Origin of the sequence: Paenibacillus sp. EPM92 (assembly GCF_016586185.1) — a bacterium.
GTDB classification, from domain to species: Bacteria; Bacillota; Bacilli; order Paenibacillales; family NBRC-103111; genus Paenibacillus_G; species Paenibacillus_G validus.
Genome location: NZ_BCPS01000076.1, coordinates 1 through 57,671 on the forward strand (window position 1 = coordinate 1; position 57,671 = coordinate 57,671).

44 protein-coding genes and 1 pseudogene (1 of these 45 running past the window's edge) are annotated in these 57,671 nt (G+C 50.0%); all 45 read right to left on the minus strand.

Annotated features, from left to right (window positions below):
• Positions 1-182 precede the first annotated feature (182 nt).
• Complete coding sequence (locus JMF85_RS17360) at positions 183-938, minus strand: N-acyl homoserine lactonase family protein (RefSeq protein WP_127606024.1); 756 nt, start codon at positions 936-938, stop codon at positions 183-185.
• 14 nt (positions 939-952) lie between these two features.
• A complete protein-coding gene (locus tag JMF85_RS17365) occupies positions 953-2,128 on the minus strand; it encodes a mandelate racemase/muconate lactonizing enzyme family protein (protein WP_054795518.1) in 1,176 nt (391 codons plus the stop codon).
• Between the two features lie 59 nt (positions 2,129-2,187).
• Positions 2,188-2,871, minus strand: coding sequence for a GntR family transcriptional regulator (locus JMF85_RS17370; protein ID WP_164751748.1), 684 nt, complete (start codon positions 2,869-2,871; stop codon positions 2,188-2,190).
• 398 nt (positions 2,872-3,269) lie between these two features.
• Entirely contained in the window at positions 3,270-11,729 is an 8,460-nt protein-coding gene (locus JMF85_RS17375) for a glycoside hydrolase family 94 protein (RefSeq protein WP_201318616.1), read from the minus strand.
• Positions 11,730-12,217: 488 nt separating this feature from the next.
• Positions 12,218-13,966 (minus strand): stalk domain-containing protein, encoded by a 1,749-nt coding sequence (locus tag JMF85_RS17380; RefSeq protein WP_201318617.1) that lies wholly within the window; start codon positions 13,964-13,966, stop codon positions 12,218-12,220.
• 147 nt (positions 13,967-14,113) lie between these two features.
• Positions 14,114-15,202, minus strand: a complete 1,089-nt coding sequence (locus tag JMF85_RS17385) for a GerAB/ArcD/ProY family transporter (RefSeq protein WP_201318618.1) — start codon at positions 15,200-15,202, stop codon at positions 14,114-14,116.
• A complete protein-coding gene (locus tag JMF85_RS17390; RefSeq protein WP_127606014.1) occupies positions 15,192-15,446 on the minus strand; it encodes a hypothetical protein in 255 nt (84 codons plus the stop codon). Before JMF85_RS17390 ends, JMF85_RS17385 begins: the two co-directional genes overlap by 11 nt.
• Positions 15,447-15,452: 6 nt before the next feature.
• Positions 15,453-16,691 carry a Ger(x)C family spore germination protein gene (locus JMF85_RS17395; protein ID WP_164751747.1) on the minus strand — a complete coding sequence of 413 codons (1,239 nt, stop codon included), beginning with the start codon at positions 16,689-16,691 and terminating at the stop codon, positions 15,453-15,455.
• The gene (locus JMF85_RS17400) at positions 16,681-18,297 is read right to left on the minus strand and encodes a spore germination protein (RefSeq protein ID WP_201318619.1); all 1,617 of its coding nucleotides are present in this window, start codon (positions 18,295-18,297) and stop codon (positions 16,681-16,683) included. Before JMF85_RS17400 ends, JMF85_RS17395 begins: the two co-directional genes overlap by 11 nt.
• A gap of 44 nt (positions 18,298-18,341) precedes the next feature.
• Positions 18,342-18,911, minus strand: coding sequence for a DUF427 domain-containing protein (locus JMF85_RS28665; protein ID WP_141334675.1), 570 nt, complete (start codon positions 18,909-18,911; stop codon positions 18,342-18,344).
• Entirely contained in the window at positions 18,857-18,994 is a 138-nt protein-coding gene (locus JMF85_RS17410) for a hypothetical protein (protein WP_201318675.1), read from the minus strand. The genes JMF85_RS28665 and JMF85_RS17410 overlap by 55 nt, the downstream gene beginning before the upstream one ends.
• Positions 18,995-19,035: 41 nt before the next feature.
• Positions 19,036-20,385 (minus strand): annotated as a pseudogene (locus JMF85_RS17415) (IS4 family transposase).
• A gap of 391 nt (positions 20,386-20,776) precedes the next feature.
• Positions 20,777-21,922, minus strand: coding sequence for an FMNH2-dependent alkanesulfonate monooxygenase (gene ssuD, locus JMF85_RS17420; protein ID WP_201318620.1), 1,146 nt, complete (start codon positions 21,920-21,922; stop codon positions 20,777-20,779).
• A gap of 27 nt (positions 21,923-21,949) precedes the next feature.
• Positions 21,950-22,777, minus strand: a complete 828-nt coding sequence (locus JMF85_RS17425; RefSeq protein WP_236595894.1) for an ABC transporter ATP-binding protein — start codon at positions 22,775-22,777, stop codon at positions 21,950-21,952.
• A gap of 16 nt (positions 22,778-22,793) precedes the next feature.
• Entirely contained in the window at positions 22,794-23,897 is a 1,104-nt protein-coding gene (locus JMF85_RS17430; RefSeq protein WP_236595895.1) for a taurine ABC transporter substrate-binding protein, read from the minus strand.
• Positions 23,898-23,935: 38 nt separating this feature from the next.
• The gene (locus tag JMF85_RS17435) at positions 23,936-24,751 is read right to left on the minus strand and encodes an ABC transporter permease (RefSeq protein WP_201318621.1); all 816 of its coding nucleotides are present in this window, start codon (positions 24,749-24,751) and stop codon (positions 23,936-23,938) included.
• Between the two features lie 114 nt (positions 24,752-24,865).
• Positions 24,866-25,180 (minus strand): DMT family transporter, encoded by a 315-nt coding sequence (locus JMF85_RS17440; RefSeq protein WP_127606002.1) that lies wholly within the window; start codon positions 25,178-25,180, stop codon positions 24,866-24,868.
• Positions 25,181-25,182: 2 nt separating this feature from the next.
• Positions 25,183-25,548 (minus strand): DMT family transporter, encoded by a 366-nt coding sequence (locus JMF85_RS17445; protein ID WP_127606000.1) that lies wholly within the window; start codon positions 25,546-25,548, stop codon positions 25,183-25,185.
• A 1-nt stretch (position 25,549) separates the two neighbouring features.
• The gene (locus JMF85_RS17450) at positions 25,550-26,095 is read right to left on the minus strand and encodes a TetR/AcrR family transcriptional regulator (protein ID WP_127605998.1); all 546 of its coding nucleotides are present in this window, start codon (positions 26,093-26,095) and stop codon (positions 25,550-25,552) included.
• 202 nt (positions 26,096-26,297) lie between these two features.
• A complete protein-coding gene (locus JMF85_RS17455) occupies positions 26,298-27,485 on the minus strand; it encodes an acetyl-CoA C-acetyltransferase (RefSeq protein WP_201318622.1) in 1,188 nt (395 codons plus the stop codon).
• Positions 27,486-27,554: 69 nt separating this feature from the next.
• Positions 27,555-29,600 carry a (Fe-S)-binding protein gene (locus JMF85_RS17460; RefSeq protein WP_141334678.1) on the minus strand — a complete coding sequence of 682 codons (2,046 nt, stop codon included), beginning with the start codon at positions 29,598-29,600 and terminating at the stop codon, positions 27,555-27,557.
• 73 nt (positions 29,601-29,673) lie between these two features.
• Entirely contained in the window at positions 29,674-30,648 is a 975-nt protein-coding gene (locus JMF85_RS17465) for an electron transfer flavoprotein subunit alpha/FixB family protein (RefSeq protein WP_054795506.1), read from the minus strand.
• A gap of 13 nt (positions 30,649-30,661) precedes the next feature.
• The gene (locus JMF85_RS17470) at positions 30,662-31,429 is read right to left on the minus strand and encodes an electron transfer flavoprotein subunit beta/FixA family protein (RefSeq protein ID WP_201318623.1); all 768 of its coding nucleotides are present in this window, start codon (positions 31,427-31,429) and stop codon (positions 30,662-30,664) included.
• 40 nt (positions 31,430-31,469) lie between these two features.
• Positions 31,470-32,642 carry an acyl-CoA dehydrogenase family protein gene (locus JMF85_RS17475; RefSeq protein WP_127605990.1) on the minus strand — a complete coding sequence of 391 codons (1,173 nt, stop codon included), beginning with the start codon at positions 32,640-32,642 and terminating at the stop codon, positions 31,470-31,472.
• Between the two features lie 17 nt (positions 32,643-32,659).
• Positions 32,660-34,189: an o-succinylbenzoate--CoA ligase gene (gene menE, locus JMF85_RS17480; RefSeq protein ID WP_201318624.1), complete on the minus strand. Its 1,530-nt coding sequence runs from the start codon at positions 34,187-34,189 to the stop codon at positions 32,660-32,662.
• A 20-nt stretch (positions 34,190-34,209) separates the two neighbouring features.
• Complete coding sequence (locus tag JMF85_RS17485) at positions 34,210-34,995, minus strand: enoyl-CoA hydratase/isomerase family protein (protein WP_201318625.1); 786 nt, start codon at positions 34,993-34,995, stop codon at positions 34,210-34,212.
• 19 nt (positions 34,996-35,014) lie between these two features.
• On the minus strand, positions 35,015-36,691 hold the full coding sequence (gene lpdA, locus JMF85_RS17490) for a dihydrolipoyl dehydrogenase (RefSeq protein ID WP_201318626.1): 1,677 nt from the start codon (positions 36,689-36,691) through the stop codon (positions 35,015-35,017).
• Positions 36,692-36,702: 11 nt separating this feature from the next.
• Positions 36,703-37,743 carry a 2-oxo acid dehydrogenase subunit E2 gene (locus JMF85_RS17495; protein WP_196426823.1) on the minus strand — a complete coding sequence of 347 codons (1,041 nt, stop codon included), beginning with the start codon at positions 37,741-37,743 and terminating at the stop codon, positions 36,703-36,705.
• A gap of 13 nt (positions 37,744-37,756) precedes the next feature.
• Complete coding sequence (locus JMF85_RS17500) at positions 37,757-38,755, minus strand: alpha-ketoacid dehydrogenase subunit beta (protein ID WP_141334688.1); 999 nt, start codon at positions 38,753-38,755, stop codon at positions 37,757-37,759.
• 17 nt (positions 38,756-38,772) lie between these two features.
• Complete coding sequence (locus JMF85_RS17505) at positions 38,773-39,735, minus strand: thiamine pyrophosphate-dependent dehydrogenase E1 component subunit alpha (RefSeq protein WP_236595896.1); 963 nt, start codon at positions 39,733-39,735, stop codon at positions 38,773-38,775.
• Between the two features lie 21 nt (positions 39,736-39,756).
• Entirely contained in the window at positions 39,757-40,359 is a 603-nt protein-coding gene (locus JMF85_RS17510; RefSeq protein ID WP_127605983.1) for a TetR/AcrR family transcriptional regulator, read from the minus strand.
• Entirely contained in the window at positions 40,349-40,789 is a 441-nt protein-coding gene (locus JMF85_RS17515; protein ID WP_181410097.1) for an acyl-CoA thioesterase, read from the minus strand. The genes JMF85_RS17510 and JMF85_RS17515 overlap by 11 nt, the downstream gene beginning before the upstream one ends.
• Before the next feature lie 151 nt (positions 40,790-40,940).
• Positions 40,941-41,741 (minus strand): SDR family NAD(P)-dependent oxidoreductase, encoded by an 801-nt coding sequence (locus JMF85_RS17520; RefSeq protein ID WP_054798977.1) that lies wholly within the window; start codon positions 41,739-41,741, stop codon positions 40,941-40,943.
• Between the two features lie 34 nt (positions 41,742-41,775).
• Positions 41,776-42,963 carry an iron-containing alcohol dehydrogenase gene (locus JMF85_RS17525; protein ID WP_164751743.1) on the minus strand — a complete coding sequence of 396 codons (1,188 nt, stop codon included), beginning with the start codon at positions 42,961-42,963 and terminating at the stop codon, positions 41,776-41,778.
• A 13-nt stretch (positions 42,964-42,976) separates the two neighbouring features.
• Positions 42,977-43,708, minus strand: coding sequence for an ABC transporter ATP-binding protein (locus JMF85_RS17530; RefSeq protein WP_201318627.1), 732 nt, complete (start codon positions 43,706-43,708; stop codon positions 42,977-42,979).
• A complete protein-coding gene (locus tag JMF85_RS17535) occupies positions 43,701-45,521 on the minus strand; it encodes a branched-chain amino acid ABC transporter ATP-binding protein/permease (RefSeq protein ID WP_201318628.1) in 1,821 nt (606 codons plus the stop codon). Before JMF85_RS17535 ends, JMF85_RS17530 begins: the two co-directional genes overlap by 8 nt.
• Positions 45,518-46,411 carry a branched-chain amino acid ABC transporter permease gene (locus JMF85_RS17540; protein ID WP_201318629.1) on the minus strand — a complete coding sequence of 298 codons (894 nt, stop codon included), beginning with the start codon at positions 46,409-46,411 and terminating at the stop codon, positions 45,518-45,520. The genes JMF85_RS17535 and JMF85_RS17540 overlap by 4 nt, the downstream gene beginning before the upstream one ends.
• 61 nt (positions 46,412-46,472) lie before the next feature.
• The gene (locus JMF85_RS17545; protein WP_196426822.1) at positions 46,473-47,744 is read right to left on the minus strand and encodes an ABC transporter substrate-binding protein; all 1,272 of its coding nucleotides are present in this window, start codon (positions 47,742-47,744) and stop codon (positions 46,473-46,475) included.
• Between the two features lie 173 nt (positions 47,745-47,917).
• Positions 47,918-50,230 (minus strand): hydantoinase B/oxoprolinase family protein, encoded by a 2,313-nt coding sequence (locus JMF85_RS17550; RefSeq protein WP_155614031.1) that lies wholly within the window; start codon positions 50,228-50,230, stop codon positions 47,918-47,920.
• 2 nt (positions 50,231-50,232) lie between these two features.
• Entirely contained in the window at positions 50,233-52,377 is a 2,145-nt protein-coding gene (locus JMF85_RS17555) for a hydantoinase/oxoprolinase family protein (protein WP_127605969.1), read from the minus strand.
• A gap of 128 nt (positions 52,378-52,505) precedes the next feature.
• Positions 52,506-53,858 (minus strand): MmgE/PrpD family protein, encoded by a 1,353-nt coding sequence (locus JMF85_RS17560; RefSeq protein WP_201318630.1) that lies wholly within the window; start codon positions 53,856-53,858, stop codon positions 52,506-52,508.
• Positions 53,859-54,096: 238 nt separating this feature from the next.
• Complete coding sequence (locus JMF85_RS17565) at positions 54,097-55,386, minus strand: dihydrolipoamide acetyltransferase family protein (protein ID WP_201318631.1); 1,290 nt, start codon at positions 55,384-55,386, stop codon at positions 54,097-54,099.
• Positions 55,383-55,601, minus strand: coding sequence for a tautomerase family protein (locus JMF85_RS17570; protein WP_054798966.1), 219 nt, complete (start codon positions 55,599-55,601; stop codon positions 55,383-55,385). Before JMF85_RS17570 ends, JMF85_RS17565 begins: the two co-directional genes overlap by 4 nt.
• Positions 55,602-55,660: 59 nt before the next feature.
• Entirely contained in the window at positions 55,661-56,656 is a 996-nt protein-coding gene (locus tag JMF85_RS17575; RefSeq protein WP_127605963.1) for an alpha-ketoacid dehydrogenase subunit beta, read from the minus strand.
• A gap of 27 nt (positions 56,657-56,683) precedes the next feature.
• On the minus strand, positions 56,684-57,671 hold the 3' portion of the coding sequence (locus tag JMF85_RS17580) for a thiamine pyrophosphate-dependent dehydrogenase E1 component subunit alpha (protein ID WP_305781548.1). It continues 26 nt past the right edge of the window; the window shows 988 of its 1,014 coding nt (coding positions 27-1,014); its start codon lies off the right edge, out of view — the gene reads right to left on this strand; its stop codon occupies positions 56,684-56,686.

Genomic DNA, 57,671 nt, shown 5'->3' on the forward strand with positions numbered 1-57,671 from the left:
CGACTAGCGGTCACATGACTGCCACCCCCTTTAAAGAGCTCCGCGATTTCACACTTTACCGTAGCTCGCCGCCTGCCGTCGTTCGCCTTAGAGGTCGGATTGAATGGGCCATGCCATCTCGTCACCTGTATTGTAACCGCTTACAAAAACACGTTATTAGGTTATCCCTTTCGCAAATTTTCCTACCCTATCGTTAATGATGGATGTTTTTGGAATAATGAATAATCATGTGCGGGTAACAGTGTTGCGTTTTGTTTACGCAACCATTCATATCCGGCTAATACCTCACGATAGTCCGTACAATATCCAATCGGGATGTTGTTTTCAATTTGCTCGTAGAGATAAAAGGCATCCCCCACAATAATAACGGGACCTTCATTGGTTACAACTTTGACTACCATTCCACCAGGCGAATGACCGCCAACCCAATGCATCGATATGCCTGGACATACTTCATACTCATCATCAATTAAAGTCAGACGTCCAAATGCTTCCCCGGCTAAATATGCTAACGGTTCTCTTGGAAAAGCCTTAACAGGGTTGATCGGCAGATTTTGCGGGTCTAATACGTGAAACCATTCTTTGCGATTTACTATAAAATTCGCATGGGGAAACTGTTCTACATTCCAGTAATGATCAAAGTGCAGATGTGTTAATAAAACGGTGTCGATTTCCTCACAAGAAGTACCAACCTCCTTTAATAATGCATTTGTATCTTTACTTGGACTCAAATGATCAAACTGGTCTTTATGTTCCTCCGTATAAGTTTGATCAATCCCATCCATCCCTGTATCAACCATAATTTTTCGGCCTTGACCTTCAATTAAAAAACAAACCAAACAAATTTTTACCGGCTCGTGCACCCCATAGGCATGATCATATATAACAGTACCAGGGGCAAACCAGTCTGCATTTTTTAAAATGCTAACTTTATACATGTGAGTACCCCTTTTTAAAATTCGCTTCCATATTTTGAGATCACATCTAAATTGACTTCAATTCCTAGTCCAGGATTCTGAGGAACCGGCACTTTTCCATTTTGTAAGGTTATCGGTGTTTTTAAAAGCTCATCCCGGAGAGGATTAGGGTTTCTATCGTACTCAACTATAGGTTCGTTTTGTAACGGGACGGTATTTGCCGTATGCGGACTCGGCGGGATCGATGCTAATACATGAAGAGCCGCCGCCAGGGCGATTCCTGACCCCCATACATGTGGAATGACCGTTACACCGAAGCTTGAGGCCAGTGCCTGTATTTTCATCCATTCGGAAAACCCTCCGGAAACGCAAATATCCGGTTGGGCTATATCTACACAGCCTCCTAAAAATAAATCTCTAAAACCAAATCTGGTGAACTCGCACTCTCCTCCCGCAATGGGAATGTTTGTTGAAGATCTAACTTCGCGGTAACCAATCCGGTCTTCTGGAACAACGGGTTCTTCCAACCACATGACATTGAATTTTTCAAGCTCCTTCGCCATTTTCACTGCCGTAAACACATTATAAGCATGATTACAATCCACCAAGAGGGAAGTATTAGGACCAATGGCCTCTCTAATGGTTTTAACCCTCTCTATATCCTCTTCTATTGACAACAGGCCTACTTTCATTTTTAAAATCCGAAAACCCGCATCGACGTAAGAACGAGCTTCTTCAGCCAATTTAGGCAATGAATCTTTGTAATTCAGAACATCCTCGCCTCTGTAGTAACAGCCTGTTGCATAGGCAAATACGTTTTCTCGAAAGGAGCCTCCAATTAAGTGATGCACCGGTTTATTTAACATCTGACCATAGATATCCCATAAAGCGATATCTACTGCACTTAACGCTTCAATATAAGTTCCTTTTTGTCCAAAATCCCGCGTATCTGCATAATTTTGTTCCCAAATTCTAATCGGATTTTGTAACTCTTTATTTATTAATTTTGGTGATAAGACGTGTTTAACAACAGCTGCGACTGGTTCAGGAGGACCATATTGCCCTCCCTCCCCCCACCCAATAATCCCATCATCCGTTTCAATTTTAACTATTAAACTATTTCTCTCAGGAAAAGAGCATTGGGAAGAGAAAAAGCGTTCATTACCTAACGGCGTTCGTAAAATGTACGTTTGAATATTTTTAACTTTCATAATCGTACCTCCTAAAAGAGTTGGGAATTGGCAATGCGGCCTTGCGATTCTCCGTTCATTTATATGGTTCGAATGTTATTTTTCACTGCAAATAGGATGGATTCTTTGGTTCCCCTCACATGTTTCCTCATTCTGCGCTCCGCAAGTTCACCGTCCCCGGCTTGAATAGCTTCAAATATTTCCCAATGTTCCTTGTTGGATAATTCCAATCTTCCAGGAATATGGTATGAAAAATAATGAAATCTCTGAATTTGGTTCTTAAAATCGGAAACGATCGTCAAGATCTTATTGTTGTTTGCAACGTCAAGGACAATCTCATGTAATGTGTTTCCGAGTTCAAAAGACTGATCCTTGTCTCCGTTTTCAAGTTCTTGATCAGCTTTTTTTAGTGCCTCATGCAGCAAAATAATCTTTTGTTCCGTTATCACGCTTGCCGCAATTCTAGCGCTAATACCTTCGAGAGCTTCTCTTACGGTAAATATATCCTCAAGATCTTTTACCGTAATTTCTTTAACCAAAGCTCCCCTTCTCGGAAAAAATTCGACCAAACCATCCTGGACCAGATGCCTGATCGCTTCCCTGATGGGCGTCCTGCTCATCTGAAATTCCTTGGCCAATTTTTCTTCGACTAAGGGAGTATTTGAAGGTAACTCACCTTCCATAATCTTTTTCTTTAATGTTTCATAGACCACAATAAACCTCGAATTGCCCTGATCATGGTTAACCATTGCTTCTTTCTTCACTTTTGCACACTCCATTTGAGTTTCAACTCGTTAACGTAATTCGGTTGATTATTATGATTTCAATTTATGATATTGTGTACAATTACGATAAAATAATTATTATTCGGTATAATACGACGAAATATCGCAAGTCCACTTTTTGAATTGTATACTATTTTATCCGTTTATTCACTTTAACTTTGTTATATTGTATACAATCCTGTTAACGCTTTAAATTTAACATACCCTTCCAAAATAATCAATAACTTTTTTCAAAAAACTGGTTATTGTCACTGAGGGTGTAAGAAACCAAAATTCCGCGAATCCATTCGCAACCTGTGCAGATTACGGCGGTCATCTGGCGTAAAGCAGCATGCCTTACTTCATCCGACGACGACCGCCCAATCTATACCCTGAACCTACAACGTCACAACGACATGGTGGACTTGCCCATCGTCGCACAATTCAACGTAGTAACCGTCTGTTGCTTCGTGCTCCATTAAGACAATTTCTTGTCCGTCCAATTGTAAAGCGGTCACTCCGCTGGACTTATGCAACGGATTGTTGACTGTAATGTGATAGCGCGTCCCGCCAATACGGTATTGGACGGAAAACTCCGGCCATTCACAAGGAATGCACGGGTTCATGTACAACCGTTCCCCACGTCTGCGAAGTCCGAGAATCCATTCAATCCCAGCCTGATACATCCAGCCCGCAGCACCCGTATACCAAGTCCAGCCGGCGTGTCCTTTGTGAGGATCCGCCGTGTAAACGTCTGCCGACATCACGTAGGGTTCACCGGCGTACTTCCGTACTTCATTTGGCGTACGCGTGTGCGTTAGCGGATTTAACAGGTGAAACAATTCAAACGCCTTGTCTCCGTTCCCAAGACGGCACCAAGCGATGATGCTCCATATGACACCGTGTGTGTACTGGGCCCCGTTCTCGCGAATTCCGGGCGGATAACCCTGAATGTAACCGGGACTAGGGTCCGTACGGTCAAACGGCGGTATCAGAAGATGTGCGACGGAAAGTTCCCGATCCACAAGTTCACGATCAAATGACTGCATCGCCTGCAGAGCCTTGTTCCTTGGCGCCGCTCCGGAAATGACCGACCATGACTGAGCGATAGCATCGATACGGCATTCCTGATTGTGTACAGAACCGAGCCATTGTCCGGCATCGGTGAAGGCACGACGGTACCACTGCCCATCCCAGGCATGCTCGTCAAGTGAAGAGACGAGCCGGTCCCTTACATCCTGGTAACGGTTTGACCGCTGCACATCACCGCGCTCCCGGCACAAATCCGTGAACCGACCCAGAATTTCGTAGAGAAACCAACCGAGCCATACACTCTCGCCGCGGCCTTTCGCGCCGACAAGGTTCATGCCGTCGTTCCAATCTCCGATTCCGATCAGCGGCAGCCCATGTTCGCCGAAACGCTGCAAGGCCTTGTCGATTGCCCGCAAGCAGTGCTCGTAAATGGTTCCGCTTTGTTCAGAAACTTGTGTCGGCTCGTATCGTTCATGTTCTCCCTCGCGCAGCGGTTCACTATGAAGAAACGGCGCTATCTCTTCAAATAAGCTGTCATCCCCCGTATGTTCGGCGTACCGCGAGGCTGCATACGGCAGCCACAGTAAATCGTCGGAGAAAAACGTGCGGATGCCGCGTTCCGTTTCTTCATGCCACCAGTGCTGCACATCACCTTCCACATATTGATGCGCTGCGTGCAGCAAAATTTGTGCCCGTGTAAGGTCGGGTCGGGTATGCAGAAGCGCCAATGAATCCTGCAGCTGATCACGAAAGCCGAATGCTCCTCCCGCTTGATAAAAGGCGGATCTGGCCCACATTCTGCTGCTCAGCGTCTGATAAATCAACCATCCGTTCAGCAGGACATCCATCTCCGGGCATGGTGTAGAAACCGAGATCTGGTCCAACACATCATCCCAGAATTCCCCTACGTGTGCGAATGACTGCTCACATACACCGGCTTGGCAGTAGGATTTCGCCAGTTTCACGGCGGCATCCTGCGAATGTTCGCAACCAAGCAGAATGTAGACTGTCTGTTCGGCTCCAGGCTCCAGCGTAAGCTTAGTCTGCACGGCCCCGCAGGTGTCATAAAGTGGTCCCGTTGTTCCCGACAGGCGCTCGCGGCCGAGTGCGGCGGGTTTTTCATACGTACCGTTTCGTCCGATAAATTCATTGCGGTCTGCCGTCCAGGACAGATCAGGTGGCCCGACGGGATCGGTCCGCTGCACTCCGGATTCCGTGTTCAATGACTCCTCTGACGATTCCTGTGGTAGATACAAACCCAGAAAGGCTGTCGCATCGCGAAATGATTCCTGATAGGCATTGCGTGCCAGCAGCATTTGGGCCGATTCGTTCCATTCCGTAACGATGAAGGAGGCGTTCGCCTGACGCCGTACACCCAGCACCCATTCAGCGTAATAGGTGACGGAAAGGCGTCTCCGCTCGGAAGTCCTGTTTTGCAGCCGCAATTTGATCACCTTGACCGGATCATGGAGCGGAACAAAAACGGTCATTTCCTGCATGACGCCGTGTCTCTCGTGTTGAAACCTCGAGAATCCCCGTCCGTGCGAAACCGTATAGGATTGGTCAGTGTGTGCGGTAGACGGAGTAGTAGTCCATGTTTCACCGCTCTCTTCGTCCCGCAAATAACAGATTTCGCCCGGCGGGTCAAGTACAGGATCATTTGACCAAGGCGTCAGTTTGCACTCACGGCTGTTGCGCCACCATGTGTAGCCCGTACCGAGCTCGGAAACAAGGCAGCCAAAGCGTGGATTGGCGATGACATTGATCCATGGCGCGGGCAAATGATTGCCGTTTTTGAGCACGATCCGGTACTCCTGGCTATCGGGCGAAAATCCTCCCCAACCGTTGAAGAACAGCAAATTGCCTACGTCCTCCGGAGGCGGGTTCCCGAACCTGGATAACGGCGCTGTCGCCTCCAGCGGAGCCGGCAACTCTTTTTCCGGCCTCGGCAGCTTGATTTGCGTCTTCAGACTCGGGCCACCCGCGCGAAGGACAAGACGGGCTGCTGCCAGCAGCAGTGTCTTATCCTCGTCCGGAAGCTGATTAGCGTTAAGGATGAACACGCCTCCATGTCCTGCGCCATGCCGGTCAATGCCGTGTTCTACTGCGCTGCGCAGCGCTTCCTGCAAATCCTGCTGGTACCCCCCGGGCGATTCGTTCAGAATGACCATGTCGAAAAGTAACCCCATGCGGCGTAAATACTCGTGTCCGATCAGAAGCTTGGCAATAAATTTCATATTGGCCCGATTCTCGATCCGTACAAGGATAATCGGGCGATCCCCGGACACTCCGTACGACCAGAGTCCGGACTGTCCTTTTATATTGGCAGTGATTCTATCCATCCGCTCCTCCCTCAGCGGCGGCGTATACAGCACCTGGCCTGCAAAGGTTTGAAGGGCCGTCGCCTCGGCGGCAGTGATGTGCAGATGCCTGAGCTCGATTTGACTGCGATTCCATGCAAGTTGAAAGGTTCGTTCCACGACTTGGTTTTCTTGGAATCGGCGGACGAGACTGATCGCCTCCTCCTTCGAATCGGCAGCGCAGGTGACAGCAAACAGTTGAATTTGTTCACCGGGCTCGATGCTTAACTGCCGACGCATGATAAAGGCAGGATCAGCCACAGAGCCCACCGTTCCACGAAGGCGGGAACGGATCCCCTTCGGCTGGGAGATTGTATGCCCGCGGCCAATAAAGCTGGCCCGGTCAGTCTCGTATTCCACCGGTCCGAGTGTTCGTCCTTCCACCATAAGTGAATGCGCCGCCCACAAGGGCTTCTCACTTTCCTGACGAGGCCTTCTCCGGGCGAGGAGACACTCGGCATCGCCCGCATATTCCGTTTCGATAAACAATTTGCTGAAGGCGGGATGCGCATCATCAGCTATAGGAGATGCCAAGGTCAGTTCAAGAAACGTTGTGACCTCCATGATCTTCGCCTCATTCCCCGTATTGGTGAGTGTCAATCGGCGAACTTCCGCATTCCATTCGGGCGACACGCAGACTTCAAGACTTGTCTGCACGTCTCCGTCTGCGCGCATAAATGTGGCCCGATCAAGCGAGAACTGCACGCGTTGTTCAGAGGACGGAACACGGCACGGTTGAAACGCCGGAGACCACACCACGTCACGGTTAACGTCGCGGATATAGATGTAGCTCCCCCAATCGTCCAATACCGGATCCTCCCGCCAACGCGAGACGGCCAGACCTTCATATCGACTGAACCCGCCGCCGCTGCCCGTCATCACGGTCGTATAGGTTCCGTTGGAAAGAATACACACCTCCGGAGTACGCGTGTCTGCGGTAAGGTATTCCCTCAGGGCGCCATTTTGAACCGGCTTTGCATGAGGTACAGGTTCGCGTGCCATTGCAGGGTGTTTAATGATTTTGGGGCGCGCGGGAATACGTTCCTGCAGCAGCAGTTCTGCCGCTTGCACGCGCTTGTCCCGGTGAAACCGTTCGTACATCTTTACCGGCAGCAGCATGTTGGCCAGGGCAAGCAAACTCATACCTTGATGATGGGCCATAAAACTTCGGATGACCATGCAAGTCTGATTGTTCGGCATCCGTTCAGACGTAAAATCGATGGCTTCATAGTAGCCATATTTGCCGCGGGCGCCGAGCTCTTCCATTTTGCGCAAATCTTTAAGCCCTCGACGCTTTGCGAAAGGTAAAGCCAGAATGGCAGCATACGGCGCCACGACCAAATCTTGTTCCAGGCCGCTCTTGAAGCCGAGACCGGGAACTCCAAACGCCCTGTATTGATAGTTCATCTGATAATCAAACGCGTAATAACCGGATTCGGAAATACCGAATGGAACACCCCGTCCATGGGCGTAGTCGATTTGCCGCTCCACCACGGCACGGTAGGTGCTCTCCCAGATGGTGTTCCGATAGGTGCGCATCATGAGCCAAGGCATCAAATATTCAAACATGGTTCCGGACCAAGAGAGCAGCGCGGCGCGCTTCCCGACTTTCGTCATTGTCCGTCCGAGCGCACGCCAATGCGCTACAGACACTTGACCGAGGGCGATGGCAATAAAGCTTGCCTGCCTTGCCTCTGATGCCATCAGGTCATACAGGATCTTATCGCGTTCCTGCAGCGCGGCATGGTACCCCAATGTGAAAAGTTTGGTTTTGTGATCGTAAAGCGGACGAAAGTCTGTCTCGTTAATCAATAACGCGATGCGGGCGATCAGATTTTGCCCGCGTGCCAACCAATTTTCTAAGGCAGTGTCTGCCGATGCTTCGCGGTCCGCCCTCTCTCCATGACCCCGAACTCCTGCGTCTGCCGCTCCTATGGTCTTGTCAGAAACTTCACCCTGCAGTGAAGGCATCAACTCCTCGGCGAATGCCACATTTAAGGCTTCTTCCGCCTTGCCCCGATCCTTCACATACGACTCCGGCCCTTCGTTCGATTCGAAGTCTGTCTTGAGCCACTCGGCCAACCCCTCTTTGACCGTCATTAAATAGCCGACGAAGTTGCCGGAATCCACCGTTGAAACGTACAGAGGAGGTAATGGTTCCAAAGTGGTCGTATCGTACCAGTTATAAAGATGGCCATTCCATTTATCCATGCGCTCAACCGTATCGATCGTACGCTCCAAACGCTCAACCAACCCGGGCGTATCGATAAATCCGAAATCCCGTGCAGAAAGCGCGCAGGCAAGAAAAAGCCCGATATTGGTAGGCGAAGTTCGATGTGCGATCCCATTGGGTGGTTCCAATTGAACATTATCAGGCGGCAGCCAATGGTCTTTTGCGGTAACAAAGTCCTCGAAGAATGTCCAAATCTGGTTAGCCAGCGCCCGCAGCTCTTTCTCTTCATCCGGTTCAAGCCTCCGCTCAGCCCGTTGTATTGGCAGGTCCAACCAGCGGATCGCAAGCGGAGCGAATAACCATATCGCGCAGAGCGCTAAGCCTGTCAACCGTGCCGCTGAACTGCCGCTGGCCGCTGCTGCCAGCGCAAAGACAAACACCAACACGTATCCTTGGTACATCCCCAGAAGCGTAACATGCCGCCCTCCACGGTTGCGGCGTTCAATTTCCGAAGAGCTGACCCATTCAAGCAAATGACGCTTTGATACGAATAACCGGTATAAGGTTCTACCGATTGCGTCGAGCAGCAGAACGGTTTGAAACGGCAGAGTCAACAGGGTAACCATAATTTGCAAAGCCGTCGAAAGCAAGCTTCGGGGACGCCGAATGGTTCGCCGAATCGCCACGAGCTGCCGGATCAGCGGCAAAACCAATGTAGCTGCTCCAAAAACAAACCACCGTTCGGGTGATCCGGGAAGTACGATCATGCCTAACAGCAGTAGAGCGAACAATGCTGGCGGAAATAGACTGCGCCGCAGGTTATCTATCAAATGCCAGCGAGTAAGAGCGGATAAATCGACCGGCAAACGCTTCCCCCGCCGGTCGGAAATGCGGGGAAAGAGCCATGAGAGCAATTGCCAATCGCCACGAACCCAACGGTGCAGCCTCTTCTGATATGCGCTGAACGTAGCGGGTTGGTCATCAATCAATTCAATGTCCGACAGCAATCCGGCACGCAAAAAGCCGCCTTCCAGCAAATCATGACTTAGGACCCGGTTTTCAGGAATACGTTCACACAGAACCTGTGCGAATGCATTCACATCGAATATCCCCTTACCCGTAAAGATACCCTCCCCTAATCCGTCCTGGTACGGATCGGAAACGGCAAACGCGTAAGGATCGATTCCCGGGTCACCAGACCAAAGATAGGCCAATCGCGAACGTAAGGACGATTCGTGGCTAATGCCAATGCGCGGCTGCAGCACGCCGTAGCCCTCGACAACCCGTGTCCGCGAGCGGTTAAGCCTCGGCTGGTTGTATGGCAAATGCAAAGTACCGATCATCCGCTGAGCACTGCCTATCGGAAGCTGTGTATCCGCGTCGAGCGTAATGATATAACGGATGCTCGGAAGAACGCTTGAGTCCCCGACTACGAAGTCGTAAGTCGTATTTGCTTGTCCTTGTAGCAGTTCGACAAACTCTACCAATTTGCCCCGCTTGCGCTCCCAACCCATCCATACTCCCTCAGACGGGTTCCATAACCTGCGGCGTTGAAAGAGGTGAAACGTACTATTCCCGCCCGTATGGGAGTAAGTACGGTTCAACTTCTCAATACTTGTGCGAGCAGCTTCAAGAATTGCGGCATCCTGCGGAAGACTCTCCGCGTCGGCATCGACAAAATCACCCAGAAGGGCGAAGTGAATATTCGAATCGCGGTTGGCCAGATAATGAAGCTCCAGTCGATCTGCCATTTCATGCACTTGTTCGACGGTTGACCAGATAACGGGAATGACGACCATCGTGGTCGCCTCAGCCGGTATTTCATGCGAGAAATCATAGCGCAGCAGCGGCTGCGGTTGCCTTGCGCATTCTATGATCCAGTATGTCGCCGTCACCGCCCACTCACTCACGGGTACGGATAGCATGAGCAAAATCACCGCCCACTCGATCATCGTATAGCTGGCACCGCCACCGATCCACGCAGCGAATCCGAGAAGGGCACATGCAAACAATCCTGTGAGCAGGGTGAAATATACGCGAGTAGCTCGTTGCCATAGCCCGATTTGCGGCAAACGGCGGGGGCTGCTGCATTGTTTCAGCGCGCGTTGCAGCTCTTTGACGCCACTCGGTTCGAGCAGGTAATAAGCGATAAACGCTTGACGAGGCATAACGTCTGAATCTGCCGTACTTCCTGCGGTTCTATTCCCCTCCGCAGCACCATTCGCAGTATCTGCGAAGGCTTGTCCGCGTTCCGCGCACGCCTGTCCGCGTTCCGCGCACGCCTGGTTATACTCCTTCGCTGCTAGCTCGACGACCTGCTTGGCAACCAGATTTTCCGGCACACGAAAGCGGCGGGCTAGTTGCTCAACGCTTGCTCGCAGCGCGTCGCGGCTTGAATCATCAAGCAATGGATAGACGCCGGCGTTTTCTTGCCGCATCGTGTGCTCCACCAGGCAAATTTGTTCGAACGGATCGCGCCAGTCCGAGCGCGTGATTTTTCTCAGACTGCTGATGGCGTTGCCTGTAGTCACTTGATAGGCGGCTTGAAGCTGATACTCATAGGAGACGATTCGATCGAGGCTGTCAGGACCGTTTTCCAATTTGCACATCAGCCATTCACGCATGGTTGCTGAATCGTCTGCCCATTCGCGCAGGTGGCTGACCAGGTGGACGATCATCGGACCGGAGAGCGGCATATCCTGACCTGCTTGTTCAAGTGCAGCCCTAAGCGCTTCGGGATTTAGCTTCGACGGCTCTATTCGCTCCAGCAGCCTTTCGACCAGAGAACACACCTCCTGCCGTTCGCGAATCAGTTCCATGACTTCTGCCAGCCGCCGTACCAAGGCAATCCGTACGATAAGCGGGATCGCCCACGTTTCGGCAATCGTCAAAACCGATACTTCCTGATAAAAATTGATATAGGAAACAAAAGAGTTCTCGTTCAGGTTCCCATCCATATGGTTAAGATAATCGGCACAGATCGAAAGTATCCGTGGCTCACCGGTCTTGCGCAGGTGCGGCAAATGCTGCAAAAAGTTTCCGGTAAGCTGGTTTTGAACGACTAACCCCTGCTCCTCAATGAACTCCGCGTGATCGAGGAACCATTCTTCCGCTGGCTGCGAGCAGCTTGAGCGACGTCCTTGCAAGGAGCGTACGAACGCGCGCAAATTCTCGATGTCCGTAGTAAAATTCCGCCATAGACGACGCTTCGATGGCCGCCGTCTAAGATATGGTTCATGGGTCAGTGCAAGTTCATGAGCTTTTTGTCGGAGTTGTTCCGTATGCAGATTCATAGATCCTCCTAAAGAAAGTCAGAAATTAACCATGTTAAAGAAGTTATTTGTATAAGGTACTGACTCTGTAGCTGTTAAGTTTATAACAGTTAAAACATTCCCAATTTGGATGAAAATTATAAATATAGATTTTGAAGGAGAGTGTGAACGTATCGTGCGGAAGAGCCCAAGGGGCCGGAAAAGGAGGCCAAAGAGCCAAGGATTTAGCCTGGAAGAAGAAGTGCAGCGGTTACGAATGGAGATGAATTTCTAAAAAAGCCAGGGGGATTTCAAAGGAGATGGAACGAGATGTAAAGCTGTGAAGTTATCCAAACTTTTCCGCTCTGCTACCCGCCTCAATGAAAAAAGCAGGTCGCCGCGGCGCCTGCTTGGGTTGTCTTGATGAAGCTATAATTAACCTTTAGAGTGGCGATTAGCACGTAACCGCGGGTTCCGTCAAGCCGTATAGACACCCTCGCCGTACGAACTGTTGTTTGTTAACCCGTTGATTAGGGCTGTGGTCCAGGCTTTTTCAAATAAAATCTCGCCACATCCATTTCATAGGTGCCGCGCGGGTAAGACACCTGGCTCCTGACGGTAACCTTCGTCAAATACCGGTAATCGTCTAACGTATCCACGGTGAACGAGAAGCGGTCTCCCTCGAACGGAACCTCAAACTTCTTATCCAGTTCATAACCGCCTCCATATACTTGCCGTTCCACTAGAACGGTAAGTCCCGATCCGACTCGCTTAGACGCAGTCCCGCTGAAGACAACCTCAGCCGCTTCCGTTTCCGTATAGCCTTGTGCCGGCTGATCGAAGCTGATTCGGCTTATTTCCCCGAATCCGGTTGGATCGGGGTAGTCAATGACGGGATCGGCTGTTTCCGGAGTCAAATTGAACTCAAGCTCTGAGCTGAATAAGATGCGTTGACCGACCTTCAAGTCAAGGTCATAACCGTAGGAGCCGATATCGAACCTAAGCTCCGTTTGAAATTGATATTTGGATAAACCTTTCCGACCTCCGTAATCATAGGCCCCGGCTTCACCGATCAAACCGATCGAGCTGGCGCGGGACGTTCGATCGATACTTCTCCTGTCAAGTATCCTGAGTTCAGGAAATTGACTGACGGTACCCGTCATGTATCCAACAGCATTAGGAGCATAATAATAGTTTCGATAATCTGCAGGCAATCCGTAGTCATCGACTTTGTAGTCGACATACAGGATATCGAGCTTCTTTGTATCCGGATTCCATTGAGAGTTATAGCCAAACAGCTGCTGAAGATCGCGTTCACTAACGAGCACGTCGGAGTCAGCGTCGGCAGGCACGGCTTTCACAGGAAACCTGCCCCTTTGCCCGCCCGACCCATACAATTGGATATCTAATGGATGCTCGGGATAAGCGGTTACGTTAGGTGCATGCGCCATCATGCCGAATATGCCGTTGTATAAACAGAGCGTCACTTGGCCGCAGCCCGAGTGCGAACCCGGACTGGTTCGATCATACCCTAAGGCTTCCCCCATAAAAGCAAGCGAAATCATCGGACTTCCGTCTACGATTTTGCCAATCGTTTGGCCCTGGTATACAACAGTATCGTTGCCAATCACAATATCCTTCAGTTCGATGGAGTTCACCTCGCGAAGAACCAGAGGCGCGTTTTCCATCGGCGGGTATCCCGGCGACTCGCTTTTAGCCGGCGTGAATGAGATAGTCTTTGCTCGTTCATCCCATTCCACCACTCCCATGCGATCCAGGTCGTTTAACCGAATCGCAGTCCGTCCGTTTAAGTTGTACGACGGAATTTCCTGATCCCCATAGTAGGTTCGGATATCGGTATAGAGCACATCGCTGAGCTTCATGCCCACAGGAAGAGCAGCTTCCTGCTCTATCGGCGGCGCCTCCAACGTTTTGGCCGGACGGTTGTAAATGGTCACCTTACGATCCGCAGGCGTCCATACGACGTCAAAGCCGTATTGCCGCAAATCCTCGGCAACAACAGCGGTGTACCCGTCAATATTCATTGAGCGAATGGGTTTGCCCTGGACGTATGCTTTAATATCGGTCGCCAGCACGTCGCCGACATCGTCACCGATGATGGTTGTTCCGTCCGCAGCTTTCGCATCCGCTTGCTGCATCGGCAGCAAACCTGCCGTTAATACAGCAATTGCCGCCGCGGCGAACAGCTTGCGCAGCGAGCCGGCCGGACCTTGACGATCAACCAGTCGACGATGGTCAGCTTTCAATCTTTGCAGCATAGCTCTTCTCTCCCTCTCGAATTCGCATCGTAACCGCTGCCAATCTTCTTAAGCAGTTACCCTGTAAACGCAGCTGTTGCGGGGAAAGTTGCGAGACATAACGGTTTTTTCACGACAGCATGCTTTGGCTCGAGACTTGTATTGCCTTTATTTCACATTCCGAATGGTTGAGATTAACAATAAAATCGCAGGTATACAGAATCCGTGGAGCAAACTGTATAGTGGATAGGCTCCCATAGTAAACCATCTGATTTCAGCCGTATTATGATAAACGAGCATGGACAAGGCGATAACGAATAATCCATAGGGAAGAATGGTGATACGATAGTTTTTCAATTTGAAAAGCTGAGCTGACGCAAGATTAGCGGCATAAAAACAAAATATTAATTTGACAAAAATAGTCATAATCCAAATAATCGCAACCAAAACTTCTACTCGCTCAAAAAAATTACCGACCCTTATTTCTTTGGCAACATCAAATACGGTAAAGATACTTCTCGCAGCAATGTCCACTCCTAAAACCGCTATTGAAATAACAACGATCAAAGTGCCGAATATAGTGGCGAATATTGCAAATAAGGTGAAATACCTCTTTATTTTTCTTTGTTGGATAACGAATGGAAAAATGATCAAAAAAACAACCAGCTCACTAATTGGAAATCCCAAAAAAGGGTATATGCCTTTGACTGGTATTAGCCATCCATCAGGGAGTATGGGTAATAAATTAGACAAATCGATGTTCTTTAACAGCATCAGTGTGGTCATAAAAAAGATGATGATCACCCAAGGAAATAATACTTCACTCGACCTTGTAATCACCTCGAGTCCCAAATATGCGCCATACATGATAGAAAGCATAAAAATGATGTGAACAACGTGTGTGGGTGTTTGCGGCAATACATTCGTTGTAACAAAATCCCCTACGTTTCTAAGTACCAGCGCACTTAGGTATAAAAAGAACGATACATACATGACACCAACCATTTTACCTAACCATTTGCCCAGAATTCGTTCACTATATTGGACGATGGATTCATTAGGGTATCTCATGGATAAGCGATTCCATAATAACACGAACCAAATAATCACGGTGATGCACAAAAGAATGGAAATCCACGCGTCTTGTTTCGCAATTGAAACGATAATGGAGGGCATGACTAAAGCCGTACTTCCTAATGTAAACATGAGAACAGCAACACCCAATTGCAAGGGTGAAATCTTTCCGTTATCCATCATGAAAATCCTCTCCTTCGGTCCAAAGAACAATTGGTTTAACAATGGGCTCCAACAGTGTTCCAATCGCTTTGGTTGGAGATGGGATGGGAAGATCAAGAACTACGCCGATATAAAGGATCACCGCCAATAGCAATACCGATGAAAAAATGATCATCTCTTTTTTCATTTTCTGCTTAAATAACGATCTCCCTTCCCACAAAAAAATAAGGGCTCCGGCTGCAAGTACTCCAATTACTGCGAGCATGTTTTCCTACTCCTTTTTCTCCCTACGGTCATTTCCAAAATAGGATTTATATCTTAATCCTTCTCTTCTTATTTCTGTATCGACTTCAATATGGACAGGGATCTTTGAGAAAATGTACGCCCAATTGTTCATGTTTTTTTTCCAATAAGCCGGATTCGCCTTATATACAGCATCAGCAAAACCGAATATATCCGTTTTCAATTTTTTCGCTTTTTTCACCGCATCCAGCATCTCTTTTTTGATTTGTGCTTCCGTTTCCTTGCCGATTTGAGCAAAAGTTTCTTTATCGGTTAGATCCATGTCTGAGCATAATATCTCCGCTATATTCGCTTCCTGCTTTACATGGATAACAATAGATGGTTGTCCCTGTTGAAACTTCCCCTTCATGCTTGTGGTGGAATGTACGACTTCAACAGCAATGTCGCTTTCTTTCTTACAAGAAACGTTGATGACCGTACTTTTCACTTTATCCTGAATCCATGCCGATCCCCTCGATTCCTTAGGATCTAAAAAATCAACCAGCGTTTGATTCTTGAACACGGCCATGCCGTTTAATTTTAAACTCGCTGAAGGATTGATTTTTTCAACGTTTTTATTATTGCCGCCCTTTTTTATATCCCCGATAATTTCAATACTTCCCATTGATATTTCTTTTTTTCCGGAATTGATGTTTGCGATCATCTCTTTGATACTCATACGATAGGAGGTTCCCAAAATTTGTTCGGCGTTCTCAACGGATTCGCGCATTTTTGTTCCGGGGATCTTTTCTATCGGTGTTTTAATTTTCAAAAGATCGGAAGCTTTTGCACCTTTAGCAACAAGAACATAAAAATCTGTACGAACTTCCGGATCCCTTTCAATAAGATCAAATAAGGGAGTTACTCCTTTTCGCGCTAAATCCTCTCCAATTACAAGCACTTGATTATGCGCAAAATATAATCTTCTTGAGGTTTTATTGGCAATTTTTCGTATGGCTTCAAAAACCGTCCGCCCTGTTTCGCTATATGTGGTAACGGAGCTTGAGCTGCCTCCCCCGCCCTTGCCTCCTCCTGTTGAAACTTCAGCGGGGTTCACGACTTGGACTGTAAGTTGAATATCCTGGCCTTCGCTTGTATCCATGCCCATGGCAATAACCGTCGAAAGTTCATCCAAATATTTGATATCCCAGCATCCCCCCAAAGGAATGAAGAGCAGCAGTATCCATATACAAACAAACATTTTCTTTCGCATCACATTATTCATCATGTCTGGGTTTATCCCCCGGCGGATGGTTTGGCTTCTGATCATGACCTTGTTGCATAAAATCTTCGCTAATCGGAAGCGGATGCGTTTTCATAGCCCAAAACGGAAAACGAAATAACGCATCCTTTTGTTCTTTGAGCATAAACGGAGCAAAAGGTTTTAAGTAAGGAACCCCAAACGACCTTAAGCTGGATAAATGTACCACAAGAAGCAATAAGCCAACAGCAATCCCGTACATCCCCAAAGTGCCGGCAAGAATTAAAATGCCAAAACGCAACAATCGTATGGCAATTGCCAGACTAATGGAAGGAATAACAAAATTTGTGATGGCGGTGAACGAAACGACGATAACCATGGCTGGCGAAACGATGCCGGCTTCCACAGCGGCTTGACCAATGACCAATGCGCCTACAATCGAGATGGTGTTTCCTACTGCACTCGGCATCCTGACCCCGGCTTCACGCAGAACTTCAAATACGATCTCCATCATAAAAGCTTCGATGATAGGCGGGAAAGGGACTCCTTCTCGCTGGGCCGCTAAATGCAGCATTAAGGTTGTGGGTAACATTTCTTGATGGTAAGTTGAGACCGCAACATATAGCGAAGGAAGGAGCAGTGCAATTAACAAAGAAACAAACCGCAAAATTCGCAAAAAATTACCGAAATCAAAACGTTGATAGTAGTCTTCTGCTGACTGTAAAAAGCTGTTGAACATGACCGGAACGAGCAACACGAAAGGTGTTCCGTCGACCAGAATGGCCACCCTTCCTTCAAGTAAGCCGGCAGCTATAACATCAGGTCTTTCGCTATTGAAAACCGTTGGGAACGGAGTCCATATTCCATCTTGAATCAAGTCTTCAATATATCCGGATTCCAGTATTCCATCAATTTTAATTCGTCCCAAACGATTTCTTACTTCCTGCACGATTTCGTCATTGGCGATTCCTTTGATATACATGACTCCGACTTGGGTTAGAGTCACATCACCAATGATTCTTTCTTCGAGCCACAATTTGGGGCTCCTTATTTTTCTTCGAATCAATGAAGTATTGGTACGAATGGATTCCGAAAAAGCCTCTTTCGGACCCCGGATGACCGTTTGTGTGGACGGTTCGGTGACGCCCCGATTTTCGCCTCCCTTGGTTGCGACGGCAATCGCTTTGTTACAACCGTTGAAAAGCAGTACCGAATCTCCGGATAACATCCCGAGAAAGAGATGCTTCCAATTGGATACTTCTTTTACATCCCCGGAAGTTAGCAGTTGTTCTTTTATGATCTGGAATGCCTGCTCAGCATCTATATCGGGGTCCATGTTGAATGCCTCATCTTGTAAACGCATTAACCTTTCCATAACAAAATCAGAGATAATCTTTTGGTCACATAAACCATCCGTAAATGCAGCCGCGGCGCGAAATTTTCCGGCTACCTGAAATTCCCGGATGATGACATCATGACTGTTCCCCATCTCGGATTTGATGGTTTCCATATTCCTAGTTAAATCATTGTGCAAAGACTGATTTTGAAAGGGTTGCAAATCTTCAATTTCCTGGATTTCGGCACGATCTGTTTTCTTTTTTTCATCTTTAGAAACTTTGGAAACATGCCTCATCCCCCCTTACAGTTCAACCATTTGATAATTTTTCCAAAATCCCTTCATATTATTCCATGTTCGAATAAATACAGAGTCAAAAAAAGACTATCGAGACTTTCTCGATAGTCTGAAGAGACCGACATGTGTCTTGTCTTATTCTTATAGCTTCCCCATCTTCCGCGATACGTGTTCGGCGGCCTCAACCACCGCTTGGATCGATCTCTCTTTAAGCGCTTATCGTTCAATACGATTTGAATGTGCCGCGAGCTGGAGACCGCATCCACTCGTTTGTACGGATCTCGGGGATGCACAAAAACTTCTTCCTCTTCCTCCAGCCATGTATCGACCTTGTTCCAATAAAAGGCCAGATACCCACGTATCGCTTCGCTTTCAGGCCGTGGTTGTTGATAGCTCCATACGGCGTTGTCAATAACCCTGTCTCCTGCCTGTATGTTCCAATAAGAGGCGTCTCCCTTCAGCGGGCAATGAGTGGTATGCAAACTTGGCATAAGCAAATCCTTGCGCACATCCGACTCAGGAAAATAATACACGGGAAGATGGCCTCGCTCATGAAGCGTCAGTACGCCTTTACTATCCGCGATTGTCTCACCGCAACACGGACGCGAACCCATCTTGGATTCGTTTCAATCATGATGTTTTTCTTGACAGGGTCGACTGCTTGACAAGACGGCTCTCCAACGGACGGAATGCTCATCGAAATACCTCCTTAAATATAGTCATATAGTGATAATTTACTCAAGTTTCGCAGCTCAAATTTGGAACTAAAGCCTTGATGTAGCTGGGCAAACCTGAAATCCATTGCTGGACTTGACTTAAAACGGCAGACTTCTCCTGTTTGGTCTTCGTTTGGGCAAGCTCAAGGAAAAAGCTGACGATTTGTTGTAACGCTGCTTTCAAATCCAGATCACGGACTTCATCCGAAAACAGAAAAAACAACCCGCCCAATGAACGTTGATCCTGATGATCGCGTCGCTCCCATTCCATCAACAGATAGCGAGTAAAGACAATGGTGGTGTGGCTGATCAACATGTCAAAAGAGCGACCCTGAAACTCGGTTCCCAGCTTCAAGTAAGATTTGGTGAACTTGAAGAACGTTTCAATGCTCCATCTTATTCCGTAAATACGGACAATTTCTGCATCCGACAGTTCGATATCCGTACTCAAAATAGCCAGCCATTCTCTGCGGCAATTTCGGTTTTGGACGAAAACTAACTTGATGGGCAACCCACAGTCGGTTCGGGTGATGATCGAGCCCAAGATCTCCGACTTGGAGGATCGAGGAAGCTTCGCATGTAGTTCCTTCAGGGACATTCGCCTGTCGCCTACTCGGTAGCGCTGTTTCATATCCTTGATCATGCCAATGACATGTAAGCCTTTAGACATCAAACTGCGCAGCAATGGGGCTTGGGTGAACCAGCTATCCATCAAGACGAAGTCGGCCGCAAATCCAGCCTGAATCGCACGATCCAGCATAGCTACGACCGCATCGGGCTTGCGAGAAAACGCCTCAAGACGCCGCTTGTAGCCTTGCGTACGTTTGGACAACTGTTCCTTCATTTCGCAGAAACGATTGGACATTTTAGCAGAACTGAGCATGACGAAATCGATGGGAGCAAAACTGACCAGCCGAGAGTCAGCATGTTGTAACCACGCACGAAACGACCTGTAGTGTGGTTATGAACCCGTGCCAGCAATTCTGCTTTTTTACAACGATTCCGCTTCATGACGGAGTCGTCAACGATGAATGCGCGAACCCGTGAGGAGGAAGTAAGTAAGAGACTCAAAATGTTCAATGATTTTCAGACTAAGCATGTGAAAGAACCGACGCCAAGCAAAACTGGGATGATTCAAAAAACGATAGACGACATCTTTACCCGGGAGTGAAGAACGATTGCTTTCAAGTAAGCGGGACCAACTTCGTTGCTGAAAAACTAGCGTGAAGATGAGCTGGAAAACAGCAAAAGCGGGAAGGCCGAACGATTTATGGATGCCAGCTTGACGAAGAAAATGTCCTATTTTCAAAGTAGAAAACAGGGTTGAAAAGCGTTCTTCACTCTTTTCAGACAGGGAGTTGTGGTGTAACATGAGATTACGCACCTTTCTGTTTGGGATGGTTATCTGGACAATTTCCATTTTACCAAACGTGAAAGGTGTTTTTTTGTCAAGATTGCTAATTTTATGGTGAAACTTCAATAACAGCAACATCTAAGCGTGTTTTTCAAGGTGCGAAACTTGAGTAATTTATTATCTATAATAGATAATAACATCCCTTGAAATGATTCTCAAGCATTATTCCTATTATTCCAATGTGAAATGAAATTCACATATGCCGAATGAAAATAAAAAAAGGAGATTGCAGTTCTCTAATCAGCAAGGATTAGAGGCTGCATCTCCGGTGATCCGGTCCATACAAGGATGGAAGTCGTAACAATTGATAATGGGTAGTATTCCTCTGTACTGACTAGATGGCTCCGAATTAATGTTTGTCCGGAAGAAGCTGCTTGGGCAATATATTTTCAGCTAATATTTCACCCATAGGCTGCAAGGTGACATCGGCCGGACGCTTCGGGTAGGACACCGGAAGTCTTGGGAATAACAAGTCCGCAATCCGATAAGCTTCTTCTAAATGCGGATATCCTGACAAGATGAACGTATCGATTCCCAATTCCCGATATTCAAGCAAACGCTTCGCAACGGAATCAGGATCTCCGACCAGCGCAGTCCCAACCCCTCCCCGAACTTGACCAATTCCCGCCCAAAGATTAGGACTAATCTCCAGCCGGTCCGCGTTCTCTCGAACCAAGCGGGTCATTCGCTGCTGCCCGACGGAATCAAAACGGTCAAACGTTTGTTGCGCTGCGGCGATGTCTTCATCCGTCACATACTGAATGAGCTTATGCGCCTCTGACCATGCTTCCTCAGCCGTATCCCGGACAATGATTTGCACGCGAAGCCCGATCCGGATTTCTCTATTCTGCTGAGCTGCAAGCGCCTTCACATCTTTGATCTTCTCGGCCACCATGTCTGGCGGTTCCGCCCACGTTAAATAGGTATCTATATGCTTGGCAGCGACTCTATGCCCAGCCGGGGAAGAAGCTCCAATGAATAATGGCGGCGACTTATGGTCTAACGGAGGGAACAACAGCTTGGCCCTTTCGACACGAATATGCTTGCCGGTGAAGGTCACTTCCTCACCTGTCATGAGTCGTTTCCAGACGGTCAGGAACTCATCGGTTGCCTCATATCTTTCGGCGTGCGCCAAGAAAATTCCGTCACCGGCCATTTCCACCGGGTCCCCTCCCGTTACGACGTTAATGAGCAGACGGCCCGAAGAGAATCGTTCGAAAGAAGCAGCCATTCGTGCCGCAATACTAACCGATACACCGCCAGGTCTTACCGCCACAAGAAACTTTAATCTCTCCGTAACGGGAAAAAGTGCTGATGCCACGACCCAACCGTCTTCGCAGGCATGACCGGTAGGCACGAGCATTCCTGTGTAGCCCAGCCGATCAACAGCTTGCGCGATTTGGCGAAAATAGGACAGGTCGGTAACTCTGGCGCCTTCCGTTGTTCCCAAAAATCTGCCGTCTCCCATCGTCGGTAAATACCAAAACATTTCCATCTATGAGCTCTCCTCTTCTAATGGTAGTTATTTCTTTATATGCGAAGCTATTTGTGTGAACAGAAATGTTCGCAGTTCCGCGAATTCCCTCGTGGACCGAATATGTTCAAAAGATTCGTCCGCGAATTTCAAATGAAGCGGATTGTCAAAGTCTTGCACAATTCGGCCTGGACTAGGGTGCATGATAATAATGCGGCTAGCCAGCAGAAGTGCTTCATCCACATCATGCGTTATAAAAAACAGGCATTTTTGCGTTTGTCTCCATATCTCGCGCATATGCTGCTGCATCGATTCCCGGGTTAACGCATCCAGCGCGCTGAACGGTTCATCCAGCAAAATAATGTCGGGCTCAGTAGCTAGCGTACGAGCGATCGCCGCACGCTGCTTCATCCCCCCGGATAATTGGTGTGGAAGCAAGGATGCATAGTGATCCAATCCTACAAGCTGTAAGTATTGTTTGACTCTAAGCTTACGCTCCGCCTTCCGGACTTTACCCATCTTCAGGCCGAATTCAATGTTGCCCGATATGGAGAGCCAGGGGAACAGGTTGGCATGCTGGAAAACCACGCCCACCTTTGAATCCGGTTTGTTATGTTCCGTGCCGTCGATATGGACCGTCCCGGTAGTCGGCTTGACATAACCTGCGATAATATGGAGCAGTGAAGATTTGCCGCAGCCTGAAGGTCCCAATACACAGACAAACTCGTTCTTTTTCATACGCAACTGAATACCATCCAGCGCCCGAACGGGTGTTGTCGTATGATGAAACTCCAAGGAAATGTCTTGAAGCGAAATGCCCTGGAGTTCATGCAGGAGAACATCCCGTTCAGCAGCAGCGTTATGTTGACCGAACAAAAGGATCTCCTCCTTCTTATTTTTGATACAAATCGTTACGAATCGCTTCTTGGTATACGCTAATTTCAGGAGACTTGGTAATCGATTTTTGCTCGACCAAAAAATCGGCTGTTGCCTTTAATAGCTTAGCGAATTCACCCGGATTGTCCTTGGTTCCCATATATTTGGCATTCGTCTGGTCGGCTGCGTTCAGCACGATAATTTCCTTCATCGCCTTCAGGCTTTCCTCCGGACTAAGACCGAGTTCCTTCGAAAGTGCCTCAGACGCTTCTTTCGGATGATCGATATAATAGTTGCTTGCTTCATCCAATACGGCGATATACCCTTTCACGACTTCCGGGTATTTGCTGACAAAATCTTTACGAACGACGCCGAACTCTCCGGTTAATGCCCCTTTGTCCGCTATCTGCTTCGAGGTAATAATCACCTTGCCGTCGTTTGCAAGCAGTTTGGACTGCACAGGCTGCCATGTGAATCCGCCGACGATATCGCCACGCTGCCAGGCTGCCAGAAGATCTGGCGCTTGCATATCGATGATCTTCACTTCTTTGGGGTCGACATTCTCTTGCTTAAGCGCAGACAGCAGACTGAAATGAGAGGTCGAACCAAAGGTCGTGGCAATCGTTTTGCCTTTCAAATCTTGCAACGATTGGATACCCGAATTGTTCTTCACGACCAGCGCTTCGCTCTCGCCGATGACGTCGTGAATATAATAAATTTGATAAGGAAGCCCTTGTGCGATCCCGGATGCGCCCGGCGGTGTTCCGACCAGACCTAAATCAATTCCTCCCGCAGCCATGGCTACATTCACGTCGCGACCGGAGTCGAATTTCAGCCACGAAACTTTAACATCCGGGAATCTCTTTTCCGCTAATCCCAGCGCTTTGGCCAGCAGTTCCCCGTTTGGTGAAACCTGATAGCCGATTCTGATTTCTTTAGGAAGCTCACTGGCTTTGCCAGGGTCTTGTGCTCCAGCAGCTGTCGGCTTGGCTGTGCTTTCCTCAGCTGCGGATGGGGAGTTAGCCGTACCGGCACTACCGCAACCGGATATGACCATCATCAACGTAATTAATAATAAGATAGCGGTATGTATTTGTTTCTTTGACTTATGAATCAACAAGAGACCTCTCTCCTTATCATCTTCATCTTCGTGTGTATCTACTGCCCTTCCGTCCATGGCGATGCCCAACGAATAAGTCTCCGGAGCAAGGCGTCAATAAGGACTGCAATAATCCCCATCATCATAATAGCCGCATAAATAATATCACTTCGTAAAAATTTACTTGCGTCCAACACCATCCAACCGATCCCGGATACAGCCGCAATCATCTCGGCAGCTACCAGTGTGGCATAAGTAACACCAACAGCCGTACGAAGCCCTGTTAATATATCCGGAAGACACGAAGGGAATATGACATACAGGTATATATTCCAGCCGGATGCACCCAACGACTTGGCTCCATGGATTCGATCCATCGGTATGCGCTGACTGCTATAGACCGTCGTAATGAACAGCGGTGCGAATGCGCCCAAGAACAGCAGGATGATTTTGGATGTATCGGTAATGCCAAACCAAAGGACTAGCAGCGAATAATACGCAAGAGGCGGAAGCGGACGATAGAACTCAATAAAGGGGTCGAAAATGGCTCGAAGCCACCTCAATCGGCCGCATAGGATGCCTAACGGCACAGCAGTTATACAGGCAGCTGCCAACGCCAGAAACAAACGTTTCATACTGGCGCCAATGTGTCCTGCCAACGACACTCCTTTATAGCCTTCGCGCGCAATATCGAGAAATGCTGTCCAGACCGCAGCCGGAGACGGAACGAATAGCGGGTTCACCCAACCCTTCGTGCTGGCCAGCAGCCATAAGATAAGAGCGATCAAAACGGACAACGAGGAAATACCGTAATAAATCGTGCTGCTCGCTTTAGAACGTCTCTTTTTTAAGTTTCGCACGGGTACTTCTGCCATCCCATCTGTCTACTCCTTTCCATACACGCTGTGAAATTAACCAAGTAACCATAGATATATAGTGGGTTATACTGCGTGGTGTACCCTGCTTAGATGGGTAGACACCTTTATTCCTCAAGAAGTCAATTTTAATCCAACAATGCCAATGACAATCATGGCGATATACATAGTTTTTCTCAGGCTGTAGCTTTCATTAAAAAAAATCATGCCCACAATCACTGCGCCTACAGACCCTATACCCGTCCATATGGCATAAGCGGTGCCGACCGGAATGGAAGCAAGAGATAATGAAAGTAAAAAGAGACTGCCTCCCAAGGTTGCTATACAGATAAGGGTGGTCTTGTTCAGCCTGAATCCATGCAGCCTCTTCATCAACACGACACTGACAACCTCTAACAAACCGGCGACGATCAAACAAATCCAATCCAATTTTATAATTCCTCCCGATAACGGGTCGTTGTTTGGTTTACAGGGGGTTCTTTGGCTTCCATGCTTTTTAAACCAAGGATGCCGAAAAACATGAACGAAATAAAGCCTATTCTCATCCAATCTGCGGGTTCATTCAAAAACAGCATCCCTGCGATCACAGTCCCCGCTCCGCCTACACCGGTAAAAACCGCATATGCGGTTCCCGCTGGAAGCATCCGGATCGATTTGACATAACATCCATAACTGATGAGGATACATATAATGGTTGCTATGCTTAGGAGCGGATTGGAGAATCCTTGCGACAATTTCAACCCAATGGCCCAGCCAACATCCATGACACCGCCAACTAGCACATAGAACCAAGGCATGCTAGGCGTCCTGCTTTTCGGTCATTTTCATGAGATAAGCGAGGACAGATGATCGCAATTCTTCATCCAGCGGCGCAAATCCGAACAGTTCACAGAAAAATAAACCGTCTCCGGCCAGCCTGGCCACCGTAGCCTGAACAGGATTTGAACACTCGGCAGCCATTCGATTCTGCCAGGTTATATAGCGTTGGCGCATCGGTTCCAGCAGCTCCGGGTTGTTTGCGGCGGCTGCCAAAACGCCCGAACTCATTTCCAGATCATCCTTGCTAATCTCAAATGTTTTAATCAAATAAGCTTGTGCCCACCCATTGTTCAGATTGGTATTACGCACAGCTTCCTCCGTTGTGTCCGAATCGAATCGGTCCAGAAAATCGCTTAAAATAGCCTGAATGAGTAGCTCTTTGGATGGAAAATGGTATAAGAGACCGCCTTTGCTTACGCCAGCTTCTTTGGCGACGGCATCCAATGTAAGCTGCAAAGCTCCTTTTTCCCTCACGAGGCGACAAGCTACTTTCAATATTGCGTCACGTTTTGAGTTTGATGTCATATGATAGCCCCCTGTTGATTACTATACCGTCCGGACGGTTTATTTGTCAATAAAAAAATACATATTCCCATCGTATTAGTTGGATATAGAAAAGTGCGTCTACGCTGGTCAAGTAACCCGAACTCTCCTTGTTGCCGACATTTCCCTGCTTAAAATTAAAAAATCCCCATTATACGGGGATCTTAATACGTGAGGGTTCGATTTATTCCCTTTCAACAATCGTTGCTATGCCCTGGCCTCCGCCTATGCACAGCGTAGCAAGACCATACCGGGAGGACCGGCGCTTCATTTCATAAAGCAGTGTAACCAGAATCCGGGCGCCGCTCGCGCCAATGGGATGTCCGATCGCGATCGCACCGCCGTTTACATTTAACTTGCTTCTGTTGAATTTGAGCTCCCGGTCAACGGCAAGAGCCTGCACGGCAAAAGCTTCATTCGCTTCGATCAGGTCTATATCTTCGAGGGAGAGGCCTGCTTTGTGCAGCGCTTTCCGCGTGGCCGGTACGGGACCGAGTCCCATGACACTAGGATCAACCCCTGCGGAAGCGTTGGCTTTTATAACCCCTAGTGGAGGTATTCCGAGCTTTTGCGCCTTTTCCCTGCTCATGATAAGCAGGCACGCAGCCCCGTCATTGATGCCTGAGGCGTTGCCCGCAGTCACGGTTCCATTCTTCATGAAGGACGGTTTTAATTGGCCGAGGTCCTCAGCCGTGACGCCTTTACGGGGAAATTCATCCGTTTCAAAGACAAGGGCGTCGCCTTTTCTTTGCGGAATCCGAACAGGAGCGATTTCATCCTTGAATTTCCCTTGGGCTGTCGCCGTTTCCGCTTTTTGCTGGCTCCAGGCTGCGAATTCATCCTGCGCTTCCCGGGAAATGGCGTACTTCTCGCACAGGTTCTCTGCCGTGATCCCCATGTGATAGTCATGAAACGCGCACCATAATCCGTCGCGAATGAGGCTGTCGACCACCTGCTGGTCCCCCATCCGGAAGCCGCTTCTGGCGTTCTCCAACAAATACGGCGCTCTGCTCATATTTTCCATTCCACCCGCCAAAACGGCTTCGGCTTCTCCAGCCCAAATGGCCTGTGCCGCTAAATGCACGGCTTTCAGACCCGAACCACATACCTTATTGATGGTCATCGCCGGAATGGATTCCGGCAGGCCGGCTTTGACCGCAGCCTGACGGGCGGGATTTTGTCCCAATCCGGCCTGGTATACGTTCCCCATTATAATTTCATCCACTTCATGGGCAGCGACTCCTGAACGGTCAAGCGCGCTTTGGATCACAACCGATCCAAGCTCCGTAGCCGGTACAGCGGCTAAGCTCCCGTTAAAACTGCCGATGGCCGTACGAACGGCGCTCACAATAACGGCGTCCCTTCTCGTCATCCCGGTCCCTCCTCTCCTTTACTCCATAAAAAGTCCGCCGTTTACAGGCAGCACTTGAACCGGAATTGTTCATGCAAGAGCACGCTCCACGATTTCCGAAATATCCAGTGTCGCGACCCGCTCTTCCGCTTCTTTCGCTTTGACGCCATCGCTCATCATCGTCAAGCAGTACGGACAGTTGCTTCCGATCGCTGTCGGGTTCACGCGCAGCGCCTGCTCGGTCCGCGCGAGGTTGACGCGTTTGCCCTGCGTTTCCTCCATCCACATCATGCCGCCGCCGGCCCCGCAGCACATCGAATCCTGCCGGTTCCGTTCCATCTCCAGCAGCTCCACACCCGAAATGGACTGAAGGATTTTACGCGGGATCTCATAAATTCCGTTGTACCGGCCGAGGTAACAGGAATCGTGGTAAGCAATGGCTTCATGGACCTGTTTGGTCGGTTTGATTCTCCCTTCTTCCATCCATGTCCAGATCAGCTCCGTATGGTGATAAACTTCCGCTTCCAGCCCAAATTCCGGATACTCATTCTTGAACGTGTTGTACGTATGCGGGCAGATCGTGACAATTTTCTTCACCCCATACTTTTCAAAATTGGCGATATTTTTCTCGCACAACTGCTGGAATAGAAATTCATTGCCCATCCGGCGGGCCGTATCCCCCGAATTGTGCTCCTCATTACCCAGAATGGCGAATGGAATTCCAGCCGCATTCATGATTTTGGCGAAAGACTGCGCCACCTTCTGGGTTCGCTGATCGTAAGAGCCCATGGAGCCGACAAAAAATAAATACTCAAATTCATCCACTTCCTTAACCGTCGGGACGACGATATCCTCCCGTCCTTCACGCCATAGGATCCGCTCTGTCCGGCTGATTCCCCACGGATTGCTCTGCCGCTCGACGTTCTGGAAATAACGGACCGCTTCGGACGGCATACGGCCTTCCGTTAATACGAGATGACGGCGCATATCGATAATCATTTCGACATGCTCATTGGCCACCGGGCACTGATCTTCGCAGTTCCGGCAGGTCGTACAGGCCCACAATTCCTCCTCGGTGATCACCTCTCCGACCAGATTTGCCGCTAGTGAATCCGTCGTCCCCGCCTTCTTGACCAGCGTATCCGCTCCGGGATCTTTGAAGACGAAACCAGGCATCCACGCTGTCCGGGAGGTGATGGCCGCTCCCTTTTCCGTTAAATGATCCCTCATCTTGGTGATGACGTCCATCGGCGACAACGTTTTTCCCGTACCCGAAGCCGGACACATCTGGGTGCAGCGCCCACACTCGACACAGGCATACAGATCCATCAACTGGTTTTGGCGGAACTCTTCGATTTTGCCAACCCCGTATGTTTCCTGCGTTTCATCCTCGAAATTTATAGAAGTCAGCTTTCCTGCCGGTTTCGTATCCCGCAGATAGACGTTCACGGGTGCAAAAATGATATGCGCGTGCTTGGACTGCGGGACATAGACGGCAAACGACAGCAGGGTGAGCAGATGAATCCACCAGAACACATAGAACCCTACGCCCGCCGCAGCCGGACCGATGCCGGCGAACCAACCCGCGATGATCGAAGAAATCGGAGCATAGGGGCTTCCCGTATTCCCGAGCCAAAGATGCTCAAAAGCCAGGCTCATCAAGATCGAGAACATCAAAACCGAGAGGAACATGATGACGAGGCCCGCTTTGAATCCCCTTTTCAACCGCGCCAGTCTTTCTATATAACGGCGGTAAAAGGCATAAAGCGCAGCAAGAAGGACGAGTAACGTAGTGACTTCCTGGAGAACGCTGAAATAGGGATGAAATTCCCCGATCGGATATTCAAAGCCTTTGATAAATCCTTTGATCATGAGCTCGATAGCCCCGAACTGAAGGATGATAAAGCCGTAAAACAGGATAAAGTGCATGACGCCGCTTTTGGCGTCCTTGAAAAGTTTTCGCTGCCCGAATACATGAACGAGAAACTCGTTGATCCGGACCGCGGTATCTTTTCGCAAGTTCGATTTTTTGCCTAGTTGAATGAACATGATGCGGCTGTAGATGACATGAGCGGCAAGGTACAGCGCATATCCGGTTACAGCGAGAAAGGCTATGAAATTTAAAAGTGACAGCATGATCATTCCCCCATCCTCTGCGGGTACCTTACTTGTCGCTGTTTGTTTTTACATCCGGGTCTTCCGTCAGCGGTCAACCCGCCGCATCGTGCAAGGTTTGCTTAAAGGCCTCCGTCAGCATAGGGACAACTTCAAACAGGTCGCCCACGATGCCGTAATCCGCAATCTTGAATATCGGAGCCTCGCGGTCTTTATTGATGGCGACAATCACCTTCGAATTGGACATGCCGGCCAGGTGCTGAATAGCACCGGAAATGCCGCAGGCAATGTATAAGTCCGGGGTTACCACTTTACCCGTCTGGCCGATTTGCAGCGCATAGTTGCAGAATCCCGAATCACATGCCGCCCGGGAGGCGCCCACAGCGGCTCCCAGCACAGCTGCGAGCTCACGGAGCGGTTCGAAGCCTTCCGCGCTCTTCACTCCCCGGCCTCCGGCTACAATGATTTTGGCTTCGCTCAAATCCACGCCGCTCGACGTTCTGCGAACGATGTCTTTGACCAGCACTTTCAGATCTTTGACGTCCGGACGGAAAACAGCCGCAGCGGTTTGGGCAGGAGCTTCGGAGACGTCAATGTTATTCGGGCGCAGCGTGGCATAGATCGTGCCGCTGCGGAATGACTTGATTTGGAACGCTTTACCGGAATAGACCGCCCTTGTAAAGAAAACGTCTTCTCCCGTCACTTCCATTCCAATGCAATCCGAGATCAATCCGACACCCATACGCGCAGCGAGTCTGGGAGCGATATCTCTGCCTGCCGACGTATGACCCATCAGTATGGCATCGGGACGTATCTCCTGAATGAGTTGAAAGAGTGCCTCGGTGCAGTATTCATTGGTTGGATGGGCCCCTTCACCGGAAATCGCGTAAAGCTGTTCCGCGCCGTACTTGCTTATTTCTTCAGCATACGATTCAGCGTCTGATCCAAAGAGTGCGGCTATCAACGGTCCGCCGTCTGCCAGTCTTCTGCCGGCCGTCAAAGCTTCGAACGTTACATGTCGCAAATGCCCGTCTTTTGTTTCCCCGACTACCAGCACTTTTCTACTCATCATCAATCTCTCCCTATACGACCTTTTCTTTGCTGCGCAGCGAATGTACCAGTTCCTTCACCTGATCCTTCAACTCTCCCTGGAGCATGCGACCGGCCTGCTTCGGGGAAGGCAAATATTGATCGACAACCTGGGTATAGATCTGCAATTCTTCCGACTTCATGTTCAGATCGGCGACGGTCAGCTGCTGAAGCGGCTTCTTCTTCGCCTTCATGATGCCGGGCAGAGACGGATAACGGGGTTCATTTAATCCCTGCTGGGCGGTCGCCAGCAAAGGAAGGTCGACCTCCACTGCCTCTACGTCACCCTCTACATCACGCTCAATGGCGGCTCGGTTGCCGTCGATGGTTAGTTTCGTAATCGTCGACACGTGGGGAATCCCGAGCCGTTCGGCGACACGTACGGCAACCTGGCCGGCTCCCGAATCAATGGCCATATTTCCGGCAAGAATCAAATCGTAGGATTTCCCGTAGATGGCTTTGGCGATGATGCTGGCAATCGCCGCTTCATCATGCTGGCTTTCCTCGGATATCACGTGTATCGCTTGGTCTGCCCCCATAGCCAGCGCAGTCCTGAGCGCGCTTTCGGCTCTGGACGGTCCCACGGTAAGCACGGTCACTTCACCGCCTAATTCGTCCTTCCAGCGGATCGCTTCCTCCACCGCATATTCGTCATAAGGATTGATCACAAATTCCGCGTCATCCTCTTTGATCTTCTTGTTCTCGATGAAAATTTTTTCTTCCGTGCCTAAGCTCTGTTTCAGCAAAACCAAGATGTCCATCCTTCACTCCTCCTCCGCAATCAATCAAGGCAAACGAAAGTTAATAAGACCGCGGCAGACCGAGATCATGCTGCGAGATATAATTCAATATCATTTCTTCAGATACGGGGGCGATTTTGAAAAGTCTGACGTCGCGCCACAACCGTTCAATGTGGTATTCTTTCGCATAGCCATACCCGCCCATTACCTGCATGGCCCGGTCGCAAGCATGGAAGGCTGCTTCGGCGGCGATTAATTTGGCCATGTTCGCTTCGGTGCCGTTCGGTTTCTTCTGATCATAGAGCCATGCGGCTTTATAATTCATCAGCTGCGCCAGCTCCAGTTCGGCCCGAATTTTCGCAAGCGGGAATTGGATGCCTTGATAAGCGCCGATCGGGGTGTTGTTAAACACCACCCGTTCTTTCGCGTAATTCACCGCGAGCTGCAGAGCGAGCTGCCCCGTCCCAATGAGCCCGGCTGTCGTCACAATCCGTTCTGCGTTAAGCGTATCCACAAGGTATGACCAGCCTTTGCCTTCTTCTCCGATCAGGTTGTCTTTATGCACTCTCAAATTTTCGATAAATACCGTATCGGACCGCACACAGCGGGTCCCCACTTTCTCAATAGGCTGAAGTGTAATGGCGGGGTCCTTGGTATCCACCAGGAAGAGGCTGATTCCTTCGGTTTTTTTCTGCACTTCGCTGCGCTTTGTCGTTCGGGCGACGATCAGCATTTTATCGGCCACATCGGCACCGGATATCCAAATTTTTTGACCGTTGATCACGTAATGATCTTCTTCTTTCCTGGCAATCGTCGTGATCTCAAGCGAGTTGCTGCCTGCGTTCGGCTCCGTCAGCGCCATGCAGAAATTAAGCTGTCCGGCGGACATCTTCGTCAGATACTGTTCCTTTTGCGCTTCGCTGCCGTGAAGATCGATCGTCACTCCGCCGAAAACGGGAGTGAGCATAAACAGCTGTGCTACCGTGGACCCGGCCCCCCCTTTAGCCAGCTCCTCGATCACCATGGTCATTTCCATCATCCCAAGTCCGACGCCGCCGAATTTCTCCGGAACGGCCACACCGATATAACCGTTTTTGCCGAGCTCGCTCCATAATTCAGAGACGAATTCGTGCTTGTCGTCCTTTTCCCGCCAATAGTCCAGCCCGAAATCTTCAGCTATTTGTCGAACGCCGTCCCGCATCATTTTTTGTTCGTCGGTTATTTCAAAATTCATTCAGATTCATCCTCCTTCTATTCCCTCAATAGTCTTTTCAGCACTTTACCGGACGGATTCCGCGGAAGTTTATCTATGAATTCCACTTCTTTCGGCACTTTGAATTTAGCCAGTCTGGACATACAATGCTCTTGAATTTCTTCTGCGGTCAGGGTTGCCCCCGGCTTCACGACGACGAACGCCTTCGGCACTTCTCCCCACCTGTCGTTCGGTACCCCGATTACAGAAGCTTCAAGTACTGTCGGAAGTTCATAAAGAACGCGTTCCACCTCCAGCGATGCGATATTTTCTCCGCCGCTGATGATCATATCTTTCTTGCGGTCTACGATAAACAGGAAGCCGTCCGCGTCCAGTCTGCCCATGTCTCCTGTGAAAAACCAGCCGTCTTTAAACGTTTTCCCGGTAGCCTCCGGGTTTTTCCAATATCCTTTTGAGATTTTCGGTCCCCGCAATACGATTTCACCCACCTCGCCCGGCGAAACTTCATGTCCCTGCTCATCTACGATTTTCAGATCGAGATGCAGGCAGGGCCGCCCGACCGAGCCGAGCTTCTCAATCGTCATGCTGCTCGGCATGAAGGTGTCCCCCGACACCGTTTCGGTTAATCCGTACGCGTCGCAAAACCAGGCGTTTTTAAACAACTGCTGGATTTTTTGGATGAGCGGCTCCGGCATTCGTTCCCCGCCCGCGATAATGTAACGGATCGAATCCAGCTGATATTGATCCGTCGTCGGTTCCTGCAGAATCATGTTGACCATGGCGGGAGCCAGCCAGATGTTCGTCGGCTTCTCTCTCTGGATCGTCTCCAGCACTTCGAGCGTGTTGAACTTGTTGACAATGACGATGCTTCCACCGCGATAGAGGGTGCCGGTTGCCGTCAAGTCGAGCGCTCCGACATGATACAATGGCCCGGAGATTAACGTTTTGTCGTCCGGCGTAATATTGAATTCCCAAATATGGCCGATATTTTTCCAGTACAGATTTCCATAGGTAATCATGACGCCTTTGGGCCGGGAAGTCGTGCCGGACGTATACATCAAGCGGTGCAGGTCGTCCAGTTCGACGTGCGCGTCCTGAACGTCGGCGCCCCGGTTCGTTTCTATCAATTGTTCGTATCGGGTCCAACCGGACGGTTCGTTGGCGGACAGCGTAATATAATGCTGAAGCTGCTGCACATTCCCCCGAATGGAATCCAGCGTTTCATGGAAGGAGTCCTCCGAGAAAATAGCTTTGGCATCGGCATTGTCTGCAATGTATGCGATTTCATCGGCGGCTAAGCGGAAGTTTAGCGGCAGAAAGATCGCTCCGATCCGGTTGGCGGCAAAAATAATTTCAAAATATTCGGTGTGGTTAAATAAGAGAATCGCAACCACATCGCCCTTCTTTACTCCGAGATCAAGCAGCCCTTGCGCTAAGGCGCTAACTCTCTCCTGAAGCTCGCGGTACGTCATTCTTTGCTGCTTGAAGGTGATGACTTCTTTGTTCGGGTTGTTTAAAGCGCCTCGGGTCACAAGGGATGAAAAATTGTTATTTCCCATATGTTTCATAAATCAACCCTGCCTTTTGCTTATTTGCCTTTATAATGGGGCTTGCGTTTTTCAAGAAAAGAAGTTAGACCCTCTACTCTGTCCTCGGTGCTGAAGTTGACAAGCCATGCTTCCGCTTCCAGAACCAGTGCCTGGTCCAGAGAAATTTCGCTTCCTTGATTAATCGCTTTTTTAGCCTGCATGACGGCAATCGGACTATTGGCTATTATTTTATCGGCCAGCGTCCGGCAGTAGGGCAACAATTCTTCATGCTTCACGACTTTGTTCACCAATCCGAGCTCCTTGGCTTCTTCGGCGGAAAGACGTTCTCCGGTAAACACCAGTTCTTTGGTGATTCCTTTACCGACGAGCCTTACCAGTCGCTGGGTGCCGCCCCATCCGGGATAAAGGCCGATGCATACTTCCGGCAGCCCTAATTTGGCTTTCTCCGAGGCAATTCGAATGTCGCAGGCCAAAGCGAGTTCCATTCCTCCCCCGAGCGTATAGCCGTTAAGCGCCGCGATGACGACTTTTCGCGAGTCTTCTATTTTCTTCAATACTTCCTGTCCGCGGTACACAAATTTCTCGCCTTCCAGAACACTCATCTGCCGCATCGCAGCAATATCTCCGCCGGCAACAAACGCTTTATCCCCGCCACCGGTAATCATGACCACCCTTGCCTGATCGTCCCGCTCCAGCATCGTGAACGCTTGATCCAGCTCATCCAGAACCGCGTCGTTGATGGCGTTCAATGTTTCCGGGCGGTCCAGGACGATCGTGGCGAGCCCGGAGTTGTTTTCCAACCTGATATATTGAAAAGACTGCATACAAATCTCTCCTTCACGGTTAAGAATGGATGCCGCGTCCCATGCTCGCGAGAATCGCCTCGACCAGCACTTCCGACAGCGTAGGATGCGGGTGAATGGCTAATGCAAATTCCTCTGCGGTTGCCTCCAAATGGACGGCCATCATCGCCTCTCCGATAAGTTCGGATGCGTTCGGGCCGATGATATGGATACCGAGAATTTCGCCGTACCTGGTATCACGCAGTACTTTCACAAATCCAGCGGTTTCCCCGTAAGTCATGGCCCTTCCGTTTGCTTCAAAAGCGTATTTGCCGATCTGATAATCCCGTCCCTGCTCTTTGGCCTGCCGCTCGTTCAAGCCTACGGATGCGATCTCGGGAGACGTGTAAATACAGCGGGTAACCGTGCGGTAGTCCATTCTGGAAGGCCGCCCCATGGCGGCTTCGGCTGCGACGACTCCTTGAGCGGAGGCAACATGGGCCAGGAACTCGATTCCCGTGACGTCCCCAACGGCGTAGATGGATGGGATGCTGGTTCTCATCTGATCATCCACGGCGATTTTTCCGCCTTCCAGCCGGACGCCGAGCTCCCGCATCTGTTCCAGATCCGGCCTTCTTCCTGTCGCCGCAAGAATGGCATCGACCTCAATGGCCTGTGTGCCTTGGGCGGTTTCTACATGTACGACCTTACGGCCGCCATGGATATCGATGCGGGTAACGGTTGCGGAAGTAAGAATTCGCACCTGTTCCTGATGGAGGGATTCCGCGAGAACGCGGGATAGATCCCGGTCCGTCCCGGGCAGGATTTGATCGGCGCTTTCGATCAGGGTGACTTCTGTGCCCAAAGGGGCATAAATACCGGCAAATTCGCATCCGATCGCTCCGGCGCCTATAATGGCCACGCTTCTCGGCCGTTCTTTGCCGGCAAGCGCTTCGGTGCTGGTCATCGGGCCTGCCTGCTTCAGCCCCGGAATCTCCGGCATGTGCGGCTGGGAACCGCTCGCCACGATGATATGGTTCGCTTCGATCCTATGGCTCTCTCGGTCTTCCGTCCGCACTTCAATGGTATGCGGATCGACGACCCTGCCAAGCCCCTTGAGCAGCTCGATTTTATTCTTGTGCAGCAGTCCCGCGACGCCGTTCTGCAGCTTTCGGACGACCTGATCCTTGTAATCGATCAAACGGGAGTAATCGACCCGGGGTTTTTCGAAGAAAACGCCGTATTCCGCTGCGGTTTTCGGCATTTTGACGAATTCCGAAGCCCGCAGCAGCGTCTTCGTCGGAATGCAGCCCGTGTTCAGGCAGGTGCCTCCCAAATCGCGTTGCTCGATCAGGGCGACCTTGCCGCCAAGCTGAGCAGCGCGTATAGCGGCGACGTACCCGCCGGGCCCCGCTCCAATCACCGCTACATCGTACTTCTTTCCTTCTCCGGCTGCGCCGGATGCCGCTTGTGAAGCTGAAGACCGTTCCGCCTCCGCAGCTTCCGTCTCCATAATGGCAAGACACTCCCCGGTCGCAACGGTTTCCCCTTCCTGGTGTAGAATAGAGACCATGATTCCGTCGTAAGGGGCGGTGACTTCGACCGTAATTTTGTCCGTCGCAAGCTCCAGAACGACTTGGTCCTTCTCAACCGGATCCCCTTCGGAGACCAGCCACAGTCCAACGGTCGCTTCCGTCATGGTGAGTCCCGCTTTTGGAACGATAATCTCCTTTTTCATCTTCACTGCTCCTACAAAGAGTCCTGAAGAGATTCCGGATTCTCCAGCAACTCTTTTATATTTTTTAAGAACAAAGCCGCAGGTGCGCCATCCATCACCCGATGGTCAAAGGACAGCGACAGGACCATGGTTTTCCCGATGTGAATTTGCCCGTTATGTACGATCAAATCCTCGATCATTCTTCCCACCCCGAGGATAGCGCTTTCAGGAAGATTGATAATCGGGGTGAACGCATCCACTTCATACATGCCCAAGTTGCTGATCGTGAACCGGCCGCCCTGCACTTCATCCCGCCGAAGCTTGCCTTCTTTGGATCGTTTGACCTTATCCTGCAGGTCCTTGGAAATGTCCTGCAGGCGCCTTCGATCGGCATCACGAATGACCGGGACGATTAAGCCTTCCTCTAAAGCGACGGCCACGCCGATATCGCATTGTCGATGCCTGACGATCCCGTCCTGTTCCATGGAGACATTGACACGCGGATGCGCACGTAAACTCTCTGCTGCGATTTTCACCAGAAGATCCGTATAGCTCACCTTCATGCCGTCCTGCATCCATTTGCTTCGAAGCTCTGCAAGCCGGGTCACTTCCGCTTTCACCGTAAGCGTGACGTGGGGAGCCGTCTGCTTGCTGTAGGCCATCCGTTCCGCGATGATTTTACGCATTCCCGTCATCGGAACTGCTTCCATGGGGGGAACGCGCTCTGCAGAAAAACCGGCCGAAGCTGATTCCTCTTTCCGCGGCCGTACATCGGAGCTCCTGATCTTGCCGCTCACACCGGATCCCGCTACCGTGGACAGGTCGATGTTTTCCAACTGAGCGATCGCTCTGGCGAGCGGAGTGGCTTGAATCTTCTTGTCCGGCCGAATGCTTGGATCTCTTTCGGCAGGCCCACTAGACATGTTTGCACGCTGCGAACGGTAAACCTGCACATCCTGTTCAATGATTCGGCCGGAAGGCCCGCTTCCTGCCACTTCGGGCAACGGGATGTTCTGCTGTGCTGCAAGAGCTCTCGCACGTGGAGAAGCGAATATCCGCCTGACGCTTGTCATTCCGTCCCCCTCCCTACTTCGCAGCTGCGAACTGTCTGCCCACACAGATTCGCTGAACCGCTTCGATAATATTATTCTCATTCGGCATATAGTAATGCTCGAGCGGTTTGCTGTACGGTACAGGCGAGAACGGAGCGGCGACCCTTTGAATGGGAGCATCCAGGTAGTCGAACGCCTCCTCCTGCACCATCGCGGCCAGCTCGGCTCCGATCCCGCCGATTTTCACCGCTTCGTGAACGATAACGAGCCTTCCCGTTTTCTTCACCGATTCGAGAATCGTTTCCTTATCGAGCGGAGTAACCGTCCGCGGATCAATCAGCTCCACGCTGATTCCCGACTCCTCCAGCACCTGTGCCGCCTGCAGCGCTTTGTTGACCATCTGGCCAAGCGCAATGACGGTCACATCGCGGCCTTCCTTAACTACCTTTGCCTGACCGAGCGGAACGGTGTATTCTTCATCGGGGATCTCTCCCTTCGAGCTGTACAGCATCTTGTGCTCAATGAAAATAACGGGATCATCGTCGCGTATCGCTGCTTTGAGCAGGCCCTTCGCATCGTAAGGGTTCGAGGGCATCACTACTTTCAGTCCTGGAATATGCATAAGCAGCGCTTCCAGGCTTTGCGAATGCTGCGGCCCCGCGTTTGATCCCGCCCCGGCCTGGGTACGAATGACGAGCGGCATTTTCATTTGTCCGCCGGACATAAACCGCATTTTCGCCGTTTGGTTGATAATCATGTCAAAGCAGACACCGATGAAGTCCATAAACATGATTTCGACGACCGGCCGGAGCCCGCTGGCGGCGGAACCGATGGCCATGCCGATAATCGCACCTTCACTGATGGGCGTGTCGACAACCCGGGCTTCGCCGAATTCCTCCATCAAGCCGCGCGTCACGCCGAACGATCCGCCTGACGCCGCAATATCCTCTCCGGCCAAAATGATGCTTTCGTCCCTGTGCATTTCCTCTTTCAACGCCAAGTTAATGGCCTGGTTGTATCGCAGTACCGCCAAAACTTCCACCTCCCAAGTTAAGAAGCATAAACGTCCTGCAGCGTTTCTTCGCCTTCGGGCAGCGGGCTTTCCATCGAAAACCGCTCCGCTTCATCGATTTCGCGCTCGACCTGATCCTTGATCGCGGCAAGCTCCGTTATATCAACGTCATACTGCTCACGCAGCACTTGCTCCACATGGAGGATCGGATCCTTCTTCCTCCACGCCTCAGCCTCGCCGGACGGACGATATTTTTGCGGATCGCCTTCATAGTGGCCGCTCCAACGATTGGTGAAGCATTCCACGATGACAGGTCCTCCTCCCTTACGCACCTTGGCCACAATGGCCGACAGCTCTTCAAATACTTCCACCACATTATTTCCATTCATAGCATGGCCTTCGATCCCGTACGCTTTGCTTCGCTCCGCCACGGTTTTCACCGGCAAATGTTTTTCCCGAGGAGTGAATTCCGCATATTGATTGCTCTCGCATACAAAGATGGCGGGCAGCTTCAGAACGGCAGCCAAATTCAACGATTCGTGAAAATAGCCCGTTCCCGTCGCACCTTCTCCAAAGAAGGCTACGGCAACCTGGCCGGTGCCCTTGGTTTTGGCGGAAAAAGCCGCCCCCACCGCAATCGGCATGCCCGCACCGACGATTCCGTTAGCGCCAAGGATCCCCAAGTTGACGTCGACGACGTGCATGGAACCGCCTTTTCCTTTGCAGTAACCGGTCCGTTTGCCGAATAATTCGGCCATCATCCGTTTGACGTCGGCGCCTTTGGCGATGCAGTGTCCGTGTCCGCGGTGGGTGCTCGTGATGTAATCGTCCTTGTGAAGATTGGCGCAAACACCGGCCGCCACCGCTTCCTGGCCGACATAGAGATGGAGGAATCCGGGAATGTGCCCGCCGGCAAACAGCCCGGAGACTCTCTCTTCGAAATTTCGTATCTTCATCATCGTTTCATAAAGTTCGAGCAGCCGCTCTTTGCTTATCTTCACGTTACCGTCCCCTTTTCGGTTTTACTGAAATAAGCCTTTGGTGATGAGAGTAATAAAGATATCCGACAGCTCCTCGATCGACTTTCCTTTGCCCGGCTTATACCAGGTATGCATAAAGTTGCAGGCTCCCAGAACATACAGCACGACGATGTGGCTGTCCTCGACTTTAAAGACGCCTTTGTTCTTGCCTTCTTCCAAGACGCGCACGAAGATGTCTTCGTATTCATCCCGCTTCTCCTGTACGGCCTGCTTTTTGTCGTCGCTTAAATACTTCATACAGTTAAAGAACAGGGTAATGTCGTCCTTGAATTGGTCAATGATCTGCAGGTGCATCTTCAGCAGTTCGATCAGCTTATGCTCAGGCTCAAGTGATTCGGCCTCTACCAGACGCAAACGTCTTAATCCTTCGACAATAAAGCGGTCGTGTAGCAAAAACAGTACGTCGTCCTTGCTCTTTATGTAGTAATATAATCCGCCTTTGGTTAGACCGGCTGTGTCGGCAATATCCTGCATGGAGGTTTCATGATACCCTTTCTTAACAAACAGAGACAACGCGATGTCCAAAATTTCCGTTTTTGTATCGCTTCCCTGCCTGCGGTTCACTGAAGATCCGTCAAACGTCACTTGATTTCACACCTTTACTGTTATTAATTTCTACTCGAACATAGTTTTCCAGCTTGAAACGCAGCTCATCGGTTAGCCGGGTCGTTTTCTCCGCAATTAGATCATAACTCACCAGGACCGCTTCGCCTACTGCCAGCAACTCGTTCGAGTCTTTATCATGGATTTCATGTCCCAATTTGAAGCTGGATCTGCCGATATCCATGACATAGGTGTGGATCTTCAAGCTCTGATTGATGTAGACCTGCTTCTTGTAGTCACAATGCAGCGAAGCAACAAGAAACGGGAACTTCTCGGATGGAAGTACCATGCCGCTGTCCAGCAAAAAATCGACGCGCGCCTGCTCAAAATAAATAAAATAGCTGACATTGTTAATATGGCCAAGTGCATCCGATTCACAATACCGGGTGCGTATTTCTGTAAGATGGACCAACGCCTTCACCTTCCCCCCAATGAAACATACCGATCGGTCGGTATTTATTAACCTTATGATAATTATACCGACCGGATGGTATTTTGGCAATACCTGGTTCATTTCTTTGCTGCTTGGAAGGGAGACGCTGAACGTTCAGCGGCAGGACGGATTACTCATCACGATAAATGCCGAGTTCCTTGGCGATCAGCCGGATTTCGCCGCCTGCCGTCATTCCCCCGTCGAGCGTTATTTCCCCTCCGGTCATGTAGGAGGATTCGTCGGAAGCGAGAAAAATAACGGCCTGGGCGACTTCCTCCGGCTCACCCGCCCGTTCGAGGGCGTTCACTTTGTTAAAAGCCTCTACCATTTGCTTGGCCGGTAACGTAAGCGGCGTCCAGATGAAGCCGGGATTAACCGAATTCACCCTGATTCCCCAACCGCCAAATTCCTGCGCAGCGGCCTTGGTCATTCCTCTCACCGCCCATTTACTCGCTGTATAGGGAGCTGCAAAATAACCGGTCACTCCGGCGATCGACGACATATTAATAATCGACCCGCGGCCTGACTTTCGGAGCAGCGGCGCACTATATTTCATCCCAAGAAATACGCCGGTCTGGTTAACGGCAATCACCCGGTTCCAATCGGCCAGAGAGCAGTCGACAAACCGTTCCCTCTTGGTAATTCCCGCGTTGTTGACTAAAATATCCAGTTTCCCAAACCGCTTCTCGATCGAGATTGCCGCCTGGGTCCAATCTTCTTCAAGGGTGACATTCAGTTCAAGCGGAATAACAGTCGTCGCTCCGCCCAGTTCTTCCACCGCCTTCACCGTCTCCTGCAAAGCCGACTGGCTAACATCGGACACGATAACGGCCTGCGCTCCTTCTTTGGCGAACATAACGGCTTCCAGCGCTCCAAGACCTCTCGAAGCACCGGTGATAAGCGCTACTTTCCCTGCCAGTCTTCCCCGCATTCATCTCTCACCTCTTATCATGAATTACACTTCCCTACCATGCGGCTTCGAGAAGAGCTACAATCTCGCCGGTTCCTTGTACAGGTCTGGGACTGCTTGCCACGACCAGATCTCTCATGGCGTCCTCCGCAATCGGTTGAAATTGCTCTTTGCGCACCTGGACATCGCGAAGCCTAAGCGGCAGCTGCAAATCAGCCACCAGTTTGACCACCAGCTGCGAAGCCATTGCGGCGGCTTCCTCCACACTCCTGCCGCTTACTTCGCCACCCATGGCGGCACTGATCAGGGCTTGCTGCTCCAAGGTAAAGGGCAGCGAAAAGCGCATGACATGCGGAAGCATAATGCAGGAAGTGACGCCGTGGGCAACGTTGGCATGGGCTCCTATTTGGTGTCCGATGCCGTGGCTGAGTCCCATCATCACGTTGCTCACGCCAAAGAACGACATCCAGGCAGCCATTTGACATTGCAGCTTCGCTTGCAAATCCGCTGGATCTTTTTTACATTTCGGAAGATATTCGCTCAGCAGCCGGATCGATTGGAGCGCGAGTGCCGTAGTGATGGGGTGAGTTTGCTTGGAATAAACGGTTTCAATGGCATGATCCAGCGCTCTCATCCCGGTGGCCGACCACAGCCAGTCCGGCGTGTCCGTGCAGAGCTCCGGATCCATATATACGACTTTCGGCGTCAATTGGTCATCGATGTACAGTTCCTTTACCTTCCTGTGCTCATCTGTAATGCCGATAATGTTGGAAAACTCGGCTGCGGACAAAGTCGTTGGAACGGCGATGTGCGGTATTAATTTTTGCTTGACTTGAGGAATTTCGATTTTATCGGGATACTCGAATTTGACCGAATACGATTGTAATTGCTGCGGCTCATCGAGGCCCTCTCCCAATACTAAAGCGATGGCCTTTGCAGAGTCGATGACCGTGCCGCCACCTAAACTGATTAACAGGTCGATACCCCGGTCCCTCAGCCTGGAAGCGATTTCGAAAATCGACTGGCTTGGCGCGTGCTGTACGGTACCCGAGAGGACAACCTCCAAACGGCTTCCCAACAGCTGTTCCAAGCGTTTGATAACCGGAGAAGCGAACAGGCTGTTACTGGTAAGCAATGCAGCTTTCCTGGCGCCTAAACGATCGATTTCCGCAGGCAAATTTTCAATGACGCCAGCACCATGGAACACTTTCTCAACCGGAATAAACCGGTAGCAGCTTGACATGAACATCACTCCTCTAATGGTTCCCTTTACCCAAATAGATGGACGAAAGATCGTCGGAAGCGAGCAAATCTTTCAAATAAGCGCTGTCCCCGCTTTTCACGATTACGCCGCGATCCAGCACATAGCCATAGTCGGCGATGCGCAGCGCGAGAGCCGCCATCTGTTCCGAAATAAATATAGTCATTCCCGCCTGATTAAGCTCTTGCAAAAATGCATATACCTCGTCGATAATAACCGGAGCCAAACCCAGAGACGGCTCGTCGAGCAGAAGCAATTTAGGAGCCGAAAGCAAAGCCGCCGATATAATCAACAGCTGCTGCTGTCCCCCGCTGAGCGTGCCGGCCAGCTGATGCTTCTTGCTTTCCAGAATCGGAAACCGCTGAAACACCTGCTCAATCTTGTTAGCTATCGTTTTCTTCTCAAGCCTGGGTGTACGAAAATGTGCGGCCAGCCGCAAATTATCGTGGACCGTTTGGTCCTTGAATAAACGGCGCCCCTCCATTACGTGAGCGATGCCTTGTTTGACCCGGGCTTCCGTAGGCCATGCTGCAATGGAGATTCCTTCAAACAGCAGATCGCCCTCCTCGGGCGTTACCAACCCGCTGATGAAATTAAGCAGGGTCGTTTTCCCCGAACCGTTCGCGCCAATGATGGCGGTAATCCCCTTGCTTCGAATGTCAAGAGAAACCCCTTTCAAGGCTTTGATTGGACCATAACTGACATGTACATTCCGCACGCTAAGCATGATTCGCAACCCCCAAATAGGCTTCAATCACCTGCTGATTCGTTTGCATGCCCTGCGCATCGCCCGAATAGATCATTTTACCGGAATCCAATACGATCACCTCATCGATAAGACCCATTAGAAATTCCATATGATGATCAATGAGGATGACCGAGATCCCTAGCGTCTTGACATACCGGATAAGCTTGCTTAATTCCTGCATTTCATGCTCGGACAATCCCGCTGCCGGCTCATCCAGGAGCAGCAATTCAGGTTCAGCCAGAATCGCTCTTGCCACTTCTACCATTCGCTGTACGCCGTACGGTAAATTTTCGACCAATTCTTCCGAGTACTGTGCGAGTGAACAGAGCTCCATCATTTCATGAACTTTGACCAGCATTTCCTGTTCTTCAAGCAGAGAGCTTTTCAAATTGAGAACGCAGGACACAATGCCGGATTGGTATTTTTGATGTCTGCCTAACAGCAGATTTTCCTTGACCGTCATATTGCCGACATTGTGCGGGTCCTGAAAGGTTCGAATAATGCCCTGACCGGCAATGGCATGCGTAGGCATATTGGTGATTTCTGCCTTGCCGAAACTGATTTTGCCTTCAGTCACCGGGTAAACGCCGCTGATCACGTTGACCAATGTGCTTTTCCCCGAACCGTTAGGACCTACCAAGCCCAGAATGGTACCTTGCCCCAGCTCCAGGCTCACATGCTGCAGCGCGCGAAGTCCGCCAAAATCCTTGATCACGCCTTCCACCTTTAACTTTTTGTGATGAGGCCTGTAGGAAAGCGTGCGTGCCTCCCTCCCGGGAATGCGCAGAGGCTTAACCTCAGAAATCGGCTTTACCTTTTGGAGACGTTTTTCCTTGCTAAGTGCCGTACGGATTCCCAATAAGCCGGCAAAGCCTCTGGGGATAAACAGAAAGGAAATGACGAGAAGAAGCGAATAAATCATCAGCTGATAATCTTTAATAAATTGCAGCTTGTTTGCAATAAAAGTCAAAAATCCAGCGCCGAGAATGGGACCGATAATGGTTCCGAATCCGCCAAGTATGCCCATAACAAGAATTTCAATCGATTGCATCATGCCGAAAGAATTCGCCCCGATGTAAGCCATCAGATGCGCATACAGCGCACCGGCAATACCCGCCAGGCAAGCGCTCATCGTATAGGCGAGCTGCTTGACCCGGCCCGGAGAGATGCCGATACTGGATGCGGAGAGTTCGCTCCGGTGAATAGCCAGAAAGGAACGGCCGTAGTACGACTGGACGAAATTCCGCAGCATCCACACAATCAACGCGACAACCAGAAATACGATCCAATAATAGTGGATCAAATTCAATTTGATGCCGAACAAAAGCATGGTGCCCAGCTTGGGAGAAGGGATTCCGCTTAATCCCATGACCCCACCGGTGACGCTGGACCATTCTTTGATGATCTCCTCGATCACGAAACCGAAGCCCAAGGTCATCATCGCCAAGTAAAATTCTCTGACTCTTCCGGCCGGAAATGAAACAAGAAATCCTACCAATGCGTTTACAGCAGCCGACAGTAAAATCGTAACATATAATGGAAAACCGAAACGCACCATGAAGATGGCGGAAACATAAGCACCTATCGCGTAAAACGCCGCATGGCCGAGAGAGATTTGACCGCCGAGACCGCTCAGCAGGTTAATGCTTTGCGCTAACAAAATATTGATTCCCCAAAAAATAAACAGCTGCACATTAGAAGGTGACATAAACAATGGAGCTGCGGCAACCAGCAGAACAAGGATCATCGTCAATACGGGCTGAACGCCTTTCTTCATGCTCATCGTCGTCATACTTTCAGCACCGCCCTGGACCCGAACAAGCCTTCGGGCTTTATCGCGAGAATGAGGATCAAAATAGCAAAGGCAACCCCGTGCTCTGCGGAACTGGACAGATACCCCCCAACCAGTTTTTCAATAACGCCGACCAGTATGCCGCCTATTAAAGCGCCTTTCGAACTTCCCACCCCGCCAAGTACGGTCGCGACAAAGCCAAGCACCATAATGTTCATCCCGAAGTCAGGGCTGACCGTCCCGTAAATCGGTGCGATCAGGAAACCGGCGATGCCAGCCAAAATCGCGCTCAAAATAAAGGAATACGTAATGACGAGCTTCGATTTTATTCCCATAATGCGGGCTAATGTCGGATCGTAAGAGACCGCTTTCATTGCTTTCCCCCATATCGTCTTGTGCATGACCATTTCCATGAACAGCATGATAAATAGCGCAGCGAATAAGACGAGCAAGTATTGGGAGGACAACTTTACGCTGAGCAACGGAACGTAGTCCGTGCTTGTGAACAGAAATGCAGGATACGCTATCGCTTGCGATCCCCATATTTTCGATGCCAGCGCCTGTAAAAACAGTCCGGTACCGAGCGTGGACACGACCCATCCCATACTGGAAGGATATTTGATTAAGGGACGAATCGAAACCCTCTCCAGTATAATTCCCAGCAATGAAATGCAAATGAGTCCAAACACAATGGCGACTGCCCAGGAAATTCCCATATTAAGAAATGATAGAATGAGCATGGAACAGAACATAATAAACGGCCCATGACCGAAGTTGAGAACCTTGCTGGACCAAAATGTCATGTTAAACCCATGAGCTACGAGGGAATAAACGGATCCTACACAGACTCCGGCAAATATTAATTCAAGCAAAAATTGAATATTCCCCATCCTGTTTCCTCCTCGAAGATAGATGCGGAGGGTAAACCGCCAAACGTCGCCCCCCGGCATTTTATTTCTTATAAGGGACCAATTGGATGTTGTCTCCATTTTTCACATACTGGAACAATCCAAGACCGTCAGTGCCGATGGCGTGATGCTTCTTGCCGCTAAACGTATAATTGGCGTTTACCCCTTGGTAGTCTTTCATGGATTCCAAAGCCGCGATAATATCGGGCGTTTTCGTGCTGTCGGCTTTTTTAATCGCTTCAAACAGCACAATGGCTCCATCGTAGGCATTGGTGACGTTCAAAGACATGAACAGCTGGGGCGTATCTCCATCTCCCCAATACCGGTCTTTCCCGTATTTTTTCATATAGGCGTCGGCAAATTCCTTGGCCGGTGCGGACAACGGGTTCTCGCCGAACGCTTTGATCATCGTACCGATCGTGCCGACGACCAGATCGCCCGCGCCTTCTTTATACGGATTGGAAAGGGCGCCATTCGTCGCAACGAGAGGTACATTCATGTCCAGACGGCTCATTCCCTTACGAATGTTGGCCAGATCGGCGCCTAAACCGACGCAGACGATGACCTCCGCTCCCTCCTTTTTCAGCTTGGCCAATTGGGCCGTCATATCCGGCGCTTTCTGGTTGTATTGTTCACGTCCGACCGGAACGATGTTGTATTTCTCCTTCAATATTTTCTCTACCAATTCCATCCCGGATTTGCCGTATGCCGTACTTTCGTGAATGAGGCCGATCTTTTTCCACTGCTCACCCGCGAATGTAGCGAGCACATCCGTTTCCACATCGTTTTGCAGCGCGAAGGAAAATACCGTTTTTCTCGGCGGGTTATTTACACCGTTAGGATACGTAACGTCGGTAGTCTGGGCCACGGGGTTAATTTGAATGATTCCGTAAACTTCCGTTAAAGGTACTGTAGCTAATGCCGGACCGCTCCCGGCAGGGCCGATGATCGCGACAATGCTTTTATCGTCAAGAAGCTGCTGCATATTGTTCGCCGCCTTATCGGGAACAAGCTGATCGTCCAACGCGATGAGTTCGATCTTTTTTCCATGAATCCCGCCTTGCTGGTTCCACTTTTCAATGGCCAATTCGACCCCCCGTTTATTTCCCTCCCCATATTCGTTATAAGGTCCCGTCAATGCGGAAGTCATTCCGATTTTGATTGTACCTCCACTTGCTCCGCCGGATATTGCCCCGTCGGATGCGCTTTTTTGCGGTTCAACAGCGGTTGAATTGGCACATGCGGCAACGATTAACATCGCGGACGCAACCAACAGACTCGACAACGTTCTCCATGTATTCGTACTCTTCTTCATTTCGCGATTCCCCCCCATTTTACAAAAAAATGAATAAGACCGGATCATGCTGCATGGTGGCGCACAACACTGTACCATCAACATACCATGCAGATGGTATGTTGGTGGATCTGCTTGCAACTATATCCTTCCCGGCAAGTGTAATCTTGCCGGGAGGATGGGGATCAGGTGTATTAACTTAGTAAAAATTCGTGTAGAGGTTCATCTCCCTCTCGAACAACTTCCGTCGAGAGAACCGTAGCGCAGGTCGGGCAGAAGTATTCATGATACAACACATGCGCATCGACGAAACGTTTTAAATCGACGCTTTTTATGCCGACCTTCCCCACATCGCTTTTGCGAACCGGGACACGGGACTTGTAATTCTGATCGCCGGTTGCGAGCACTTCCCCGCAATGGGAGCAGCAAATTTCTGTCGTGCCATTTGTTTTGTTGAACCAAAAGTTATCGCCTAATGTCAGCATGCCTTGTGGAACACGAAATTCCTGAAGCTTGAACTCCAAATGGGTGGAGACAGGAGCTCCTGCGTCTTCGAGACGCTTCCTCCGGTTTTGCAGCCGACGTTGCTCCGTGCTTCTCTCATCGACCGTCATCTCCTCGGTGAAAATAACGCCATATACCGTTTCGGCAAAAGAGACGGATGTAGTACCGGCCAGCACATCCTGCCGCACACGCTCAGGGTCGCGAAGCAAAGGGTCACCATAACCGGCGCAGGAGCCCCAGTTCCATTCCAGAACATCCGAGTCGCCGAGTGCCAGAGCAGGTCCTTTCCCCGTTAACGAAGGCCGCTCGCCAGAGAGTTCATCCACATTGTCAATGAGGCGGCCCGATTGAAGAATTTCTTTAATATTTGACGATTTTATTAATACCGTCTCGCCACGGGTACCCGGCGATCCTCCCAAAATGCCGGAGGTTTTGGGAATGCCCTCGGCGGTATATACGCCTAGACCGACTTGGCCTTTGTGCGGCATATAGGCGAGGATACCGCCATTGCCACCGCGAAATTTTCCTGCTCCGGCCGAATCCTGATGTTCCTTGCGGTAGAGATATAAAATCGGCCAATCGCGTTCATAGCCTTCAACATTGGGCCCTTGACCTTCAGGAATCCACCATTGTCCGTCTGCGAATGAACCGTCACGGTATGGAGTGGCCCCGCTGCTGCCGATCATCGTATCCAGCATCGGTCCGACATAATACTCTCCACGCTGGTTGGTTCCTGCATGAATTTGGATTTGCCACTGGCCGTTCGTGGTACTCAAAGCCAGTTTATGAAGATCCGGATCGCTGGACGATAGCAGCATTTTGGACACAACCGAGTTCGCCATCGCTACCCCAAGCTCCGTTGCGTAAATGCCCGCCGGGCTTACCGCGACTCCATAGTCAGGACAAGTCATGGTGCCAGGGGTAGGAATAAACTCGCAGTGCCGGGCCGCTCCTCCTCCGCCTGCCCCCATTTGGTCGGCCAATAAGATCACGTTAAAAGCCGAGAGAATGGCTCCTCGCCAAGCGGCAAACGGCAGATTAATCGCACCGGCTTGCCCGTCTGTTCCTTCATTTTTAACCGTCAACGTGTTGCCCTTCTTCGTAATCGATAGTTCGATCCGGTACACACCGCGATCACCTGTAACCGCCACTTCCTGATAGGCACGCTCTTTCCACGTTCCGTCCGGTATGGTCGAAAGACGATCAAGCAGCGCCTTTTCACTTGTATTCAGCACCTTTTTCATGACGCCCTTTACGGTCTTGGATCCATACTTTTTAATCAGACCCAGGATTCTTGCACGTGACGCATGACAAGCGGCGATTGCTGCCCGCAAGTCCAACGCTACATTAACCGGAGTACGAGATTGCCGTCTGAAGGCCGCTTCAATTTCAATATCCAGCTTCCCTTCTTTCACAATCCTGACTGGCGGAAATACCGGCGGGTCAAAATAAATGTCTTGAGCGTTCGGACAAAAGCTTCCCGGAGTCGTTCCTCCTACGTCATTTTGGTGCAGGCAGTTTGCAACCCAGCAGAAGATCTGGCCTTCCCAAAACACAGGAGCAAATATACCTACATCCGGTTGATGTGCTGTGCCGACCCATGGATCGTTTTGCAGAAACACATCGCCGTCATGAATGCCCGGTTCTTCTCCCCGTTTCTCAATGACATACTTGATCATGACATCCAGCATACCACCGAAATATTGAAGATAAGGGCCGAAAAAAAGAATTTCCGCATCCTCGGTAAAAATGGCGGTTTGGAAATCCCTTGTTTCCAGTGTGATCGGGGATACCGCCAAATTTTCCACAATCTTGCCTTGTTCCAGATTGACATTCCAAAGATTATGACGAACCACTTCATACGTAATCGGATCAATCTCTTCCTCATATTCGCTGTGAAGGCTTACCGAAGGGGGGACTTGTAAGGGGTCGATCGGGATGTACGCTCGCTGAACGCCGTCCCAAAACTTACGATGCTGCTCCTGCTCCTGCAGTGATTTCATGGTTATTCCTCCTCCAAATTGGAATTGATCCGAATCATGTAGTCGCCATGATCCGTTTTGGTAACGGTTTGATTTTCGTTCACCACGATAGAGGTCCCGTGCAAATCAATGACGGCCGGTCCTGCCACCACATTCCCGCTTGTCAGTAAACTTCCATTGTAAATATCGGCATCTACAGGCGGACGATGGCGGCTAAAGTATACTTTACGGCTTGGCTTCCTGGCATGATCGCTTGGAGATTTGCTGCTATGTAAGTCCACTTTTCTGTCAAACTTACGCACCTCTACCATCGGTTCGCAGCGGACAGAAACAATTTCAATCCTTGCTTCAGGCAGGAGTGCGGCCGATCCGTATCGTTCCTCATACTGACGCGAAAATTCAGTAAGCAGCTCTGTCAGCATAGTTTCGTCCAATTTTCCCGTCGGAACCTTGATTTCCAACTCATGCCGCTGCCATTGATAGCGTATTTTCGCATAGCGTGAAAAGTGAATGGGCGTATCTTCACCGATTTCTGTTGCGACAATCTCCGCTCCTTTCTTTTCCAATTCAAGGAATGGCGTTTCGAGACTTTGCGGCGAAAAAGGCGAGAGAAGCCCAACTTCTCCTTCAAGTTCATAGCGGATATCGCTTGAGGATATACCAAATGCTGACCAAACCGAGGAAGTTTCACCGGGAACAATAATCATTTTGATACCCAAATCACGCGCATAAGCCGCAGCATGGATAGGACCTGCTCCCCCGTATGCGACTACTGCAAAATCCCGTGGGTCAAAGCCTCTTCCGATAACCTCGTTCTCAATCAGATTCGCCATTTTCGCATTGACAATCTCCACCGTCCCCATTGCAGCCTCAATAATGGAAATGCCAAGCTGTTCGGCAATTTTACCCATGGCTTTTTCCGCCAGCTCCACGCTTGGTTTAAGTCCGCGACCCTTTCCGAATCCAAACACCGCTTCCGGATCAATATACCCTAACAGCAGGTCGGCATCGGTTACCGTCGGTTCTGTGCCTCCCAACCGGTAACACGCGGGACCAGGGTTTGCTTTTGCGCTTTTCGGCCCTACCCGCATGGCCTTGCTGTAGGGATCAATCCACGCGATACTTCCGCCACCGGCACCAATAGAAATGATTTCAACATTGGGCACGTTATATTGATACTTCTCTAAAACCGTTTTTTCGGCGGAAAGCGGCTGTCCGTCCCGGATAATCCCGATATCGAAGCTGGTGCCGCCCATATCGGTACCGATAAGATTATGAATATCTAACTCCTTCATGATCTTTACGCAGCCCATGATTCCGCCGACAGGACCCGAACCGATTGTTTGAACAGGCAGCTGCTTGCTTCGTTCGAGCGGGATCATCCCCCCGTGACACTGCATGATCAGCAGAGGAGCTTTGACGCCTTTCGTTTGAAGACTCCCGCTGATTTCCTCCAAATACTTGGAAGTAACCGGCCCGACATAAGCATTGATGACCGCCGCCACCGTCCGTTCGTATTCTCCTAAAGTTTTTGTCACCTCGTGTCCGCAAGTAACGAAGACGGAATCGTCCATTTCGTGAATAATTTCCTTGACCCGCTGTTCATGTTGCGGATTTTTAAACGACCAAAGGAATGAAATCGCGATGGCATCCACGTTTTGATCCAACAGCTTACGGGCGGCTTCCCTTACCTGACTTTCAATTAGCGGTACAATCACTTCGCCCTGCGAATCGATTCGCTCGGTAACCCCAATGATGAGTTCCTTGGGTACCAGAGGTTTTGGCTTGGCCGTCTCTGTCACCTTCAATATATTTTCCGACGGCTCTCCCGTCACACGTCCCAATCCGCGCATCATGTTGATCGTATCCTCGAAACCATAGGTTGTCAGTAAGCCTACACGTGAGCCATTATTCTCCACCACCGTATTGGTTGCCACAGTAGAGCCATGTGAAATCATGCTGATATTTCGATAAAGTTCCGCCGGGCTTAAACCAAGTTTCTCGCCTGCGGATTCAATGCTGTTAAAAAAACCGGAGTTGAATTTATCATGGTAGGTGGTCAGCGCTTTTCCTTCAACAACCGTCCCATCACTTGTAACAAGCACGGAATCCGTAAATGTTCCGCCAATGTCGACAGAGCAGATCAAGTCAAGCTTCGAACTTCCCATACACACGCTCACCCTTTCAAATTTTGTAATCTGATCATAACATACTGACCAGATGGTATTTTTATTCGTTAAAGAATTGCCATCAAATAACCGACCGGACGGTATTTTAATGACATTAAATAAATTTTTTAGCTGACTGCTGTCGTATTGGGCATAAGGGTCGATAGATTGGGCTTGTTCTCGAGAGAAAGCAGTTCATGGATTAACTGCTCCAATTGTTCCGAAGAAATCTGCATCTCTTTCCTGAGATCGCGAATCATTTCAATATCTCTTTCAGTCTTGAAATTATAAAAGTCCTGCGTAATACTCATTTCTCTCACCAATTTTTGGCCATTTTTGAGTTCTACCGTGATTTTATTGCATAGAGGATTCACCGTTTTTTCAGGAATCATGATCGTTTTGTCGATTAACTGATTTAACGTTTCATGATCGAATCTTTTGAGGTTTGCTAGCGTCATTTCACCGTCCATCAAAGAGGACGAGACGCAATAAGGGGCACTCATCAACGTCTGACTGATATTTTGAAAAGGACCTTTGGAACTCATTCCCGGATAATTGGCTTCATAATCGTTCATTTCGATTACGATGCTTTGAATCTGTTCCACCTGGATATCAAATTCCTTTTTCATCTCAAGAGCGTTGATCACAGGAGATTGATTGAAGGCACAAACCGGATACAACTTGAAGGTCACATTTAAGATTTCATACACTTTGCCTAAATGCTGTACACATTTTAACGGATCTTTATGATTTCCAGCAAAAGCATGTAAAAAGCCCGCATTTCCTTCGAAAGCCAATTTGGTGGCAACAGCGCCGCTTTGAGCCAATAAAGCGCATAATATTCCGTTTTTGGCTGCCACCCCATTCTCAAACCTCCATTCCATAGTCCCGGCTGCAAACGCTTCCAAAGTTCCGAAAGCAAAGCTTGCTGCAAAGCCTAAAGCATGAGCGGTCTGTTCTTCCGTTAAGTGAAGAAGCTTTGCCGCCGCGGCAGACGCTCCCAAGATGCCATAAACCGAGCTCGCCCTAAATCCTCGCGGTGTAGATTGGGAAGTGTAGTGCCTGCTAAGGGCACCTCCAACTTCATAGCCCGCTATTAGCGCTGTCAGGATTTCTTTTCCGCTGGCCCCCCTTGATTCTCCCAACGCCAATACAACCGGAATGACGATTGTACCCAAGTGTGCCGTATTATGCGTGTCCTCCTGAACGCGGCTGTGAAGCATGACAGCGTTTGCAAAAGCGGCTTCCATAACCGTACATTTGGAGCCGTTGTACAATAAAGTCGCTTCATGTGCGCCTCTGCCGGTCACGCCGGCGATTTCCGCAGCAATTCGCGGGAAATCCGTGTCGTAACCAGCGAGACCAACACCAATTCCGTGGATGAGGCAGGTTTTGGCTTTTTGCACAACTTCAACCGGGATTTCCTCAAAACGCAGACGATGGACGAACGAAGCCAGTGTTTCACTAACGGTTTGAGACATTTCTCCTCTCCTTTCAAAATGAAAAATCAATCGTTAGTTGTGAGAATAGTCTGTATGTTCTGAATTATATCATCGCTTCATTTACACAGTCAACGTTAATTCGTTAGGGTGAGTTGAAATCCGGATAATTAGCTGATCGATAAACTTCGGTTGACCTGATAAACGAAGGGGCAGCCTTCCGATGTTCAGGAAGGACTGCCCCTTTATTCCATATTCAGTTGCAACCTTACCGATGCAGTTATAGCAATTGCCAATCATCCGATTGCAGCTTCTCGACTAGTTTCTTCATAAACGCTGCAGCTGCCAAACCGTCAATGACGCGATGGTCGAAAGAGCCGACTAGGGTCAACATGGGGCGAATCTCGAACTGACCATTGATGACGACGATCTCTTCTACAGTCGTTCCGACTGCAAGTATGCCGGCTTCCGGCGGATTGACGATTGCGCTGAACTCTTCAACGTCCATGGCCCCCAAATTGGAAATCGTGAATGTGCCTCGCTGCATGTCATCCCCTTTAAGCGTTCCGGCTCGGGCAGCGGAAACAAGCCGTTCACGCACTCCGGAGATTTCCATAACCGAAAGCTCGTCGGCATGATGGATGACCGGCACGACGAGCCCATTCGGCGCGGCGACAGCCAGGCCGATATGGATCTCCTCGTACTCCACAATATGGCTATCCGCTTGGTCGGGCGTCCCTACGAACGACGCATTCAACTGCGGAAATTCACGTAAAGTCTCCGCAACAGCACGAATTAAAAAATCGTTAACCGAAATTTTTATGTTTCTCGAGCGGTAAATGTGCGGCTGTATTGTATTTTTCACGGCCAGCAGCTGGGTAAGATCGACTTTTCGTTTCACATAGAATTGAGGAATCGTAGTGACGCTCTCCACCATGCGCCTGGCGATGATTCGTCTCATTCTGGATAACTCAACAATTTTCGACTTCCCTTGATGTACTCCGGTGTTCCTGGCAGACGTCGCCCCCGCGTTGTTCCTTGATGCTTCCCTGCTTTCCTTGGGTGCGAGCGGTATCTGTTGTGCGGCCTCCTCTACGTCCGCATACAGAATCCTTCCGTTCGGCCCCGTTCCTTGAAGCGTGGTGTAGTCGATTCCGAGCTCTCTGGCTCTTCTGCGGGCAGATGGGGAAATCGCGATGATCCTGCGGTCCCGGTTAAGAGGCAGCTCCGCATCCGGCGAAGCAGCTGCGACTGCATCCTTCGCGCATTCCGTGTTCGGCTGCGGCCGTTCCGTAGGAGAAGCCGCTTCGCGGACGCTCGCTTCCGGGGTCTTCTGTTCGCTTTTCAGCCTTAGAAGCGGGGCCCCGACTTCAACCGTGTCCCCTTCGAGAACGAGCAGCTCCTCGATGACACCGTCCTGCGGCATCTCAACTTCCAGGACCGCTTTATCCGTTTCGATTTCTGCTACAACGTCGCCTTTGCTGTAAAGCTGTCCCGGTTTTACTAAAAAACGTTGAACGATGCCCTCTTCCATCGTCAGCCCCATTTTCGGCAACCGAACAACATTCATTGATCGTTACCTCCGCTTTCGTTTTTTCTCCTTGTATCGTAAACTAATTCCCCGGCTATGCTGAACAAGTCAGCCTTAAGCTCGATCAATTCCACGCGCACATAATCCGGCGTAACAGATAATGCTTCGCAGCAAGCCTTCGTGATTCCGGCAACCAGCTTTCTTTTCGTTTCCAAATCCCGGCCTTCCACCAATTTCAGTTCAATATAGGGCATGTTAAATCTCCTCCGATTCCTAATGTACGAACCTTCTGCTTCCGCTTCAAAGCGCCCGGTTAGTTTACAGGCTGATTGCGGTAAAGTTGTGATTTAACGGCAGAGACAATGTCCGAGACCTGCGGAAGCGTTTCTTTCTCTAACGTTCTGTTAAATGGAATCGGCACATCTTCGGTAGCTACGCGTCCGACCGGCGCATCCAAATAGTCGAAGGCTTCTTCTTGTATTCGGGCTGCAAGCTCAGCGCCCCAACCGAAGGAACGAGTCGATTCATGCACGATAACGGCATGCATCGTTTTCTTTACGGAGGCCAGTACAGTGTCCATATCCAATGGACTCAGCGTCCGTAAATCGATCACTTCGACGGAAACATCTTCCTTGGCCAGCTGTTCCGCTGCGCGCAAGGAGAAGTCGACCATTTGAGAAATACTGATCAAGGTTACATCCTTTCCCTCCCGCTTTACATCTGCTTGGCCGAGCGGAATCAAATACTCTTCTTCCGGCACATGGCCCTTTTTCGTGTACTGCATTTTATTCTCGATAAAGACAACCGGGCTATTCTCGCGAATAGCCGATTTCAGCAATCCTTTCGCATCGTAAGGGGTGGAAGGGAGAACGACTTTCAATCCGGGGATGTGAGCAAAGAACGTTTCCAACGATTGAGAATGTTGAGCACCGTTACCGCGACCGCCCCCGCCTTGCGTTCGAATAACCAGTGGAACGTTTGTTTGTCCGCCGGACATGTACTTCATTTTGGCGACCTGGTTAATGATCTGGTCCATCGCAACGGCCGTGAAATCGACCCACATGATCTCGATAACCGGGATCAATCCGGTCATTGCAGCGCCCAGACCGGCCCCGATAAAACCGGCTTCAGAGATTGGCGTATCCCGGACCCGCTCCCTTCCGAATTGGTCCAATAATCCCCAAGTTACCTTGAACACTCCGCCGTAGTCGCCAATGTCCTCTCCCATGATAAAAACCCGCTGATCTCTTGCCATTTCTTCACGCAAGGCTTCATTTAACGCCTGCACCATCGTTAATTCTCTGGTCATTGTGTTGTAACATCCTCTCTGCCGTTTCTAGATTACGTCGGTGAAGATTTCCTCGAACCCGGGTTCCGGACTTTGCCGTGCAAATTCGGCTGCCCTCGCTATTTCTTGCAAGACCTCATGATTGATAGCCTCCAATTCGTCCGCACTGGCTTCTCCGCTAGCCACCAATTTTGCGCCAAGGCGCTTGATAGGCTCCTTCTCCCACCAAGCCGCCACCTCTTCCTTGGAACGGTAAGTTTCCGAATCGCCGTACATATGCCCGTTAAGTCTGTAAGTTTTGGCTTCAATAAATGTAGGTCCTTCTCCCCTGCGCGCACGTTCTACAGCCTCGGTTGTGACGTTGAAAACAGCTTCAACATCATTGCCGTCAACTATAATTCCAGGGATGCGAACCCCTTCCGCGCGATCGATCAGATCCTTGTTCTTCAACGAAAATTGAATCGGCGTCATTTCGGAATACAGGTTATTCTCACAAACAAACACGACAGGAAGATCCCAGATGGCAGCCAGGTTCATCGCCTCGTAGACAACGCCTTGATTGATGGCGCCGTCTCCGAAAAAAGTAACGCTTACGCGATCGGTTCCCGTCATCTTGGCCGTTAATGCGGCTCCGACACCAATAGGGGCACCGCCTCCAACAATACCGTTGGCGCCCAGGATACCGTTCTGCACATCGGTAATGTGCATCGGACCGCCCTTTCCTTTGCAATATCCCGTTGCTCTTCCAAGTACTTCGGCCAAGAGCAGCTTGGGATCGGAGCCTTTGGCTATGTGCTGGCCGCGTCCCCGATAGGTGTTGGTCAGGTAGTCGTCTTGTCTCAGAGCACTGCATACCCCGACCGCAACCGCCTCTTGTCCGATGTAGGGATGGTACGACCCGCCAACCAAACCTTCCTTGTACAATTCGATCGCTTGTTCTTCAAAGCGACGAATCAGCAGCATTGTCCGATAAAATTGTTTCAAACGATTTTCCATCTGATGCACCTCGCCTTTTACATTATCTGATTTGCTATGT

Bases quoted from the DNA above. Each gene is read 5' to 3' on its own strand.
- JMF85_RS17360 (WP_127606024.1), bottom strand. From the start codon at position 938: ATGTATAAAGTTAGCATTTTAAAAAATGCAGACTGGTTTGCCCCTGGT.
- JMF85_RS17365 (WP_054795518.1), bottom strand. From the start codon at position 2,128: ATGAAAGTTAAAAATATTCAAACGTACATTTTACGAACGCCGTTAGGT.
- JMF85_RS17375 (WP_201318616.1), bottom strand. From the start codon at position 11,729: ATGAATCTGCATACGGAACAACTCCGACAAAAAGCTCATGAACTTGCA.
- JMF85_RS17380 (WP_201318617.1), bottom strand. From the start codon at position 13,966: ATGCTGCAAAGATTGAAAGCTGACCATCGTCGACTGGTTGATCGTCAA.
- JMF85_RS17385 (WP_201318618.1), bottom strand. From the start codon at position 15,202: ATGATGGATAACGGAAAGATTTCACCCTTGCAATTGGGTGTTGCTGTT.
- JMF85_RS17390 (WP_127606014.1), bottom strand. From the start codon at position 15,446: ATGCTCGCAGTAATTGGAGTACTTGCAGCCGGAGCCCTTATTTTTTTG.
- JMF85_RS17395 (WP_164751747.1), bottom strand. From the start codon at position 16,691: ATGATGAATAATGTGATGCGAAAGAAAATGTTTGTTTGTATATGGATA.
- JMF85_RS17400 (WP_201318619.1), bottom strand. From the start codon at position 18,297: ATGAGGCATGTTTCCAAAGTTTCTAAAGATGAAAAAAAGAAAACAGAT.
- JMF85_RS28665 (WP_141334675.1), bottom strand. From the start codon at position 18,911: ATGGGTTCGCGTCCGTGTTGCGGTGAGACAATCGCGGATAGTAAAGGC.
- JMF85_RS17410 (WP_201318675.1), bottom strand. From the start codon at position 18,994: ATGAGCATTCCGTCCGTTGGAGAGCCGTCTTGTCAAGCAGTCGACCCT.
- ssuD (WP_201318620.1), bottom strand. From the start codon at position 21,922: ATGGAAATGTTTTGGTATTTACCGACGATGGGAGACGGCAGATTTTTG.
- JMF85_RS17435 (WP_201318621.1), bottom strand. From the start codon at position 24,751: ATGGCAGAAGTACCCGTGCGAAACTTAAAAAAGAGACGTTCTAAAGCG.
- JMF85_RS17445 (WP_127606000.1), bottom strand. From the start codon at position 25,548: ATGCCTTGGTTCTATGTGCTAGTTGGCGGTGTCATGGATGTTGGCTGG.
- JMF85_RS17450 (WP_127605998.1), bottom strand. From the start codon at position 26,095: ATGACATCAAACTCAAAACGTGACGCAATATTGAAAGTAGCTTGTCGC.
- JMF85_RS17455 (WP_201318622.1), bottom strand. From the start codon at position 27,485: ATGACGAGAAGGGACGCCGTTATTGTGAGCGCCGTTCGTACGGCCATC.
- JMF85_RS17460 (WP_141334678.1), bottom strand. From the start codon at position 29,600: ATGCTGTCACTTTTAAATTTCATAGCCTTTCTCGCTGTAACCGGATAT.
- JMF85_RS17465 (WP_054795506.1), bottom strand. From the start codon at position 30,648: ATGAGTAGAAAAGTGCTGGTAGTCGGGGAAACAAAAGACGGGCATTTG.
- JMF85_RS17470 (WP_201318623.1), bottom strand. From the start codon at position 31,429: ATGGACATCTTGGTTTTGCTGAAACAGAGCTTAGGCACGGAAGAAAAA.
- JMF85_RS17475 (WP_127605990.1), bottom strand. From the start codon at position 32,642: ATGAATTTTGAAATAACCGACGAACAAAAAATGATGCGGGACGGCGTT.
- menE (WP_201318624.1), bottom strand. From the start codon at position 34,189: ATGAAACATATGGGAAATAACAATTTTTCATCCCTTGTGACCCGAGGC.
- JMF85_RS17485 (WP_201318625.1), bottom strand. From the start codon at position 34,995: ATGCAGTCTTTTCAATATATCAGGTTGGAAAACAACTCCGGGCTCGCC.
- lpdA (WP_201318626.1), bottom strand. From the start codon at position 36,691: ATGAAAAAGGAGATTATCGTTCCAAAAGCGGGACTCACCATGACGGAA.
- JMF85_RS17495 (WP_196426823.1), bottom strand. From the start codon at position 37,743: ATGACAAGCGTCAGGCGGATATTCGCTTCTCCACGTGCGAGAGCTCTT.
- JMF85_RS17520 (WP_054798977.1), bottom strand. From the start codon at position 41,741: ATGCGGGGAAGACTGGCAGGGAAAGTAGCGCTTATCACCGGTGCTTCG.
- JMF85_RS17525 (WP_164751743.1), bottom strand. From the start codon at position 42,963: ATGTCAAGCTGCTACCGGTTTATTCCGGTTGAGAAAGTGTTCCATGGT.
- JMF85_RS17530 (WP_201318627.1), bottom strand. From the start codon at position 43,708: ATGCTTAGCGTGCGGAATGTACATGTCAGTTATGGTCCAATCAAAGCC.
- JMF85_RS17535 (WP_201318628.1), bottom strand. From the start codon at position 45,521: ATGACGACGATGAGCATGAAGAAAGGCGTTCAGCCCGTATTGACGATG.
- JMF85_RS17540 (WP_201318629.1), bottom strand. From the start codon at position 46,411: ATGGGGAATATTCAATTTTTGCTTGAATTAATATTTGCCGGAGTCTGT.
- JMF85_RS17545 (WP_196426822.1), bottom strand. From the start codon at position 47,744: ATGAAGAAGAGTACGAATACATGGAGAACGTTGTCGAGTCTGTTGGTT.
- JMF85_RS17550 (WP_155614031.1), bottom strand. From the start codon at position 50,230: ATGAAATCACTGCAGGAGCAGGAGCAGCATCGTAAGTTTTGGGACGGC.
- JMF85_RS17555 (WP_127605969.1), bottom strand. From the start codon at position 52,377: ATGGGAAGTTCGAAGCTTGACTTGATCTGCTCTGTCGACATTGGCGGA.
- JMF85_RS17560 (WP_201318630.1), bottom strand. From the start codon at position 53,858: ATGTCTCAAACCGTTAGTGAAACACTGGCTTCGTTCGTCCATCGTCTG.
- JMF85_RS17565 (WP_201318631.1), bottom strand. From the start codon at position 55,386: ATGAATGTTGTTCGGTTGCCGAAAATGGGGCTGACGATGGAAGAGGGC.
- JMF85_RS17570 (WP_054798966.1), bottom strand. From the start codon at position 55,601: ATGCCCTATATTGAACTGAAATTGGTGGAAGGCCGGGATTTGGAAACG.
- JMF85_RS17575 (WP_127605963.1), bottom strand. From the start codon at position 56,656: ATGACCAGAGAATTAACGATGGTGCAGGCGTTAAATGAAGCCTTGCGT.